52 protein-coding genes, 1 rRNA gene, 1 pseudogene and 1 riboswitch (1 of these 55 running past the window's edge) are annotated in these 57,671 nt (G+C 36.7%); of the genes and pseudogenes, 50 read left to right on the forward strand and 4 right to left on the reverse strand.

Translation table 11 applies throughout. The features are described from left to right. The 17 genes from rrf to purD all read left to right on the forward strand — a co-directional run. Positions 1 to 94 (forward strand): 5S ribosomal RNA (gene rrf, locus ACQKM9_RS17480); the annotation flags it as partial. Positions 95 to 222: 128 nt separating this feature from the next. Beyond that, the gene (locus ACQKM9_RS17485; RefSeq protein ID WP_427735663.1) at positions 223 to 426 is read left to right on the forward strand and encodes a hypothetical protein; all 204 of its coding nucleotides are present in this window, start codon (positions 223 to 225) and stop codon (positions 424 to 426) included. A 71-nt stretch (positions 427 to 497) separates the two neighbouring features. Then, on the forward strand, positions 498 to 644 hold the full coding sequence (locus ACQKM9_RS17490) for a hypothetical protein (RefSeq protein WP_427735664.1): 147 nt from the start codon (positions 498 to 500) through the stop codon (positions 642 to 644). A 156-nt stretch (positions 645 to 800) separates the two neighbouring features. Next, positions 801 to 1,097: a malic enzyme-like NAD(P)-binding protein gene (locus ACQKM9_RS17495; protein ID WP_427735665.1), complete on the forward strand. Its 297-nt coding sequence runs from the start codon at positions 801 to 803 to the stop codon at positions 1,095 to 1,097. Between the two features lie 160 nt (positions 1,098 to 1,257). Then, positions 1,258 to 1,446: an NETI motif-containing protein gene (locus ACQKM9_RS17500; RefSeq protein ID WP_427735718.1), complete on the forward strand. Its 189-nt coding sequence runs from the start codon at positions 1,258 to 1,260 to the stop codon at positions 1,444 to 1,446. A gap of 96 nt (positions 1,447 to 1,542) precedes the next feature. Next, a riboswitch (purine riboswitch) is annotated at positions 1,543 to 1,641 on the forward strand. Between the two features lie 148 nt (positions 1,642 to 1,789). Continuing rightward, positions 1,790 to 2,278, forward strand: a complete 489-nt coding sequence (gene purE / locus ACQKM9_RS17505; protein ID WP_427735666.1) for a 5-(carboxyamino)imidazole ribonucleotide mutase — start codon at positions 1,790 to 1,792, stop codon at positions 2,276 to 2,278. Continuing rightward, complete coding sequence (gene purK / locus ACQKM9_RS17510; RefSeq protein ID WP_427735667.1) at positions 2,275 to 3,390, forward strand: 5-(carboxyamino)imidazole ribonucleotide synthase; 1,116 nt, start codon at positions 2,275 to 2,277, stop codon at positions 3,388 to 3,390. The genes purE and purK overlap by 4 nt, the downstream gene beginning before the upstream one ends. 18 nt (positions 3,391 to 3,408) lie before the next feature. Continuing rightward, positions 3,409 to 4,704, forward strand: coding sequence for an adenylosuccinate lyase (gene purB, locus ACQKM9_RS17515; RefSeq protein WP_427735668.1), 1,296 nt, complete (start codon positions 3,409 to 3,411; stop codon positions 4,702 to 4,704). A gap of 16 nt (positions 4,705 to 4,720) precedes the next feature. Further along, entirely contained in the window at positions 4,721 to 5,437 is a 717-nt protein-coding gene (purC, locus tag ACQKM9_RS17520; RefSeq protein WP_427735669.1) for a phosphoribosylaminoimidazolesuccinocarboxamide synthase, read from the forward strand. After that, entirely contained in the window at positions 5,434 to 5,682 is a 249-nt protein-coding gene (purS, locus tag ACQKM9_RS17525) for a phosphoribosylformylglycinamidine synthase subunit PurS (RefSeq protein ID WP_038178699.1), read from the forward strand. Before purC ends, purS begins: the two co-directional genes overlap by 4 nt. 2 nt (positions 5,683 to 5,684) lie before the next feature. After that, entirely contained in the window at positions 5,685 to 6,371 is a 687-nt protein-coding gene (gene purQ, locus ACQKM9_RS17530; protein WP_427735670.1) for a phosphoribosylformylglycinamidine synthase subunit PurQ, read from the forward strand. Beyond that, the gene (gene purL / locus ACQKM9_RS17535) at positions 6,355 to 8,586 is read left to right on the forward strand and encodes a phosphoribosylformylglycinamidine synthase subunit PurL (RefSeq protein ID WP_427735671.1); all 2,232 of its coding nucleotides are present in this window, start codon (positions 6,355 to 6,357) and stop codon (positions 8,584 to 8,586) included. Before purQ ends, purL begins: the two co-directional genes overlap by 17 nt. Then, positions 8,562 to 9,986 carry an amidophosphoribosyltransferase gene (gene purF / locus ACQKM9_RS17540; RefSeq protein WP_427735672.1) on the forward strand — a complete coding sequence of 475 codons (1,425 nt, stop codon included), beginning with the start codon at positions 8,562 to 8,564 and terminating at the stop codon, positions 9,984 to 9,986. Before purL ends, purF begins: the two co-directional genes overlap by 25 nt. A 13-nt stretch (positions 9,987 to 9,999) precedes the next feature. Continuing rightward, positions 10,000 to 11,061, forward strand: coding sequence for a phosphoribosylformylglycinamidine cyclo-ligase (gene purM, locus ACQKM9_RS17545; protein ID WP_427735673.1), 1,062 nt, complete (start codon positions 10,000 to 10,002; stop codon positions 11,059 to 11,061). Next, positions 11,054 to 11,623 (forward strand): phosphoribosylglycinamide formyltransferase, encoded by a 570-nt coding sequence (gene purN, locus ACQKM9_RS17550; RefSeq protein ID WP_427735674.1) that lies wholly within the window; start codon positions 11,054 to 11,056, stop codon positions 11,621 to 11,623. Before purM ends, purN begins: the two co-directional genes overlap by 8 nt. 93 nt (positions 11,624 to 11,716) lie before the next feature. Further along, positions 11,717 to 13,252: a bifunctional phosphoribosylaminoimidazolecarboxamide formyltransferase/IMP cyclohydrolase gene (gene purH, locus ACQKM9_RS17555; RefSeq protein WP_427735675.1), complete on the forward strand. Its 1,536-nt coding sequence runs from the start codon at positions 11,717 to 11,719 to the stop codon at positions 13,250 to 13,252. 247 nt (positions 13,253 to 13,499) lie between these two features. Beyond that, the gene (gene purD, locus ACQKM9_RS17560; RefSeq protein ID WP_427735676.1) at positions 13,500 to 14,756 is read left to right on the forward strand and encodes a phosphoribosylamine--glycine ligase; all 1,257 of its coding nucleotides are present in this window, start codon (positions 13,500 to 13,502) and stop codon (positions 14,754 to 14,756) included. A 53-nt stretch (positions 14,757 to 14,809) separates the two neighbouring features. Here purD and ACQKM9_RS17565 read toward each other — a convergent pair whose 3' ends face one another. After that, positions 14,810 to 15,262, reverse strand: coding sequence for a hypothetical protein (locus ACQKM9_RS17565; RefSeq protein ID WP_427735677.1), 453 nt, complete (start codon positions 15,260 to 15,262; stop codon positions 14,810 to 14,812). 183 nt (positions 15,263 to 15,445) lie between these two features. Here ACQKM9_RS17565 and ACQKM9_RS17570 point away from each other — a divergent pair, with 183 nt between their 5' ends. The 19 genes from ACQKM9_RS17570 (at position 15,446) to ACQKM9_RS17660 (ending at position 37,795) form a co-directional block, all read left to right on the forward strand. Beyond that, a complete protein-coding gene (locus ACQKM9_RS17570) occupies positions 15,446 to 17,176 on the forward strand; it encodes an adenine deaminase C-terminal domain-containing protein (protein WP_427735678.1) in 1,731 nt (576 codons plus the stop codon). Between the two features lie 11 nt (positions 17,177 to 17,187). Next, on the forward strand, positions 17,188 to 18,231 hold the full coding sequence (locus tag ACQKM9_RS17575) for a DUF3048 domain-containing protein (protein WP_427735679.1): 1,044 nt from the start codon (positions 17,188 to 17,190) through the stop codon (positions 18,229 to 18,231). Between the two features lie 20 nt (positions 18,232 to 18,251). After that, a complete protein-coding gene (locus ACQKM9_RS17580) occupies positions 18,252 to 18,572 on the forward strand; it encodes a YerC/YecD family TrpR-related protein (protein WP_038178690.1) in 321 nt (106 codons plus the stop codon). 210 nt (positions 18,573 to 18,782) lie between these two features. After that, on the forward strand, positions 18,783 to 19,469 hold the full coding sequence (locus tag ACQKM9_RS17585) for a heptaprenylglyceryl phosphate synthase (RefSeq protein ID WP_427735680.1): 687 nt from the start codon (positions 18,783 to 18,785) through the stop codon (positions 19,467 to 19,469). A 52-nt stretch (positions 19,470 to 19,521) separates the two neighbouring features. Continuing rightward, positions 19,522 to 21,762 carry a DNA helicase PcrA gene (pcrA, locus tag ACQKM9_RS17590; RefSeq protein WP_427735681.1) on the forward strand — a complete coding sequence of 747 codons (2,241 nt, stop codon included), beginning with the start codon at positions 19,522 to 19,524 and terminating at the stop codon, positions 21,760 to 21,762. A gap of 22 nt (positions 21,763 to 21,784) precedes the next feature. Continuing rightward, positions 21,785 to 23,791, forward strand: a complete 2,007-nt coding sequence (gene ligA, locus ACQKM9_RS17595) for an NAD-dependent DNA ligase LigA (RefSeq protein WP_427735682.1) — start codon at positions 21,785 to 21,787, stop codon at positions 23,789 to 23,791. 14 nt (positions 23,792 to 23,805) lie between these two features. Further along, positions 23,806 to 24,948, forward strand: a complete 1,143-nt coding sequence (locus ACQKM9_RS17600) for a CamS family sex pheromone protein (protein ID WP_427735683.1) — start codon at positions 23,806 to 23,808, stop codon at positions 24,946 to 24,948. Between the two features lie 285 nt (positions 24,949 to 25,233). Further along, positions 25,234 to 25,527 carry an Asp-tRNA(Asn)/Glu-tRNA(Gln) amidotransferase subunit GatC gene (gatC, locus tag ACQKM9_RS17605; RefSeq protein WP_038178678.1) on the forward strand — a complete coding sequence of 98 codons (294 nt, stop codon included), beginning with the start codon at positions 25,234 to 25,236 and terminating at the stop codon, positions 25,525 to 25,527. Between the two features lie 22 nt (positions 25,528 to 25,549). Next, complete coding sequence (gene gatA, locus ACQKM9_RS17610) at positions 25,550 to 27,013, forward strand: Asp-tRNA(Asn)/Glu-tRNA(Gln) amidotransferase subunit GatA (protein WP_427735684.1); 1,464 nt, start codon at positions 25,550 to 25,552, stop codon at positions 27,011 to 27,013. Position 27,014: 1 nt separating this feature from the next. Next, positions 27,015 to 28,442 (forward strand): Asp-tRNA(Asn)/Glu-tRNA(Gln) amidotransferase subunit GatB, encoded by a 1,428-nt coding sequence (gatB, locus tag ACQKM9_RS17615; RefSeq protein ID WP_427735685.1) that lies wholly within the window; start codon positions 27,015 to 27,017, stop codon positions 28,440 to 28,442. A gap of 85 nt (positions 28,443 to 28,527) precedes the next feature. Further along, positions 28,528 to 28,656, forward strand: a complete 129-nt coding sequence (locus ACQKM9_RS17620) for a hypothetical protein (protein ID WP_427735686.1) — start codon at positions 28,528 to 28,530, stop codon at positions 28,654 to 28,656. Between the two features lie 211 nt (positions 28,657 to 28,867). Further along, the gene (locus ACQKM9_RS17625) at positions 28,868 to 29,428 is read left to right on the forward strand and encodes a thioredoxin family protein (protein WP_427735687.1); all 561 of its coding nucleotides are present in this window, start codon (positions 28,868 to 28,870) and stop codon (positions 29,426 to 29,428) included. A gap of 235 nt (positions 29,429 to 29,663) precedes the next feature. After that, entirely contained in the window at positions 29,664 to 30,575 is a 912-nt protein-coding gene (locus ACQKM9_RS17630) for a diacylglycerol kinase (RefSeq protein ID WP_427735688.1), read from the forward strand. Positions 30,576 to 30,900: 325 nt separating this feature from the next. Beyond that, positions 30,901 to 32,247, forward strand: coding sequence for a cytochrome ubiquinol oxidase subunit I (locus ACQKM9_RS17635; protein ID WP_427735689.1), 1,347 nt, complete (start codon positions 30,901 to 30,903; stop codon positions 32,245 to 32,247). Next, on the forward strand, positions 32,244 to 33,269 hold the full coding sequence (locus ACQKM9_RS17640; protein WP_427735690.1) for a cytochrome d ubiquinol oxidase subunit II: 1,026 nt from the start codon (positions 32,244 to 32,246) through the stop codon (positions 33,267 to 33,269). The genes ACQKM9_RS17635 and ACQKM9_RS17640 overlap by 4 nt, the downstream gene beginning before the upstream one ends. Positions 33,270 to 33,284: 15 nt before the next feature. Continuing rightward, the gene (cydS, locus tag ACQKM9_RS17645; RefSeq protein WP_427735691.1) at positions 33,285 to 33,392 is read left to right on the forward strand and encodes a cytochrome bd oxidase small subunit CydS; all 108 of its coding nucleotides are present in this window, start codon (positions 33,285 to 33,287) and stop codon (positions 33,390 to 33,392) included. A 224-nt stretch (positions 33,393 to 33,616) separates the two neighbouring features. Then, positions 33,617 to 34,978 carry a 23S rRNA (uracil(1939)-C(5))-methyltransferase RlmD gene (rlmD, locus tag ACQKM9_RS17650; RefSeq protein WP_427735692.1) on the forward strand — a complete coding sequence of 454 codons (1,362 nt, stop codon included), beginning with the start codon at positions 33,617 to 33,619 and terminating at the stop codon, positions 34,976 to 34,978. A 369-nt stretch (positions 34,979 to 35,347) separates the two neighbouring features. Beyond that, on the forward strand, positions 35,348 to 36,577 hold the full coding sequence (locus ACQKM9_RS17655) for an MFS transporter (protein WP_427735693.1): 1,230 nt from the start codon (positions 35,348 to 35,350) through the stop codon (positions 36,575 to 36,577). Between the two features lie 711 nt (positions 36,578 to 37,288). Next, positions 37,289 to 37,795 carry a DUF1456 family protein gene (locus tag ACQKM9_RS17660; protein ID WP_427735694.1) on the forward strand — a complete coding sequence of 169 codons (507 nt, stop codon included), beginning with the start codon at positions 37,289 to 37,291 and terminating at the stop codon, positions 37,793 to 37,795. Between the two features lie 338 nt (positions 37,796 to 38,133). Here the strand turns inward: ACQKM9_RS17660 and ACQKM9_RS17665 are convergent, their stop codons facing one another. Together ACQKM9_RS17665 and ACQKM9_RS17670 are read right to left on the reverse strand one after the other, a co-directional pair. After that, on the reverse strand, positions 38,134 to 38,343 hold the full coding sequence (locus ACQKM9_RS17665; RefSeq protein WP_427735695.1) for a small, acid-soluble spore protein, alpha/beta type: 210 nt from the start codon (positions 38,341 to 38,343) through the stop codon (positions 38,134 to 38,136). A gap of 454 nt (positions 38,344 to 38,797) precedes the next feature. Next, positions 38,798 to 39,349 (reverse strand): DJ-1/PfpI family protein, encoded by a 552-nt coding sequence (locus ACQKM9_RS17670; RefSeq protein ID WP_427735696.1) that lies wholly within the window; start codon positions 39,347 to 39,349, stop codon positions 38,798 to 38,800. 242 nt (positions 39,350 to 39,591) lie between these two features. On the opposite strand from ACQKM9_RS17670, the gene ACQKM9_RS17675 reads away from it, so the two are divergent. From ACQKM9_RS17675 to ACQKM9_RS17685, 3 genes and pseudogenes are all read left to right on the forward strand, one after another. Then, positions 39,592 to 40,020: a S1 domain-containing RNA-binding protein gene (locus ACQKM9_RS17675; protein WP_427735697.1), complete on the forward strand. Its 429-nt coding sequence runs from the start codon at positions 39,592 to 39,594 to the stop codon at positions 40,018 to 40,020. A gap of 186 nt (positions 40,021 to 40,206) precedes the next feature. Then, entirely contained in the window at positions 40,207 to 40,455 is a 249-nt protein-coding gene (locus tag ACQKM9_RS17680; RefSeq protein ID WP_427735698.1) for a YkuS family protein, read from the forward strand. A gap of 80 nt (positions 40,456 to 40,535) precedes the next feature. Next, positions 40,536 to 40,823: pseudogene (locus tag ACQKM9_RS17685) on the forward strand (5-methyltetrahydropteroyltriglutamate--homocysteine S-methyltransferase); the annotation flags it as partial. A gap of 65 nt (positions 40,824 to 40,888) precedes the next feature. Here ACQKM9_RS17685 and ACQKM9_RS17690 read toward each other — a convergent pair. Continuing rightward, complete coding sequence (locus tag ACQKM9_RS17690; protein ID WP_427735719.1) at positions 40,889 to 41,383, reverse strand: L,D-transpeptidase family protein; 495 nt, start codon at positions 41,381 to 41,383, stop codon at positions 40,889 to 40,891. A 298-nt stretch (positions 41,384 to 41,681) separates the two neighbouring features. Between ACQKM9_RS17690 and ACQKM9_RS17695 the strand changes: the two genes are divergently transcribed. The 11 genes from ACQKM9_RS17695 to ACQKM9_RS17745 all read left to right on the forward strand — a co-directional run. Continuing rightward, positions 41,682 to 43,577, forward strand: a complete 1,896-nt coding sequence (locus ACQKM9_RS17695; RefSeq protein WP_427735720.1) for a PrkA family serine protein kinase — start codon at positions 41,682 to 41,684, stop codon at positions 43,575 to 43,577. A gap of 384 nt (positions 43,578 to 43,961) precedes the next feature. Then, on the forward strand, positions 43,962 to 45,125 hold the full coding sequence (yhbH, locus tag ACQKM9_RS17700; protein ID WP_427735699.1) for a sporulation protein YhbH: 1,164 nt from the start codon (positions 43,962 to 43,964) through the stop codon (positions 45,123 to 45,125). 62 nt (positions 45,126 to 45,187) lie between these two features. Continuing rightward, positions 45,188 to 46,594, forward strand: coding sequence for a SpoVR family protein (locus tag ACQKM9_RS17705; protein WP_427735700.1), 1,407 nt, complete (start codon positions 45,188 to 45,190; stop codon positions 46,592 to 46,594). A gap of 175 nt (positions 46,595 to 46,769) precedes the next feature. Next, on the forward strand, positions 46,770 to 47,072 hold the full coding sequence (locus ACQKM9_RS17710; protein WP_427735701.1) for a YunC family protein: 303 nt from the start codon (positions 46,770 to 46,772) through the stop codon (positions 47,070 to 47,072). A 220-nt stretch (positions 47,073 to 47,292) separates the two neighbouring features. Then, the gene (locus ACQKM9_RS17715) at positions 47,293 to 47,997 is read left to right on the forward strand and encodes a DUF421 domain-containing protein (protein ID WP_427735702.1); all 705 of its coding nucleotides are present in this window, start codon (positions 47,293 to 47,295) and stop codon (positions 47,995 to 47,997) included. A 215-nt stretch (positions 47,998 to 48,212) separates the two neighbouring features. Then, on the forward strand, positions 48,213 to 51,596 hold the full coding sequence (locus tag ACQKM9_RS17720) for a S8 family peptidase (RefSeq protein ID WP_427735703.1): 3,384 nt from the start codon (positions 48,213 to 48,215) through the stop codon (positions 51,594 to 51,596). Between the two features lie 205 nt (positions 51,597 to 51,801). After that, positions 51,802 to 52,677 carry a radical SAM/SPASM domain-containing protein gene (locus tag ACQKM9_RS17725; RefSeq protein WP_427735704.1) on the forward strand — a complete coding sequence of 292 codons (876 nt, stop codon included), beginning with the start codon at positions 51,802 to 51,804 and terminating at the stop codon, positions 52,675 to 52,677. A gap of 421 nt (positions 52,678 to 53,098) precedes the next feature. Next, positions 53,099 to 54,271 carry a PLP-dependent aminotransferase family protein gene (locus ACQKM9_RS17730; protein WP_427735705.1) on the forward strand — a complete coding sequence of 391 codons (1,173 nt, stop codon included), beginning with the start codon at positions 53,099 to 53,101 and terminating at the stop codon, positions 54,269 to 54,271. Positions 54,272 to 54,493: 222 nt separating this feature from the next. Next, positions 54,494 to 54,688 (forward strand): hypothetical protein, encoded by a 195-nt coding sequence (locus ACQKM9_RS17735; protein ID WP_427735706.1) that lies wholly within the window; start codon positions 54,494 to 54,496, stop codon positions 54,686 to 54,688. A 208-nt stretch (positions 54,689 to 54,896) separates the two neighbouring features. Beyond that, positions 54,897 to 56,159, forward strand: coding sequence for an alpha/beta hydrolase (locus ACQKM9_RS17740; RefSeq protein ID WP_427735707.1), 1,263 nt, complete (start codon positions 54,897 to 54,899; stop codon positions 56,157 to 56,159). Positions 56,160 to 56,779: 620 nt separating this feature from the next. Beyond that, positions 56,780 to 57,671 carry the 5' portion of a peptidase gene (locus ACQKM9_RS17745; protein WP_427735708.1) on the forward strand. Its footprint extends 320 nt past the window's final position, so the window shows 892 of its 1,212 coding nt (coding positions 1–892); its start codon is at positions 56,780 to 56,782; its stop codon lies beyond the right edge, outside the window.

A 57,671-nucleotide genomic window follows, 5' to 3' on the forward strand; every position in this document is an offset into this window, starting at 1 on the left:
TCACACCCGTTCCCATGCCGAACACGGAAGTTAAGCTCTTTAGCGCCGATGGTAGTTGGGGGTTTCCCCCTGTGAGAGTAGGACGTTGCTAGGCATACTAAGGCACAACTGATTTTATCGGTTGTGTCTTTTTTATTTGCTTATTTAAAACCAAAGGCTATAGCTGTTTAAAAATGGATCATATAGAATTCTAAGCTATGATCTAATAAGTTGATATTAAATATGGATACTACAAATGTAGATGAAATAGTACGAATTGTAAAAGGAATAAGCCTAACATTTGGAAGCATCAATTTAGAAGATATAGCAGCTCCTAGATGTTTTGAAATTGAAGAGAGACTGCGCAAAGAATGTTCTATACCTGTTTTCCATGATAATCAGCATGGTACAGCGATTGTAGTTGGTACTGCTCTAAGTAATGCCTGAAGGTAATTAATAAGGATAAGAGCACTGTACGTATTGTTATAAACGGTGCTGGAGCTGCGGGTGTAGCTATCTTGAAAATATTGAACCAAATTGGCTATGAACATATAATAGTCTGTGATTCAACAGGTATTATCTATGAAGGTCGTGAAAATGGGATGAATTCGGTAAAATTTGACCTTGCCAAAGTGACGAATAGTGAAGGACGAAAAGGATCATAAAGCGAAGCACTTATTGGTGCAGCTATTTTTATCGGAGTATCTGTTGCGAATATTTTGGATGAAGAAATGATACAGAGTATGAATCATGACCCTATCATTTTTGCACTGGCTAATCAAAATCCAGAAGTAACTTATGAAAATGCTATGCTATAGGATGTGCGTATTTTCGCAACAGGTCGTTCGGATTATCCTAATCAGATAAATAATTTGTTAGCATTCCCTGGGATTTTCCGTGGAGCATTGGATGTTCATGCTTCAGAGATAAATGAGGAAATGAAATTGGCGGCTGTATTTGCAATGGCTTCTTTAATTGATGAAAATGATTTAGCACAAGGTACGATTATTCCGGGTGCATTAGATGAACGTGTTGCTCCTATAGTTGCGAAGGCTGTTAGTGAATCTGCAATCAAGACGGGTGTAGCTAAAAAGCCTGTAGCTATTGAAAATAAATAAAGTACAAGGGCTGTCCAAAGAGTCGATAAAACGATTTTTATAGGACATCCCTTTTTATTGATATAAATAGAAAAGATATCATAAATTCTTAAAGATTTGCGAGTAAGAAATGAAGAAAGCAAGATATAATAAGAATAATGTTATTAAAGGAAGTGAAAGTGTGAGTAAAAAGCAAGTATGGTTTGAAGTAGAAGAAAACGAAACGATTGATGCGTGTTTGCAACGCATGAATAAGGCAGGGTATATGCCGATTGCGCGAAAAGAGGAACCGCTTTTTGAAATGAAAGACGGAAATCCAGTTCCAGTTCGTCAAATAATACGATTTAAAGGTATGCTATGCGAAGATTAACTAGAAAACGAACCTAAATACGAACGATTTCTTTTAACTAAAATATATTGTTCGTATATTTACATTGACTTGTCCTCTTTCAATTGTTAAAATGTGAGAAGGAAAACATCGAATCCCCATATATGCTAAGGAATTGGCCTTAGTGTCTCTACCCGACACCGTAAATGTCGGACTATGCGGGAAAGCAACTTTTGGAATGAGAGTGAAAGGTATGACACAATTGCGTAAAGCTAATGTATCTAAGCCAGTCTCTTTTGTTATGTCCTCAAGTAAATTGCTTTCACGCATGGTTGTGTGAAGTATTTTATTTGGGGACTTTTATTTGTTTAAAGGAGCGGAATGTATGAGTTCAAAAATCGGCGTGATCATGGGAAGTTCAAGTGATTGGGAAACAATGAAACATGCGTGTGATGTATTAGATGAATTGCAGATTCCATATGAAAAAAAAGTGGTATCGGCACATAGAACACCAGATTTGATGTTTGAATATGCACAGGAAGCTCGTACAAGAGGGCTTCATGTCATTATTGCAGGAGCAGGTGGTGCAGCGCATTTACCAGGTATGGTAGCAGCAAAAACAACGTTACCGGTCATTGGTGTACCTGTTCAATCAAAAGCATTAAATGGGCTTGATTCTTTATTATCTATCGTGCAGATGCCAGGCGGTGTTCCAGTAGCAACTGTAGCTATTGGTAAAGCAGGTGCGACTAACGCAGGGCTTCTAGCAGCACAAATTCTTTCAACAACCGATTCTGAAATTACAGAAAAAATTGAAGCACGACGCCAAGTAATGAAAATGAAAGCTCTAGAAAGTTCAGGTGAGTTAGAGTGACGAAAATTTATCCTGGTCAAACTATTGGTATAATAGGTGGCGGTCAACTTGGGCGTATGATGGCAATGGCTGCAAAGGAAGCAGGTTTTAAAATTGCTGTACTTGAGCCTACAATGGATTCACCATGTGGTCAAGTTGCGGACATACGTATCGTTGCCCCATATAACGACGAAGCGGCATTAGAAGAGCTTGCAGAAGTTAGTGATGTTATAACATTTGAATTCGAGAATATCGATTATGCAGGTTTAAAACAATTATCTGAAATTGCCTATGTACCTCAAGGTGCTGAACTCGTACGTATTACACAAGATCGTATTCTTGAAAAAGCTGCTATTAATAAGGCCGGTTGTCCAGTTGCAACATACATAGCTGCTGAAAGCTTCGAGGAGCTTCAAAGTAAAATCGAAACTGTTGGCTACCCTTGCGTCGTAAAAACTGCACGTGGTGGTTACGATGGAAAAGGCCAACAGATGCTACGATCAAAAAATGAGCTGCCATTAGCGAAATCTCTATTTGAACATTCTACTTGTGTAGCAGAAGCGTTTGTACCATTCGAGAAAGAAATTTCGGTTATCGTACAACGTAATGTTCAAGGAGAAACCTTTTGCCTTCCTATTGGTGAAAATATTCATGTGAATCATATTTTACACGAAACGATAGTACCAGCACGTATTTCAGAGGAAACTGCTAATAGAGCAACAGAAGAAGCAGAAAAAATTGCGAATCATCTTAAATTAGTGGGTACACTAGCTATTGAACTATTTGTTTTAGAGGACGGACAAGTTATTATTAATGAGTTGGCACCACGTCCACATAACTCAGGACATTATTCGATTGAGGCTTGTAACATTTCACAATTCCATCAGCATATTCGTGCTGTATGTGGTTGGCCATTACGCGAACCACAATTATGGTCGCCTTCGATTATGATTAATGTGCTTGGACAACATGTCGTACCACTGAGTAATTCCATTTCAAAATACTCTAATTGGTCTATTCATTTATATGGTAAGCAAGAAGCAAAACATAACCGTAAAATGGGCCACGTCACAATTATGACAAGCGACATTGAAAAAACGTTAACAGAAATTAAGGATTCCCACATTTGGTAGGAATAGAAGGAGAACATTATGATAGCACGCTATACTCGTCCCGAAATGGGCGCAATTTGGACAGAAGAAAACAAATATCAAGCTTGGTTGGAGGTTGAAATCTTATCATGTGAGGCTTGGGCTGAACTTGGTGATATTCCAAAAGCGGATGTTGCAAAAATCCGTGAAAATGCAGGGTTTGATATCAATCGTATTTTAGAAATTGAAAAAGAGACTCGTCATGATGTAGTTGCATTCACGCGTGCTGTTTCTGAAACTTTAGGAGAAGAACGTAAATGGGTACATTACGGTTTAACTTCAACGGATGTTGTAGATACTGCTCTTTCTTATTTAATTAAACAAGCTAATGAAATTTTACGTAAAGATATTAAAAACTTTATCGAAATTTTAGAGAATAAAGCGAAAGAACATAAATACACAGTAATGATGGGCCGTACACATGGTGTTCATGCTGAACCAACTACATTCGGTTTAAAACTTGCTTTATGGTTAGAAGAAATGAAACGAAATTTAGAACGCTTCGAAGCATCTGCTCAAGTAATAGAAACAGGTAAAATTTCTGGTGCGGTTGGTACTTATGCTAACATCGACCCATTTGTTGAAAAATACGTTTGCGAAAAACTAGGATTACAAGCATCACCTATTTCAACACAAACTTTACAACGTGACCGTCACGCACAATACATGGCGACTTTAGCCTTGATTGGATCTTCAATTGAGAAATTCGCTACTGAAATTCGTGGTTTACAAAAATCAGAAACACGTGAAGTAGAGGAATTCTTCGCAAAAGGTCAAAAAGGCTCTTCTGCAATGCCTCATAAACGTAATCCAATTGGATCTGAGAATATGGTTGGTATGGCTCGTTTACTTCGCGGTTACATGATGACAGCATACGAGAACGTGTCACTATGGCATGAACGTGATATCTCTCATTCATCAGCTGAACGAGTAATTTTACCAGACGGTACAATCACACTTAACTACATGTTAAATCGTTTCGCAAATATCGTGAAAAACTTAACAGTATTCCCTGACAATATGAAACGTAATATGGATCGCACATTTGGTCTTATTTATTCACAACGTGTATTACTTGCTTTGATCGACAAAGGTCTTGCACGTGAAGAAGCGTACGATACAGTACAGCCCCTAACTGCAAAAGCTTGGGACGAACAAGTGCAATTCCGTGGACTAGTTGATGCAAGTGAGAAAATCACTGCTCATTTATCAAAAGAAGAATTAGATGATTGCTTCGATTACAATTATCACTTACAACATGTAGATACAATTTTTGAACGTCTTGGATTAAACTAAACCGGGGGAATTAACAGTGGAAAAAGGTCAACTTTTGTATGAAGGAAAAGCTAAAAGATTGTACTCAACAGCAGAAGAAAATATTCTGTTTGTTGAGTACAAAGATAGTGCTACAGCATTCAATGGTGAGAAAAAAGAGGAAATCGCAGGTAAGGGAATTTTAAATAATAAAATTACAACTTTAATTTTCGATAAATTAAAGTCAGCAGGAATCGAATCTCACTTTGTTGAACAAATTTCAGAAAACGAACAGCTTGTAAAAAAAGTAGACATTATTCCAATTGAATTGGTTGTCCGCAATATTGCAGCAGGTAGCCTTGCAAAACGACTTGGATACGAAGAGGGTACAACTCTTCGTCGTCCAATCGTTGAATTTTATTACAAAAACGATGATCTCGGAGATCCGCTCATCACAACAGAGCATATTGAAATATTGAATATTGCTAAACTAGAAGAAGTGCAATCTCTATATGACAATGGCTTAAAGGTGAATGGGGTTCTCCGTCCATTATTCCAGGAAATCGGTGTTACTCTAGTAGACTTCAAACTAGAGTTTGGGCGTGACGCTAATGGTCAAGTACTATTAGCAGATGAAATTTCACCAGATACTTGCCGTCTTTGGGACGTAGAAACAAATCAAAAACTTGATAAAGACGTTTTTCGCCGTGATCTTGGCAATTTAACAGATGTGTATAAAATCATATTAGAACGCCTAGGAGGACTATCAAAATGAAAAAGGTAAAAGTTTATGTAACATTGCGTGAAAGTGTATTAGATCCACAAGGTTCTGCAGTGAAAGGTTCATTACACACAATGGGCTACAAAGAAGTTGCAGACGTTCGTATTGGTAAATATCTAGAATTACAAATCGAACCTTCTGACCGTGACTTAAATGTAGTGGTAAAAGAAATGTGCGAAAAATTACTTACAAATACTGTTATTGAAGACTACCGTTTTGAAGTCGAGGAGGCTAACTAACTATGAAGTTCGCAGTACTCGTTTTTCCAGGATCGAACTGTGATTTAGACATGTATCACGCTATTAAGGACGAGCTTGGTGAAGAAGCAGAATACGTATGGCACGATACAAAAGATTTAAGTAGTTATGACGGTATTTTATTACCAGGTGGATTCTCTTACGGAGATTACTTACGTTGTGGAGCGATTGCTCGCTCTTCCAACGTTATGACTGAAGTAGTAAAAGCTGCTGAAGCAGGTAAGCCGATCCTTGGCGTTTGTAATGGCTTCCAAATTTTAACGGAGGCAGGTTTACTTCCAGGTGCTCTTCTCCGCAATAAAAACTTGAAATTCATGTGTCGTACTGTTGATTTAAAAGTAGTTAACAACAATACACAATTTACAAATCAATATGCAAAAGATGAAGTAATTAAAGTACCTATCGCTCATGGTGAAGGGAATTACTACTGTGATGAGGATACCTTGCAATCTTTAAAAGACAATAACCAAATTGTTTTCACTTATTCTAGCGAAAATCCAAATGGTAGTTTAGAAGATATTGCAGGAATCGTCAATGAACGCGGTAATGTACTTGGTATGATGCCTCACCCAGAGCGCGCAGTGAATGAATTAATTGGTGGCTCAGATGGCCTTGCAGTATTCAAATCAATCGTCAAACAGTGGAGGGAAACACATGTCAATCAAGCTTGAACCAACACAAGAGCAAATTAAAGAGCAAAAACTCTATGCACAAATGGGCTTGTCAGATGAAGAATTTGCGCTAGTTGAAAGCATTCTAGGACGTCTACCAAACTGGACTGAAACTGGTCTGTTTTCAGTAATGTGGTCAGAGCACTGCTCATATAAAAACTCTAAACCAGTGCTACGTAAATTCCCAACTAAAGGACCTCGTGTATTACAAGGCCCTGGTGAAGGTGCAGGAATTGTCGATATCGGCGATGACCAAGCCGTTGTGTTCAAAATGGAATCACATAATCATCCGTCTGCAATTGAACCTTACCAAGGTGCAGCAACAGGTGTCGGCGGTATTATCCGTGATGTGTTCTCAATGGGTGCACGCCCGATTGCTATGTTAAATTCTCTACGCTTTGGTGAGTTAAAAACACCACGTGTGAAATATTTATTTGAAGAAGTAGTAGCAGGAATTGCAGGCTACGGTAACTGTATCGGTATTCCAACAGTTGGTGGCGAAATTCAATTTGATGATTGTTACGAAGGCAATCCACTAGTAAATGCAATGTGTGTCGGTTTAATCGATCATAAAGACATTCAAAAAGGTATTGCTTCAGGTGTGGGTAACCCAGTAATGTATGTTGGTGCTAAAACAGGTCGTGATGGTATTCACGGTGCTACATTTGCTTCTGAGGAATTAAGTGAGTCATCAGAGGAAAAACGCCCAGCTGTACAAGTTGGCGATCCATTCATGGAGAAATTGCTTCTTGAAGCTTGCCTAGAATTAGTGAAATTTGATTCACTAGTTGGAATTCAAGATATGGGTGCTGCAGGCTTAACTTCATCATCTGCCGAAATGGCTTCTAAAGCAGGTTACGGTATTGAGATGAACTTAGATTTAGTACCTCAACGTGAAACAGGTATGACAGCTTATGAAATGATGCTTTCAGAATCTCAAGAGCGTATGTTAATCGTTGTGAAAAAAGGGCATGAAGCTGAAATCGTTACTTTATTCGAGAAGTATGGTTTAGATGCTGTAACTATCGGTCATGTAACTGACGATAAAATGCTTCGCCTTATACATAAAGGAGAAGTAGTAGCAAACGTACCTGCAGATGCTCTAGCAGAGGAAGCACCTGTTTATAACAAACCATCAGCAGTACCAGCTTACTACAATGAATTCCAAGCAATGGAAAACGTAGAGCCCACAGTTGCTGACTATAAAGAAACTTTAATCTCACTATTAAAACAATCTACAATTGCTTCTAAAGAGTGGGTTTATGACCAGTATGATTATCAAGTACGTACATCAACAGTTGTAGCACCAGGATCTGATGCAGCAGTAGTACGTGTACGTGGTACGAACAAAGGTCTTGCTATGACAACTGACTGTAACTCTCGTTATATTTACTTAGATCCAGAAGTTGGCGGAAAAATTGCGGTTGCAGAAGCTGCCCGTAATATCGTTTGTTCTGGTGGTAAACCACTTGCAATTACAGATTGCTTGAACTTTGGTAACCCAGAAAAGCCAGAAATCTTCTGGCAAATCGAAAAATCAGCTGATGGTATTTCAGAGGCTTGTTTAGCACTAGAATCACCAGTAATCGGTGGTAATGTTTCTCTTTACAATGAGCGTAGTGGTGTAGCAGTTTATCCAACACCAACAATTGGTATGGTTGGTTTAGTTGAAGATTTAGCTCACGTTACAACACAACAAGTTAAAGAAGCTGGAGACTATATCTACTTAATCGGCGATACAAAAACTGAATTTGGTGGATCTGAACTTCAAAAAATGCAAAATGATGGACGTATTTTTGGTCTAGCACCAGAAATCGATTTAACTGTAGAAGCAACACGTCAAGATGCGTTATTAAATGCTATTCAACAAGGTTTAGTAGCATCTGCACATGATGTTGCTGAAGGTGGAGTAGCTGTTGCATTAGCAGAAAAAACATTCGGTACAAAATTCGGAGTAGAAATCATCTTAGAAGGTTCGGCAGTAACTGCTTTATTTAGTGAATCACAATCACGTTTCTTAGTATCAGTTAAAGCTGAAAATGCACAAGCATTTGAAGTAGCTGTTAAAGATGCTCGTAAAATTGGTGTTGTTTCAGCAGATGCCACATTGAGTGTTCGCGGAGAAGACGGTTCTACATTAATCGAAGGTCCAGTAGCAGAATTCCAAGATGCTTGGAAAGGGGCAATACCATGTTTGGTGAACTCAGAGGCTTAAATGAAGAATGTGGCGTGTTTGGGATTTGGGGTAATGAAAACCCAGCGCAGCTTAGTTATTACGGTTTACATGCATTACAACATCGTGGTCAAGAAGGTGCAGGGATTGTTGTCAAAGATGGCAAGCAATTTCGCGCTGTAAAAGGTGAAGGCCTTGTAAATGATGTATTTAGTGAAGGTAAATTAGAAGGCTTAAAAGGACAAGCAGCAATAGCTCATGCACGTTATACGACAGCAGGAGGCGGCGGAATTGAAAATGTTCAGCCGCTGCTGTTCCGCTCATCAACAGGCAGTTTATCAATTGCGCATAATGGTAATTTAGTTAATGCAAATCACTTAAAGCAACATTTAGAACGTCAAGGTAGTATTTTTAACTCAACTTCTGATACAGAAGTACTTGCTCACTTAATTAAAAAAAGTACGCATCCGACATTTCTTTCAAAAGTGAAAAATGCGCTTACTTTGTTAAAAGGTGCATTTTCAATCTTAATGTTATCTGAAGAAGGTTTAATCGTGGCTCGAGACCAGAACGGTTTACGTCCTTTAGCGCTTGGTAAATTAGGCGACAGTTGGGTTGTTGCTTCTGAAACTTGTGCGTTCGATTTAATTGGCGCAGAATTCGTTCGTTCAGTTGAACCAGGAGAATTAATTGTTATTAATGATAGTGGTGTGAAAAGCGACCGTTTTGTAGAACCCGCTAAACGTGCAATGTGTGCAATGGAATATGTATATTTAGCAAGACCAGATTCAGAAATTGGTGGCATAAACGTGCATATGGCACGTAAACGTATGGGTAAAACACTTGCTAAGGAATGTGCTCATATTGAGGCAGATGTTGTAACAGGTGTTCCAGATTCAAGTATTTCCGCCGCGATTGGTTTTGCAGAAGAAAGTGGGATTCCTTACGAATTAGGCCTTATTAAAAACCGTTATGTTGGTCGTACTTTCATCCAACCGACACAAGAGTTACGTGAACGTGGTGTGAAAATGAAATTATCTCCAGTACGTCAAGTAGTTCAAGGAAAACGTGTTGTAATGGTAGATGATTCAATTGTTCGTGGTACAACCTCAAGACGTATAGTGAAAATGTTGAAGGAAGCTGGAGCAGCAGAAGTACATGTTGTCATCAGTTCTCCGCCAATGACAGATCCATGCTACTACGGTATTGATACATCTTCATCAGAAGAACTTATAGCTTCTAGTCATAGTGTTGAAGAAATCCGGGATGCAATTGGTGCTGATACGGTAACATTTTTATCTGTTGAAGGCATGGTAGAATCTATTGCTCGTCAACACGAAGGTCCGGAACGTGGTCTATGCTTAGCATGTTTTACTGGAAAATATCCAACTGAGATTTTCCCGGATACTATCTTGCCACACGAAAAAGAACTTATACGTTAAGGAGACGATCTACATGTCAAAAGCATATGAACAAGCAGGCGTTAATATTGAAGCAGGCTATGAAGCAGTCCAAAGAATGAAATCACATGTTGAACGTACAGCAAGAAAAGGCATCATGGGTTCATTTGGTGGCTTTGGCGGCATGTTCGATTTATCTGAATTAAACTTGAAGGAACCAGTTCTTATTTCTGGTACTGATGGTGTTGGGACAAAATTAAAACTCGCGTTTATGACTGATAAACACGATACAATCGGAGTAGACTGCGTAGCAATGTGTGTAAACGATATCGTTGCACAAGGTGCAGAGCCATTATACTTTTTAGATTACGTAGCAGTTGGTAAAGCTGAGCCTGCTAAAATCGAGCAAATTGTTAAAGGTGTTGCTGATGGTTGTGTCCAAGCGGGTGCTGCGTTAATTGGTGGCGAAACAGCTGAAATGCCTGGTCTGTATGAAGAGGACGAATATGATTTAGCGGGCTTTGCGGTTGGTGCTGCTGAAAAAGCAAACATCGTAACAGGCGAGAAAATTACAGAAGGTGACGTACTTGTAGGCCTAGCTTCTAGTGGTATTCACTCAAACGGTTATTCACTTGTCCGTAAAGTCGTTTTTGCTGATAATGGCTTTACACCTGAAACAATTGTTGAAGGCTATGAGAACCTTGGCCCGATTGGTGAAGCTTTATTAGTACCAACAAAAATTTATGCAAAACCTGTTTTAGCAATGCTAAAAGAGTGTGAAGTGCATGGTATGGCACACGTTACAGGTGGTGGTTTCTACGAAAACCTTCCTCGTATGATGCCGGAGGGACTAGCAACAGAAATTGATTTAGGCACTTGGCCAGTATTACCTGTCTTTGAATTCTTAAAAGAGAAAGGTAATCTACAAGAGCGTGATTTATATAATGTTTTCAATATGGGGATTGGATACGTACTTTCAGTACCAGCTTCTGAAGCAGCTCGTATTATAGAGATTGCTGAACAGCATGGTGAAAAAGCGTATGAAATTGGTCGCGTTGTGAAAGGTGAAGGGGTTCTTTTCAAAGGTAATCATGATGGGAGCCTAACTCATGAGTAATATCGTTTCCATCGCAGTTTTCGCATCAGGCAGCGGTTCTAACTTTCAAGCTATTCAAGAAGCAATTGAACGTGGTGAACTAAATGCGAAAATTGAGCTCGTTGTCACAGATAAGCCTGGTGCTTACGTTGTAGAACGTGCTCAAGCAAAGAGTATCCCTGTATTAGCTCTAAGTCCTAAGGATTTTGGTTCTAAGGAAGCTTTTGAACAAGCTATTTTAGCTAAGCTACAAGAGTGTGAAGTGAAATGGATCGTTCTTGCGGGATATATGCGTTTAATCGGTGAAACATTATTAAATTCCTATACTTCTAAAATTGTGAATATTCACCCTTCTCTATTACCTTCGTTTCCAGGGAAAGATGCCATTGGACAAGCAATGGAACATCGTGTGAAAGTAACGGGTGTAACAGTTCATTTTGTAGATGCGGGAATGGATACAGGTCCAATTATTGCGCAACGTGCTGTAGCAGTCACTGACGGTGATCGCGTGGCAACTGAACAAGCAATTCATGCTATTGAGCATGACCTTTATAAAGAAGCATTACAGGCAACTTTAAAATAAATAATTAATTGGAGCCAGAGCTTCGTGCTTTGGTTCCGATCATGTACTACATAAGAATTACAACTTGCTTTCAAATCTAAGGAGGAAATAATCGTGACGAAACGTGCATTAATCAGTGTCTCTGATAAATCAGGTGTTTTAGAATTTGCTAAGGAATTAGAGGCATTAGGCTATGAAATTTTATCAACAGGCGGTACTAAAAAACATCTACAAGAAAATGGTGTAGCAGTAACTGCTGTTGACCAAGTAACAAACTTCCCAGAAATTTTAGGTGGACGTGTTAAAACATTGAACCCGCTTATTCATGGTGGATTACTTGCAAAACATGATGATCCTGAACACCAAGCGCAAATGGCTGAACATGGTATTCAACCGATCGAAATCGTTTGTGTAAATCTATATCCATTCGTTGAAACAATTTCAAAGCCTAATGTAACAATCGTTGATGCTATTGAAAATATTGATATTGGTGGTCCAACAATGCTTCGTTCAGCCGCTAAAAATCAAAAATATGTAACAGTTATCGTCGATTCAAATGATTATGCAACTGTATTAACAGAGTTAAAAGCAGAAGGTCAAACAACACTTGAAACACGTCGTCGTCTAGGTGCAAAAGTATTCCGTCATACAGCGGCTTACGATTCTTATATTTCTAACTACTTAACAGAATACACTGGTGAAGAATTCCCAGAGCAAATGACTTTAACATACGAATTAAAACAACCACTTCGTTACGGTGAAAATCCACATCAAAAAGCAGCTTTCTACCAAAAGCATTTAGGCTCAGATTTCTCAATCGCATCAGCTGAACAATTACACGGTAAAGAACTTTCTTACAATAATATTCAAGATGCAAATGCTGCACTTCAAATTATCAAAGAATTTGACGCACCAGCTGCAGTAGCAGTAAAACATATGAATCCTTGTGGCGTTGGTACAGCTGAAACAATATCTGAAGCATTCGCTAAAGCATATGAAGCAGATCCAACTTCAATCTTCGGCGGTATCATTGCGTTGAACCGTGAAGTAGATTTAGCAACAGCAGAACAACTTGCTGGAATCTTCTTAGAAATTATCATCGCTCCTGCATTCACTGCTGAAGCACTTGAAAAATTATCTGCGAAGAAAAATATTCGCTTACTTACAATTTCATTTGCACAAGAAAAACGTGATGCATTCAACACAGTATCTGTTGAGGGTGGTTTACTTGTTCAAGAGCCAGATCGTTTCGGCTTAAAAGACGGAGAAGTAAAAGTTGTAACAGACCGCGAACCAACTGAAGAAGAATGGGCAGCAATGAAACTTGGTTGGTCAGTAGTAAAACACGTTAAATCGAATGCCATCGTTGTAACAGATGACAAAATGACATTAGGCGTTGGTGCTGGTCAAATGAACCGTGTAGGCTCTGCAAAAATCGCATTAGAGCAAGCTGGTGAAAAAGTAAAAGGTGCAGCACTTGCATCAGATGCATTCTTCCCTATGAATGACACTGTAGAAATTGCTGCTAAAGCAGGCATCACAGCAATCATTCAAACAGGTGGGTCAATCAAAGACCAAGACTCAATCGACAAAGCAAACGAATACGGCATCGCAATGGTGTTTACAGGAGTAAGACACTTTAAACATTAATTTAATGAAGGCAACCTAAATGCGCGGCATCGTGTGGCAGCGGTTGCATGCCCAACATCCTGTTGGTCCAAGGCGCTCGATTATCTGCGACAAGCACTGGAAGGCTCGAATCAAAGGCGCTTTTGCCTTTGACCGAGAGACTGAAGTGACCTCGAGCCGATAGCGCCTGGGACCGGATATCTGAATAAGGAACACAACGGTAGAACATCAGCGTGATCCCTTAATTTATAAGTAGGAGGAAACATCAATGAAAGTACTAGTTATTGGTAGCGGCGGTCGCGAGCATGCAATTGCTAAACAATTTGCAAATGCAGCATCCGTTGAGAAAGTATTTGTAGCTCCAGGTAACGATGGTATGAAAAATGATGCAGAGTGTGTTGCAATTGACGTTTTCAACTTTGCGGAACTTATTTCTTTTGCTAAAGAGCAGTCAATCGACTTAACATTTGTCGGACCTGAACAACCTTTAGTAGCTGGTATCGTGGATGCTTTTCAAGAAGCAGGTTTGCGTATTTTTGGCCCAACAAAGGCGGCAGCTAAAATAGAAGGTAGTAAATCATTTGCAAAAGAACTTATGCAAAAATATAATATCCCAACAGCAGCGTCCGCAACTTTCACTGAAGCAGATGCAGCAATTGCATATGTGCAAAAAATGGGGGCACCAATTGTTGTAAAAGCAGATGGTCTAGCTGCTGGAAAAGGTGTAATCGTTGCTTTAACTGAAGAGGAAGCGATTGAAGGCATCAAAGACATGATTGGTAATCAACGATTTGGCGATTCTTCTTCTCGTGTAGTAATTGAAGAATTCCTTGATGGGGAAGAGTTCTCTTACATGTCATTTGTACATAAAGGGGAAATTTATCCAATGGTTATTGCACAAGATCATAAACGTGCATATGACGGTGATAAAGGTCCAAATACAGGTGGAATGGGTGCTTACTCTCCAGTACCTCAAATTTCTGATGCGGTTGTTAAACGTGCATATGATGAAGTAGTCGTACCAACAGTTCAAGCGATGACAACTGAAGGTGCACCATTCACAGGGATTTTATATGCAGGACTTATTTTAACTGCTGAAGGTCCAAAGGTAATTGAATTCAATGCGCGCTTTGGTGATCCTGAGACACAAGTTGTATTACCACGTATGGTTTCTGATTTTGGAGAATTCATGATGGCCTTAATGAATGAAGAAACTTATAGATTGGAATGGTCGAACGATGCAATACTAGGTGTAGTAATTGCTTCTGAAGGATATCCAGGTGATGTAAAAAAAGGTGCTAAATTACCGTCACTTGAAAAACTATCGACAAACTTCGATGTATTTCATGCCGGAACAAAGCTAGTAGGAGAAGATTTTATAGGCAACGGTGGTCGTGTACTACTAGTTACTACAAAGGCTACATCATTAAAAGAAGCACAACAAAAAGTATATGAAGGTTTATCTAAAGAATCGTGGGCAGGCTTTTTCCACCGTTCGGATATTGGTTGGCGTACAATGAAGTAAAACGAAAAGCTGCCCGATTGTTAGGTCGGACAGCTTTTTGTATAGTATGGAAATTATGAATTAGTTGAGTTAGATTGATTGTTATTATTGTTCTGTTTTTGATCGTTAGACTGGTTTTTAGAGTTGTTGTTTTGTGAATTATTCTTTTCACCATTACTATTGGAGTTACTATTCGAATTACTATTGGAATTAGCATTTGAATTGCCACCAGCAAAATCTTTCATCAATTGATCAATATTCGGAATAATACTCGCAGCTTGGCCACCAAAAGCACTTGTCATAGAACTATCCATCACGGATTTCATAGTGGAGTTCATCATTGCCTTTGTTGGACAATACTTTAAAATACCTTCCGCTGTTTTCATAGCACCGATAATAATCATCAATCGACCACCAGTACAATTAGAATCGCGCGAAATTCTACCGATACCAAATGCTGTCATAGTTATACCACATGTTAACCGCATATAAGCATTTCTCGTACTTAAGTTTTCTGATTGTGTCAATTAAGTCACCCTCCTATACAAATTTTCCCACAAAATACTACTAAAAACTTTGCTTTCCTAAAGTGCTGTGATACGATAATTCAATAATGCAAAAACAGTATTAAATCCTATTTTTGACATAAATTAAATAATCGATTTAACGAGCATATAAACAAAAAAGAAAAGCGAAAGGAGATGGATGTAATGCCAGAACCCTCATGGAAAATTAGTCAAATCCGTCAACAAATAGCTATCATTGATGGTAAAGAAGCACCTAATTTAGTAATTAAAAACGCGCGTTATTTACATGGCGTATACAAACAATGGATCCAGGGGAATATTTGGATTGATAAAGATCGTATTATATACGCAGGACCTAAAATGCCACCAAACACAGCGACAACAGATATTGTTGATGCTGAGGGACAGACGATTGTTCCAGGTTACATTGAACCACATGTTCATCCATTTCAGCTTTATAATCCCCAATCTTTTGCGGATTATGCAGCGCAAAGTGGAACGACGACGTTTCTATCTGACAACTTGACGCTATTTTTAGCAATTAAAAACAAGAAAGCGTTTACAATTTTAGACCAATTGAAGCAACTGCCATTCTCATTCTACTGGTGGGCTCGATTTGATTCACAAACGGAGCTTGAAAATGAGCATGATCTCTTTACGACAAAAGCAATTAATGATTGGCTTGAACGAACAGATGTCATGTTAGGTGGGGAGTTAACAGGTTGGCCAAGATTACTAGCAGGCGATGACCAAATGCTATATTGGCTAAAACTCGCAAAAGCACATGGCAAAAAAATTGAAGCACATTTGCCGGGCGCATCTGAAAAAACGTTAGTTCGCATGAAGCTTTTTGGTGCTGATGGGGACCATGAATCAATGACTTTAGAAGAAGTGGAAAATCGCATTTTACATGGATATGCAGTAACTTTACGTCATTCTTCCATCCGTCCAGATTTACCAACACTTTTGAAAGATATTGTTGAGAAGAAATTGAATATTTTTGATCACTTAATGATGACAACAGATGGTGCTACACCTTCATTCCATAGAGATGGTGTGATGGACAAATGTATTCAAGTAGCCCTTGATGCTGGGGTGTCGCCGATCGATGCCTACCAAATGGCATCTTACAATGTCGCGCGCTATTATAATATGAGTAATTTACACGGACTTATAGCAACAGGACGGTATGCTACTCTAAACTTTTTAGAAAATGAATTTAATCCAGTACCTGTAAGTGTATTATCAAAAGGTATTTGGTTAAAACGCGACAATAAAAAGGAGTTCACTCTACCATCAATCGATTGGTCAGCAATGGGCACGCTCGATTTGAAATTTGATTTATCTGATGATGACTTCCAATTCTCGATGCCATTTGGGATTCAATTGGTGAATGATGTGATAACGAAACCATATAGCGTATCCGTTCATACAAATGAAGGTAAACTTCACACGGACCACGATGAATGCTATTTAATGCTAGTTGATAAAAATGGAAAGTGGCGTGTAAATACTTTGATAAAAGGTTTTGCGACACATCTTCAAGGTTTTGCATCCTCTTACTCAAGTACTGGCGATATAATTTTAATAGGAAAAGATACAAAAGATATGTTAATAGCCTTCAATGAAATGAAAAAAATGAAGGGCGGTATCGTAATTGTTGAAAATGGGCGAGTTTTAGAAAGCCTGCCACTTTCAATTGGAGGAGGATTATCCGCCGAGCCTGTAGAAGTATTAATAGAGCAAGAATTAGCTTTAAAGAAGGCGTTACAAGAGCGAGGTTATCATCTTGGTGATGCTATTTATACTTTGCTATTTTTACAATCTACACATTTACCTTATATTCGGATTACTCAACGCGGTATTTTCGATGTGATGAAGAAAACCGTTCTATTCCCGTCCGTTATGAGATAGGAGGAAATCTTTTGAAAAAGAAGTTGATGATGGGGCTATTAGTACTTGGCGTTTTAATTGTCGGATGCTCTAAAGAGAAAGAAGAAAAAGAAGTAAAGAAGGAACCCGAAAAAACGGAAGTACAAGCGGAAGCAGAAGTTGAGAAAAAGACATATCTTACACCGTTCACTGGTTTAGAAGTAGAGCAAAAACCAAAAATGCGGCCTGTGATGGTGACGATTAATAATCATCCGCAAGCGCGTCCTCAATCTGGTCTAACTTCAGCTGATCTAGTTTATGAGATGGTAGCTGAAGGGAATATTACACGTTTGCTTGCAGTATTCCAAAGTGAGTTGCCTGAGAATATGGGGCCTGTAAGAAGTGCAAGAGATTATTTTGTTAATCTAGCAAAAGGTTTAGATGCATTTTATATTGCACATGGATATAGTCCAGAGGCGAAAAGGATGTTAAGTACTGGTGAAGTGGATAATATTAATGGGATGCAATATGATGGTTCATTATTTCAACGTTCAGCGGATCGAGTAGCGCCACACAACTCCTATATTTCAGAAGAAAATATAAAGTTAGGATTTAAAAAGGTAGGAGCTTCATTAAAAATGCACAAAAAAGTACCTTTCTCTTTTTATGAGTCTGCTGAAGATGTTAAAATAGAAAAGTATATTTCGAAAGTAGATATTCGTTATGGTGTTGATGAACAATTCCATAACACATATACTTTTAATGAAGACAGTAAATTATATGAACGTCAATCTGGCGGCGTTGTGACTAAGGATTTATTAAACGATGAATCTGTACAAGTTGCCAATGTATTATTCTTTGAAGTGAATCAAAGTACTGTTGATCAAAAGGGACGTCAAGCGCTTGATTTGACTTCAGGTGGAAATGGTTATGTATTTCAAGCTGGGCAAAAGTTAGATGTCAAATGGCGAAATGTAGATGGTGTATTAGTGCCATATGCAAATGATAAGCCTGTCAAATTAGTGCCTGGTAAGTCGTGGATTCACCTCGTACCTTCCAATCCTGGATTAGCAAAAGCGGTCACATATGAACCTTAATGAGGAAGGGGGAATGAAGCATGCAAATTGAAAAAATTAAAGGTCATCAAACAGAACAACTATTTAAAGCAGTTTTGGAGTTAAATGACATAGAAGAATGCTATAAATTCTTTGATGATTTATGTACAATAAGCGAAATCCAATCTTTAGCACAACGTTTTGAAGTAGCGCATTTATTACGCCTAAAAAAAACGTATGAAACAATCAAAAAGGAAACAGGTGCTTCTACAGCAACAATTTCTCGTGTACGCCGTTGTTTTGATTACGGAAATGATACATATGATGAAATGCTTGGTCGCCTGTATCCAGATGAAAAACCTTTTCTAGCTCCTAAAGACTGAGAAGTTGTTTAACAAATATAATGAAACCGACTGAGCAGATGCCTGTTCAGTTTTTTTCTTGTGAAATAAATTTTCGATAAATTCTTTCTTGCCTTTTCGAATATTCAATTGAGGCTACGTTTGACTAATGTATACTGGTAATTAGAGAAAAACTTGGTTGCTCTTTGGCTAAGTCAAATAGAGATTAATATTACAGATAGGTGGGTTAAAATGGAGTTTCAAAATTGGCGTCATGTATTTAAAGTGGATCCGGCAAAACCAATGACTGATGAAGTGCTAGAGCAATTGTGCGAATCAGGCACAGATGCAATAATTGTTGGTGGTACAGATGATGTGACAATAGATAATGTATTAGATTTATTGGTAAGAATTCGTCGTTTTACAGTGCCAGTCGTTTTAGAAATTTCTAATTTAGAATCTGTGACACCAGGTTTTGATTATTACTTTATACCAACAGTATTAAATAGCAGTAACACCACATGGGTAAAAGACTTACATCATCAAGCGATTAAAGAATACGGCGATATCATGATGTGGGACGAGCTTTTTGCAGAAGGCTATTGCATATTAAATGCAGATTGTAAGGCTGCAAAAGTGACGGAGGCAAGGACTGAGTTAGATGCAGAAGACGTAGTTGCTTACGCAAGAATGGCTGAAAATCTGTTCAATTTACCTATCTTTTATCTAGAATATAGTGGCATTTACGGGAATCCTAATATAGTAAAAGATGTTCAAGATGTTTTAGAAAAAACACGATTATTTTACGGCGGAGGCATTTCTAATGCTGAGCAGGCAAAGGAAATGGCTCAATCGGCTAATACTGTAGTAATTGGCAATATTATATATGAAGATTTAAAAGCAGCACTTAGTACAGTAAAAGCAGTGAAAGAAATATAAAACTATAGTATAATCAAGAACAAATGTTTGTATTGTAAAAAGGTGGTGCGTTATGGAACAGCTAACGAATAATTTATTAAAAGGAATGAACCCAGAACAGGCAGAAGCTGTGAAAACAACAGAGGGCCCATTGCTAATAATGGCCGGAGCAGGATCAGGGAAAACGCGCGTACTAACTCATCGTATCGCGTATTTAGTAATTGAAAAAAAGGTGTATCCTTCGAAAATATTAGCCATCACATTCACGAATAAAGCGGCTCGTGAAATGAGAGAACGTATCGATGGTTTACTAGGCAACGGTACGGGTGCACAAATGTGGGTATCTACATTCCACTCTATGTGTGTTCGAATTTTACGTCGTGATATTGATCGTATTGGCTACAACAAAAACTTCTCCATTCTAGATACAACTGATCAATTAACAGTAATTAAAAACGTTTTAAAAGAGTTAAATATAGATCCTAAACGTCATGATCCACGCTCTATGTTAAATGCGATTAGTTCTGCGAAAAACGAATGTATCGATGTTGAAACATATAAAGCACAAGTGAGTTCAACAAACCCATATGAAAAAACTGTCGCAGATGTATATGAAGGTTATCAAAGACGTTTGCGAAAAAACCAATCATTGGATTTTGATGATTTAATCATGATCACTATTCGTCTATTCAAACAGGTACCTGAAGTACTTGAATATTACCAAAATCGATTCCAATATATTCACGTGGATGAATATCAAGATACAAACCATTCGCAATATCAATTAGTTCAAATGCTTGCGAAGAAACTCCAAAACATTTGTGTTGTTGGTGACTCTGACCAATCAATTTATCGTTGGCGCGGAGCAGATATCCAAAATATTTTATCTTTCGAAAAAGACTATCCTAAGGCGAAAGCGATCATGTTAGAACAGAATTACCGCTCGTCTGCACGCATCCTTCAAGCGGCGAATGACGTCATAAAAAATAACTCTAGTCGCTATCCAAAAGAATTACGTACGGAAAATGCTGAAGGTGAGAAAATTGCTATTTCACGTTCTTATGATGAGAAACAAGAAGCACAATTTGTCGTACAAACAATTCAAGAATTAATGTTGAAAGAGAATCGCTCACTTGATGATTTCGCAATTCTTTATCGCACAAATGCACAATCGCGTGCAATGGAAGAAGTGCTTGTGAAGTCGAACATGGCTTATACAATCGTTGGAGGCACGAAGTTCTATGATCGTAAAGAGATAAAGGATTTATTGGCATACCTTCGTTTAATTGCTAATAATGACGATGATTTATCTTTAGCGCGAATTATTAATGAACCAAAACGTAGTATTGGTGCAACTTCTTTTGATCGTATGGCGCAATTCGCATTTGAACAAGATCGTTCTATTTTTGATGCATTAAGGGAAGTTGACTTTATGGGCTTGCCTGCAAGAGCAGCAAATGCAGCAGCAAAATTCCATGCAATGATTTCGGACTTTACGCGAATGCAGGAATTTTTGTCTGTGACAGAACTAGTTGAGCAAGTACTCGAAAAATCGGGCTATCGTGAGATGTTAAAAACTGAAAAAACGATTGAAGCAGAGAGCCGCTTAGAGAATATCGACGAATTTTTAACAGTTACAAAAGCATTCGAAGCCCAAAGTGATGATAAAACACTTGTTGCCTTCTTAACAGATTTAGCACTTATAGCAGACATTGATTCTCTTGATAAAGAAGACGAGTCTAAAGGTAGCGTTGTCCTAATGACAATGCACTCTGCAAAAGGTTTAGAGTTCCCTGTCGTTTTCATCATTGGTATGGAAGAAAATATCTTCCCACATTCACGATCATTGCAAGATGAAGATGAAATGGAAGAAGAGCGTCGTCTAGCTTATGTTGGTATCACTCGTGCAGAGCAGAAATTATTCTTAACTTGCGCACAAACACGTACTATTTTTGGTCGTAGTAGCTATAATAATCCATCACGATTCCTACAAGAAATTGATAATGGAATTATTGAAAATGTTTCTGCGAACAATAATGGTGCTAGTGCTGGACGTTCACAACGCCAGTCAGGATTTGTTACATCAACAACACAGCCATCTCGAACAGTAGTGACTAAACCAGCATATACACAATCTGGTGGAGAAAAACTTGGCTGGGCTTCTGGTGACAAAGCATCTCATAAAAAATGGGGTGTCGGTACAGTTGTTAGTGTCCGTGGTGAAGGAGAGAATGTTGAGTTAGATATTGCATTCCCAAGCCCAACAGGTATTAAACGATTATTAGCAAAATTTGCGCCTATCGAAAAAGTATAAGCGCAGTTGCGGAGGAAAATTAATGGACAAAATACAACTGGTAAAGCGTGTAGCTGAACTAAATGAGCTTCTTCATGAATATGGACATGCCTATTATGTACTGGATAAACCGGTTGTTTCAGATGCAATTTACGATCAATTAATAAATGAACTCATTGCAATTGAACAAGAAAATCCGGATTTAATATATCCGGACTCTCCTACACAACGAGTAGGGGGGGAAATATTACAAGGTTTCCGCAAGGTTACACATGACTATCCAATGCTTAGTCTTTCGAATGCTTTTAACGAAGCGGATTTGAATGACTTCGATCGCAGAGTTCGCGCAATTATTGGTGACAATTTTAATTATATTTGTGAATTAAAAATCGATGGTTTAGCGATTTCTCTTCGCTATGAAAATGGTGTTTTTGTTGTAGGCTCAACACGTGGTGATGGTCAAATTGGTGAGGATATTACAGAAAACTTAAAAACGGTTCGTTCTATACCGTTACGTTTAAAAGAGCCGGTATCCATTGAGGCACGTGGAGAATGTTATATGCCAAAACGCTCTTTCACAAATTTAAATAAAGCACGTGTTGAAAAGGGCGAAGAATTATTTGCAAACCCTCGTAATGCAGCTGCTGGATCGCTTCGTCAACTAGACCCCAAAATTGCAGCGAGTCGTAATTTATCGACTTTCATCTATGCTATCGGAGGTAGTGGAGAGGCCTATAATTTAGACAGCCATAGTGAAGCATTAGATTACATGGATAAATTAGGATTCCATACAAATCATGAACGCAGAGCATGCAAGGATATTAAAGAAGTAATGACTTATATCGAAGAGTGGACAGAAAAACGTCCAGAATTACCATATGAAATTGATGGGATCGTCATTAAAGTAAACCGTTATGACCAGCAAGAGGAGTTAGGTTATACAGCGAAAAGTCCACGTTGGTCTATCGCATATAAATTCCCAGCTGAAGAGGTAGTTACTAAAGTTTTAGATGTTGATTTGACTGTCGGTCGTACAGGTGTTGTTACCCCTACAGCTATACTAGAACCAGTACTTGTAGCAGGGACAACTGTTGGACGTGCAACATTGCATAATGAGGACATTATTCGTGAAAAGGATATTCGAATCGGAGATCAAGTTATTATCCGTAAAGCTGGTGATATCATCCCAGAGGTTGTTTCCGTATTGTTTGATCAACGTAGTGAAGATTCGGTTCCTTATGAAATGCCAACACATTGTCCGGCATGTGATAGTGAGCTTATACGTTTAGAAGGTGAAGTAGCACTTCGATGTGTAAATCCACAATGTTTTGCGCAAATTTCAGAAGGTATGGCCCATTTTGTATCACGAAATGCGATGAATATCGATGGTTGTGGAGAAAAAGTTGTAGAGCAATTATTAAAATCTGATCTTGTAAAAGATGTATCAGACCTATATAAATTAAAAGTAGAAGATTTAGTTCAATTAGAGCGTATGGGCGAAAAATCAGCTAATAATTTAGTGACAGCTATTGAAAATTCGAAAGAAAATTCAATGGAACGCTTATTATTTGGCTTAGGTATTCGTCATGTTGGTGCAAAAGCAGCGCGCGTATTATCTGAAGAATTTGGTTCTATGCAGAATTTAATGAAAGCTACAACAAATGAACTTGTGAATGTAAATGATATTGGTGAGAAAATGGCTGAATCATTGCTTTCATATTTTGAAAATGAAGAAGTCCAAGTATTAATACAAAAGCTTTCTGATGCAGGCGTGAACATGGACTTTAAAGGTAAAAAAGTAAATGTGGCTGACATAGAGAGTATATTTTCAGGCAAGACAGTTGTTTTAACTGGTAAATTAGAACAATTGACACGACAAGATGCAAAAGAGAAAATAGAACAGTTAGGCGGTACAGTTACTGGAAGTGTAAGTAAAAAAACAGACCTAGTAATCGCCGGAGAAGAAGCAGGCTCAAAACTAGCAAAAGCTGAACAACTTGGCATTGAAGTTTGGGATGAAAACCGCCTTCTTCAAGAATTAACTGTGTAAAGGAGATCAAGATCATGAAACGACTTCGCTGGATACCGGCGATGATTGTTGTCACCATGCTTGCAGGTTGCGTTCCATCATTAAAGAATGACACGGAAGTAGTACAAAGCGATGCTAAAGACAAGGAAGAAGCAACGATCATTCCTAATATACAAATTGATGACCAATACTATCGTACTCTTTTACCTTATAAAGCAAGTGCAAGTAGAGGTTTGATTGTTTCAAACATTTATTCAAAATATGATATTACAGAAGCAGAAAGTGGACTATTACGCTTATCTCAAAACGCATTTGACCCAGGAAAGTACTTTTTCCAAGAGGGGCAGTATATAGATGAGGAAACTGCCTCTTCATGGCTTTCGCGTAGTTCTCAAACAGATGATGGATTAAATCCTGCTACTACCAAAAGTATGTCGCCAACAGAACGTGCTACAAAGGCTCCTATCTATTTGTCGCATATCGTAGAACAAAACTACCTTGAAAAAACAGGGAAAAATAAAGTAAAGCTTGCAGGTGTTTCAATCGGCTTGGCTCTTAACTCTATTTACTATTATCAAAAAGAAGATTACGGTGCAACATATGAAAAACCAATACCAGATCAGACTTTAACAAAAGAAGGAAAAAAAATGGCTGATCAAATCGTTCAACGATTACGTCAAAAAGAGGGATTAGAAAATGTGCCAATGGTTGTTGGACTATTTAAACAGCAAAGTCGTAGCTCCGTTGTTCCGGGCACATATATTTCTTACGGTATTGTTGATGAGGGATCTAATAAAATCTCAGAGTGGAAATCGGTTAAAGAAGAATATGTCTTGTTCCCAACAAATGATAATGAAGAAAATTACCGTGAGATGAATCAGTATTTTAAGTTCTTCAAACAAGATATTGAAAAGTACTTCTCTAACTATACAAATGTTATTGGAACAGGCTTCTATCAAGATAATAAAATTAAAAAGTTAAACATAGATATTCCGATTAAATTTTACGGTACTTCCGAAATTATTGGCTTCACACAATTCATGGCTGGTGCAGTAATTGATCAATTCCCTAAAGATTTAAAGGTCGAAGTTAATGTGACTTCTGTCAACGGACCAGAGGCATTAGTAGTAAAAGATGCTAATTCAAGTGAGCCATATATTCATATATATAATGATTAGTTTTTAAGAAAGAGTGCGACAAATTTGTTGCACTCTTTTACTTTAGTAGAAAGTATGAAAATCATACTTATTTGTGTCGATAAATTGTATAATCTGAAGGTAGTCAATTATCTCTATTCATTTTGTTATAATGGATTATGAGTATAATAAGGTTGTTAATAAGGGAAAGAAAAGCCTTTATTTTCAAGCGTTTGGCGTCACTTTAGCGAAAAGTATCGCCTTGCATAAATATTACTAAAAATGATACTATTATCGGTATGGTTATTGAATTCGGAGGTGTGAAGAATGGCGAATATTACAAAAGAAGAAGTTAAGCACGTTGCTAACTTAGCTCGTCTAGCTATTACAGAAGCTGAAGCTGAAAAGTTTGCACAACAATTAGGTGCGATTACTAAATTTGCAGAGCAACTTAATGAATTAGATACTACTAATGTTGAACCAACAACACATGTCTTACCACTTGTAAACGTTTTACGTGAAGACGTTGCAGTGAAAGGTTTAGATCGTGAAGTTATGATGTTAAACGTAAAAGAACATGTTGACGGTTTAGTTAAAGTACCACCAATCATTACAGAATAATAGTCAGTAAGGAGGGCCACATATGACATTGTTTACAAAATCAGCACTAGAGTTACAAGAACTTTTAAAAACAAAAGAAATCTCAATCGCTGACTTAACAGAAGAAGCCTACAAACGTGTAGCTGCACTAGATGGTGAAGTAGGCGCGTTTTTAGCACTAAATGAAGAAAAAGCAAAGGCACAAGTAAAAGAAATGGATGAAGTTCCTTTTGAAGAAAGAGGACCACTATTCGGTCTACCTATCGGTGTTAAAGACAATATCGTTACTGAAGGCTTAGAAACAACTTGTGCAAGTAAAATTCTAGAAGGCTTCAATCCAATCTATGACGCAACAGTTGTCAATAAATTACGTGAAGCTGGTATGGTAACAATCGGTAAATTGAACATGGATGAATTTGCAATGGGTTCTTCAAATGAAAACTCAGGCATCAAACCAGTTCGTAACCCATGGAGTCTTGACCGAGTACCTGGTGGATCTTCAGGTGGTTCAGCAGCAGCTGTAGCAGCGGGAGAAGTGCCATTCTCATTAGGTTCTGATACAGGTGGTTCAATTCGTCAACCAGCATCATTCTGTGGTGTTGTAGGGATGAAACCAACTTATGGTCGTGTATCTCGTTACGGTTTAGTAGCATTCGCTTCTTCACTTGATCAAATTGGACCAATTACTCGTAATGTACGAGACAATGCATTATTACTTGAAGCAATCTCAGGTGTAGATGCTAACGATTCAACTTCGGCAAACGTTGAAGTACCAAGCTTTGTAGAAGCTCTTACTGGTGATGTGAAAGGTCTTCGTATCGCTGTACCTAAAGAATATTTAGGTGAAGGTGTTGGAGAAGCGGCACGTCAATCAGTTCTTGATGCACTTAAAGTATTAGAAGCTCAAGGCGCAACTTGGGAAGAAGTATCACTTCCTCACTCTAAATATGCATTAGCAGCATATTACATCCTTTCTTCTTCTGAAGCATCTTCAAATTTATCACGTTTTGACGGTATCCGTTACGGCTTCCGCGCTGAAAACGTTACAAACCTAGAAGAACTTTACAAAGAAACTCGTGCTCAAGGTTTCGGGGATGAAGTAAAACGTCGTATCATGCTTGGAACTTATTCATTAAGTGCAGGTACTTATGATGCTTACTACAAAAAAGCACAACAAGCTCGTACATTAATCAAAGAAGATTTCGATAAAGTTTTCGAAGAATTTGATGTAATTCTTGGACCTACAACTCCAACTCCAGCATTCAAAATTGGAGAAAATGTTGAAGATCCTATGACTATGTACGCTAACGATATTTTAACGATTCCTATTAACTTAGCAGGTGTACCAGCTATCTCAATTCCATGTGGATTCGAAGATGGTCTACCACTAGGTTTACAAATTATTGGTAAATACTTCGATGAAGCTACAATTTACCGTGTGGCAGATGCTTTCGAAAAAGCAACTGAATTCAACAAAGAAACTCCTCAAATTTGGGAGGTAAAATAACATGAACTTTGAAACAGTCATTGGTTTAGAAGTACACGTAGAGTTAAAAACAAACTCTAAAATTTTCTCTGGTTCACCAAATCACTTTGGTGCTGAACCAAATACAAACACAACAGTAATTGACCTAGGTTACCCAGGTGTTTTACCAGTTGTAAACAAAAACGTTGTAGATTACGCAATTCGTGCATCTTTAGCACTTAATATGGAAATCGAACAACATACTAAATTCGACCGTAAAAACTATTTCTACCCTGATAACCCGAAAGCGTACCAAATTTCACAATTTGATAAACCAATCGGTAAAAACGGCTGGGTTGATATTGAAGTAAACGGTGAGAAAAAACGTATAGGTATTACTCGTCTTCATATGGAAGAAGATGCTGGTAAACTTACACACGGTAAAAACAGCTCTCTAGTTGACTTTAACCGTCAAGGTACACCACTTGTGGAAATCGTATCTGAACCAGATATCCGTACGCCAGAAGAAGCTTACGCTTATCTTGAGCAAATCAAATCAATCATCCAATATACAGGCGTATCTGACTGTAAAATGGAAGAAGGCTCACTTCGTTGTGATGCCAACATTTCAATCCGTCCATACGGCCGAGATGAATTCGGTACAAAAACTGAATTGAAAAACTTAAACTCATTCAACTTCGTTCGTCGTGGTCTTGAGTTTGAAGAAAAACGTCAAGCAGCTGTATTAAATGCAGGCGGTGTCATCGAGCAAGAAACTCGTCGTTTCGATGAAAAAACAGGTAAAACAATCCTTATGCGTGTAAAAGAAGGCGCGGACGATTACCGTTACTTCCCAGAACCAGACTTAGTTGATATCGTAATTGACGATGCATGGTTACAACGCGTAAAAGATGAAATTCCTGAACTACCAGCAGCTCGTAAAGTTCGCTATGTTGAAGAACTAGGATTAACAGCATACGATGCAGGCGTGTTAACATTGCAAAAAGACATCGCAGATTTCTTTGAAGCAACAGTAGCAGCTGGAGCAGACGCAAAACTTGCTTCTAACTGGTTAATGGGTGAAGTATCTGCTTACTTAAACGCAGAACAAAAAGAATTAAAAGATACTGCTTTGACACCAGAAGGACTTGCAAGTATGGTTAAATTAATCTCTGCAGGTACAATTTCTTCTAAAATCGCTAAAAAAGTTTTCAAAGAGCTAGTTGAAAACGGTGGCGATGCAGATAAAATCGTTAAAGATAAAGGTCTTGTTCAACTTTCTGATCCAACAGCTTTACTTAAAATTGTTACAGAAACTTTGGACAATAACCAACAATCAATTGAAGACTTTAAAAATGGTAAAGATCGTGCAATTGGCTTCTTAGTAGGTCAAATCATGAAAGCTACTAAAGGACAAGCTAACCCACCAATGGTTAACAAAATCCTTCTTGAAGAAATCAACAAACGCTAATTTAAAACTTTCAAAGACTGCTTGGGCATCCGTGCCTCAAGCAGTCTTTTTTGCTATAGTAGATGAAAAGTAAGGGGGCATTCATATGGAAACACTTAGTCGTTCTGAAGGCATCGTTTACGCTTTTGATAAAAATCACAAGCCTATTAAAACCATTTCATCAGGTACTACAATTCGTATAGAAACTTTCGATTGCTGGTTACCATGTTATTAAGTGCAGCTGGTCAAATGGAAATTTGCCAGATAGTCGATCCACTAATGACAGTGCGCTTTGTTTTATCAAAATCAATACCATCTCAGTTTAATACGAGGATAATTTAAATCGAGTAGTAGCGGAGTAACAACATCTTATTGGAGATTAGCATGTTTAGAACTTTGCCAAAAATTCATAAAACATTTACACTATTTTCAAGGGGGTTTTACATATGAAAACTGAACAACAATATTTTGATGAAACAATTTCAATTCAAGATTATATGGATAGTATGACAACGCATAAGGATAACAGCTTTAAAGTGTATAATAATTATCAACTACCTGAGGATGAAGCACTCATTTCTTTACTGGTATCTAAAAAACCACATATTTTAACGATAACAGAAGACTGGTGTGGTGATGCGATGATGAACAATCCAATCATCCGCAAAATTGCAGAGGCCGCTAATTTAGAAATGCGTTGTGTATACCGTGACCAAAATTTAGAGTTAATGGATCAATATTTAACAAACGGTGGTCGCTCTATTCCGGTTTACATCATTTTAAGTGAAGCAGGAGAAGTGCTTGGAAAATGGGGACCACGTGCACCACAACTACAAGAATATGTGTTAGCAAAAAAAGCCACACTACCTGCACAGGACGATCCTACATTTGAAGAGAAACAAAAGGAATTATTCTCAAGTATTACTGAAGAGAATGCTTCAAATGAAGAATTTTGGGGTTGGGTGTATGAGGATTTCCGTAAAGTTGTAACAGACAATTTAAAATAAAACCGTCATTTGCACAATAAGGATGATTCTGTATAATGGGATTGAAAGCTTTTCATGTTTGGACTGCTTCAAACTTCAAAATTGATATCACATTATAAAAAATAAAGGGCTGCCTAAACGAATTTAATATAAACGTTGAGACAGCCTATTTTGAGCCTTAAGTACTTTTGGGAACATTCCTCAGAATTTTTCCGTTAATATAATTAGAAAATTGTAGAGCAAAGAAGGTAATGATATGAAACGAGCACGAATCATTTATAACCCCACATCGGGTAGAGAAATTTTCAAAAAGCATCTACCTGAAGTATTAGAAAAATTAGAAGTCGCCGGCTATGAAGCCTCTTGTCATGCTACTACCTGTACTGGCGATGCGACTACTGCTGCAAAGGCAGCGGTTGAGCGTAAATTTGATGTGATCATTGCTGTAGGTGGAGATGGTACATTGAACGAAGTTGTCGCTGGGGTTAGTGAATTTGAAGAGAGACCTAAAATTGGATTAATACCGATGGGGACAACAAATGACTTTGCACGTGCGGTACATATTCCACGAGATATAAGTCAAGCTGTAGAAATTATTATAAAAGGTGATACTATTCCAGTGGACGTAGGATTAGTGAATGATCGACATTTTATCAATATTGCTGGTGGCGGTCGTATAACTGAACTGACTTACGAAGTACCTAGTAAGCTTAAAACAATGATTGGGCAACTGGCTTATTATTTAAAAGGAATTGAAATGCTACCGTCTATAAAAGCTTCTAAAATGCGTATTGAATACGATGGGGAAGTATTTGAAGATGAAGCAATGATGTTCTTAATCGGCTTAACAAATTCAGTAGGCGGATTCGAAAAATTATCACCAAACTCAAGTATTAATGATGGCTACTTCTCCATGTTTATATTAAAAAAATGTAATATCGCTGATTTTATCAAGCTTGTTTCACTTGCAGTTCGAGGAGAACATTTTAAAGACCCACATGTTATCCATGCAAAGGCTAGCCATGTGAAAGTGACTTCAGATGAAGTAGTACAGTTAAATTTAGATGGTGAATACGGTGGGAATATTCCTGCTGAATTTAGAAATTTAAAAAGACATATTGAAGTCTTTGTACCAATTGCTGATATTAGAGAACAAGATAGACCATAATATAATGAATGTTTTAAGACTAGAAGCCATGCTGCTTTCTAGTCTTTTCTTTTATTTAAAATGTGAAATGCAAATTCTTTGCTCAAGATAAATATCAATTCACATTTTGAACATTCTTTTATCATATTTTGAACATGAATACGTGATAAATCTGTCACGTTCGGAAGTTAGAATACAGGCTGCTATGGGTATAATAATAAGTAAGGGAGAGTGCGCTATGTATAAAACACATGAGAAGAAACTAATCTGGTTAAGCTTTATCGTAGCAGGTATTATGCTGCTGTCACTCGTCGGACGAATTTTTGGAAGCTGAGGAGGAACAATCATGGAAAATGAAAGTGCTGTATTTTTTAGCCGTGTCTTAACGGAGCTTACATTATCTTTCCATATCATTTACGCTACAATTGGCGTAGGTGTCCCATTGATGATTATGATTGCACAATGGGTAGGGATTAAGAAGAATGATGAGCATTATATTCTACTTGCAAGGCGTTGGGCGCGTGGATTCGTTATTACTGTTGCAGTTGGTGTAGTAACAGGTACCGCTATCGGTTTGCAGTTATCGCTACTTTGGCCTAACTTCATGCAGCTAGCAGGTAATGTTATTGCATTACCACTTTTTATGGAGACATTTGCGTTTTTCTTTGAAGCAATCTTTTTAGGTATTTATTTATACACTTGGGACCGTTTTGAAAATCAAAAGAAACATTTATTATTATTAATTCCTGTTGCAATTGGTGCATCGATGTCAGCAGTCTTTATTACAATCGTGAATGCATTTATGAATGCACCACAAGGATTTGATATCGTAGATGGTCAGCTTGTTAATATACAACCAATTTTAGCGATGTTAAACCCAGCAATGCCTACTAAAGTAGCGCATGTGGTCGTAACAGCCTACATGACAGCAGCCTTTGTTTTAGCAGCTATTGCAGCATTTAAAATGCTTAAAGGATCAAATCACGTTTATCACAAAAAGGCGTTGTTCTTATTAATGAAAGTTGGTTTAGTATTTGCCGTTGCATCAGCAATTATTGGAGATTTCTCTGCAAAATACTTAGTGGAATATCAACCAGAAAAGTTAGCAGCAGCTGAGTGGCATTTTGAAACTGAGAAAAATGCTCCACTTGTTCTATTTGGTGTAACCGATGGTGAAGAAGTGAAGTATGCCATTAAAGTGCCTTATGCTTTAAGCTTTTTAGCACATTCAAATCCTACAGCTGAGGTTATTGGTTTAAATGAATTTCCAGAAGATGAAATCCCACCACTTTACATTCACTACTTGTTCGATACGATGGTCATGATTGGTATGTTCATGGTATTAGTGTCAGCAGTATATATTTTGGGGAAAATTCGAGGTTGGTCTTTTGTAAGTACCAAATGGTTCCGCTGGGTCATTGTTGCAGGAGGACCGTTATCTATTATTGCCATTGAAGCTGGCTGGTGGCTTGCAGAAGTTGGTCGTCAACCGTGGATTTTACGTAAATATATGAAGGTAGCAGAGGCTGCAACAACAAGTGATCATGTGGACATAATGTTGATACTATTCTGTGGCCTATATATTATTTTAGGTGTTGGTAGTGTCGTCGTACTTCGTCGTATGTTCCGTCACAATCCAATTGAACAAGAAATTGAAGATCGCAAAGCTGAAAGAGGCGGTGACTTCTCATGACATTAGAAATTCTAGGGATATCCGTATTATGGCTGTTTTTATTAGGCTATTTAATAATTGGATCAATTGACTTTGGTGCAGGGTTTTTCAATGCTTATGGTGTATTAACAGGTCGAGAACATATTTTAACGAATATTATTCAACGTTATTTGTCACCAGTATGGGAAGTAACGAACGTATTCTTAGTATTCTTTTTCGTGGGAGTTGTTGGTTTCTTCCCGAAAACAGCTTTTTATTACGGGACAACATTACTCGTGCCAGCAAGTATTGCGATTATTCTCCTGGCTATTCGTGGTAGTTATTACGCGTTTGAATCGTATGGGTCACGGGGACATAAAGGTTATTCGTTTATGTACGGAGCAGCAGGATTGTTAATCCCAGCTTCATTATCAGTAGTGTTAACGATTTCTGAAGGTGGCTTTGTATCGATGGTGCATGGTAATCCAGTGCTCGATTATCAAGCATTGTTCACAAGCCCATTAACTTGGAGTATAGTCGTGTTGGCTATAGCGGCTGTTCTATATATATCAGCGGTATTTTTAACTTGGTATGCAGATAAAGCTGGAGATCGAAAAGCTACAACGCTTTTAAGAAAATACGCGCTTATTTGGGCGGGGCCATTAGCAATTTCTGTTATTGGGATTATGTTTGAGTTAAGTAAACATAACGTCGAACATTATAATCGCATGATTGATATTGGTTGGATGTTCGGTCTGTCAGCAATCATGTTTGTCATTACAGTATGGTTTATTTGGAAGCAACGGCATTATAGCTGGGCGCTAGGCTTACTTGTTGGTCAATTTACTTTGGCATTTTTTGCCTATGGTATCTCACATTATCCATATTTACTTTACCCATACTTGACTATATATGATAGCTTCACGAATCCAGCAATGGCAACCGCTTTAGTAGTTGCTTTCGTGCTAGGACTTTTACTGCTATTACCATCAATATATTTGCTCTTGAAGCTATTCTTATTCAACAAAGATTATATTCGTGGGAAAAAAGACCATCATGCATAAGGGAGGATTTTCAGAATGGTTAATTTTCTAATTTTTTATGCACCATTTATCATATTAGCAGCATCCATTGCCGTAGCCTTCTTTGTAGCGTTAAAAGATGGGCCAGTTACTAAAGGTGAATAATTAACTTTTTAAATCCAAGTGTTGATTCTGGCACTTGGATTTTTTCTGCATCTAGTTTTGTGTACCACACCATCGAGGTCGCTTCGAATACTCATATAAAGTAAAAAAGCGACTTCACATGAGTGTCCGCCACCGTTTGATGGGTGTGAACGGGCACTCTGCGCTTTTGTTCCTTCTAAGAGGTCATGGTACAATAGAAGAACTGAAATGGAGGAAGTACGAAAATGACAGCACCAGTAAAGAAAAATGACCGCTTGACGGTTTATATAGAAGACTTAACACATGATGGAGCAGGGGTTGCGAAAATCGATGGTTACCCACTTTTTATCCAAGGTGGACTGCCTGATGAAACTGCTGAAGTCCATGTATTGAAAACATTAAAAAACTATGGCTTTGCAAAAATTATCAGCATTACAGAACCTTCACCTGACCGCGTCGCTGCACCATGCCCAGTATTTGCACAATGTGGCGGTTGTCAGCTACAGCACTTATCATACGAAGGTCAATTGAAATGGAAAGAGAAAATGGTTCGTAATGTCATGACTCGTATCGGTAAGATTGACGCACCAGTGTTACCTGTTAAAGGTATGGACAATCCGTGGAACTATCGCAATAAAGCTCAAATTCCATTTGGCTTAAATGGCGAAGCACCGATTGCAGGTTTTTACAAAACAAAATCACATGATATCGTCGATACAGATCGTTGCCTAATCCAAACGGCAGAAGCAGATGCCATTTTAGAAGGCTTAAAACCTCGCCTCTGGAAGTTAGGTATTAAACCATATGATGAGCGAACAGGACAGGGTATGCTACGACATGTAGTAGTACGCAAAGGCCGTGCAACAAACGAAGTAATGGTAGTACTTGTAACGAAAAAGCGCATATTCCCGCAAGCTGAAGCAGCAGTGGAATTAATCAAGCAACTTGTACCAAATGTGACATCTATTATGCAAAATATTAATGGTGAAAAAACAAACGTTATCTTCGGTAACGATACGTTAAAACTTTGGGGCAATGACACCATTGAAGATACAATTGGCGATGTACGTTTCGAAATTTCAGCACGTTCATTCTATCAAGTAAACCCTGAGCAAACAGAAGTGCTGTATAAGCAAGCTTTAGATTACGCAGACCTAAAAGGGGATGAAACAGTGATCGATGCTTACTGTGGCATTGGTTCAATTTCATTATTCCTAGCACAAAAAGCGAAATCTGTTATGGGTGTGGAAATCGTACCTCAAGCAATTGAGGATGCTAAACGTAACGCTGAACTGAATGGCTTTACAAATACGTATTTCGAGGCAGGTCCAGCGGAAGAAGTTATTCCTCGTTGGTACACAGAAGGTAAAACAGCAGACGTTTTAGTAGTCGATCCACCACGCAAAGGTTGCGACGAAGCATTGTTAAATACAATTTTAGAGCAACGTCCAAAATGTGTTGTGTATGTATCATGTAACCCAGCTACATTGGCAAGAGATTTAAGAATCTTAGAAGATGGTGGCTATAAAACACAGGAAGTACAACCCGTGGATATGTTCCCACATACGGCTCATTGCGAAGCTGTCGCGTGGTTGGAATTGATATAGTAAAGTAAAAATAGACTCTTGCTACATGAAATAAAGTTGTGCAAACCGTGTGGATAAAGAATGGAGAGAAAAGGGGATATCCCTATCTCACCATCCTTTATCCACTTTTTGTTTGTAAACGAAGTACAGATTAAGAAAAAGAGGATAAGAAATATCTTATATGAGACGTGATAAAATCCAAGATTTAAGCTTTTTTATTGAATTTATCGAACTAAAAAAACTTTCAACCCAATTAAAGTCATAAAACTATTCTGAAAAAAGGGATTTACCGCTACATGAAGTTCATATATATAGAGTAAAAGTTAATGGGAGTGGAAATAATCGGAAAAACAAAATAGCAGATACAGATGGGGTGTATTTGTTGCTGTATTGTTTACTTATTTGTTAATGGCAAGCCAACGAACCGCTCCAGGATTGATTACAGACCAATTGATGAGGGATTTTAATGTAACTGCATCAACGATTGGGTTATTGACGAGTATACAATTTTTTGTATACACGAGTTTGCAAATTCCGATGGGGATTTTGGCCGATCGTTTTGGTCCAAACTTTTTTCTAATTATCGGGGCAATACTTACAGGTTTAGGTACAATTATTTATAGTCTTGGTACACATGAATTTGTCCTGTTTTTTTCTAGAATATTAACTGGGATAGGGGATGCGACCATATGGGTTAATATGGTGCTAATTTTGGCCCAATGGTTTCATACAAAGGAATTTGTTCGATTAATTGGTCTGGCGGGCATGACAGGAAGTCTTGGTTTCTTATTGGCGACAGTCCCTTTCTCCACATGGATACTTTTACTTGGTTGGAGGGCAGCATTTTTCTCAGCAGGATTATTATTATGTTTATGTGGATTTCTTCTTTATTTCGTACTTGTAAAAAAAACTAAACGAATCTTTTTGGATGAATCGGTAGTTGTAACAGTAGAGGTAGAACGCGAAAAAACATTAGTTTTACTGCGAAGAATATTTTCAAATCGGCAAGCATGGGCTCTATTCTTTTGTCATTTTGGAGTAGTTGGAGGTTATGTAGGGTTTATCAGTTCTTGGGCAGTACCATATGGGATGAATATGTATGAAATGACACGCTCAGATGCAAGCCAGCTGATTATGATCGGACTCATTGGGGCACTTATTGGAGCTCCTCTAACTAGTTGGATTTCAAGCCGGTTAGAAACAATAAAAAGGCCATATATTGTCGTTCATAGCACTGTTTTATTGGGGTGGTTTTCTTTCCTTGTATTTAATGGGCACCCGTCATTTTTCTTGCTAGTTATACTATTCTTTATCATTGGCTTTGGATATGGGGCAAGTGCATTAACCTTTGCAGCTGTACGTCAATCTTTCCCTATAAAAGAATCGGGCATTGTTTCTGGGGTTGCAAATACGGGAGGCTTTCTAAGTGCTGTATTGCTACCAATCATTTTTGGATATATATTGGATCATTTCCAAGCTACTTCAGGGAATCAAGTTGGTGGATACTACTATGGTTTCTTCGCGCCAGTTATATTCTCCATAATTGGCTTGATTGGAGTGATTTCATATAAGGAAAAGCGTCAGGTAACAGGAGATAAAACGAATATTAGCATATCTTAAATAACATAATTAAATATATTCCTTGAACGGTAGTTATTGTTGAAATGTATTTTTAGAAAAAAATATATGGTTCTTAGTTGACTAATCCTTTGTCATGCTTACTTTGAAAAAAAGTACATGGAAGCCTATGCAATCAATTGAAAAACACTAAATATAACTGAGAAAAAATGTTGATCTAATCATCAATTGAAATGCATTTCTGTTTATATTGATGACCTATTAATCTAACAAATTTAGATAGTTTGTCTTGAGGAAGTCTAAACACAAAACCAATTACAGTGCGATGTTAAAGAAGACCATGGATTTGAAATATTCTATGGTCTTTTTTATATTCATGTTAATTCATAAAATAACTAATGGGTAGTATAGATTAGTTAGTGAGTGAGAAGATAAAGATGTACGAATACTAAGCTCTACTTAATCTTCTAGAAGCTAAAAAGAGAAATCGACATAACTTGAAATAAACGATATTTCTTGTGGAAATGGAGATCGTAAGAGTGTTTACACTTATTTGTAGAGTAGTTTGTCTTTATTGTTCTTCTGAATAGGTGATGTGAAAATAGATGTCGATTCCTAAAGCTAATTGATAGAAATAGAATTTTTTTTAGGTACTACTAACAACGTTGTGTATATACGTGTTAAGATTCTTAAAGGACAATCAAACAGCTGAAGCGACGAAGAAAAATAGCAATAGTATGAGGTGCATTATAAATGGATAACAATGATATTTTAATTAGAACAAGATACGCTCTAGATATAAAAAATAGAGATATGGTAGAGATATTTAAACTTGGTGGTATGGAAGTAACAAGAGAAGAAGTACCAAAAATACTGACAAAATCAAAAGATGAATTCGATGATGAAGTTAACTTAGAAGAAAATGACGATCAGATAAAATGTGATTATAAAATGTTAGAGTCATTTTTAAATGGCTTCATTACTTTTAAAAGAGGTAAACAAGATTTAAAACCAGGACAACCAAAAGCTCCTGAAACAACGAAGGATCATGTGAATAATATGCTTCTTAAAAAATTGAAAGTAGCACTACAATTAACAACAGAAGATATGTTGGATATACTTGATGATGGTGGTATAGCTGTTTCAAAAGGTGAATTAGGCGCTATCTTTAGAAAACCAGGTCATAGAAATTATAAAGAATGCGGCGATAATTTCGCACGTAAATTCTTAAAAGGCTTGGCGGTAAGGTATAGAGCGTAATGGAATAGCATACTCAATTTTCACAAAAAGCCTCTTTCTTTGGAAAGGGCTTTTTGTGTTGTATTGATTATATTTGTAATAATACAATCTCAAATATTGAGGATGTTTTTCAAGTGAATGATTATTAATGTTTAGATTAATTCATTTCTTATGTGCTATGTTCCTGCATGCGACACATGTAGAGCAGTATCACGATAGAAGTTACTATAATCATTAAGAATGAAATTCAACTAGAGGAATTCGTTCATTTTTATTAGACTGTGGTTAATTAAATTGAAGTTTATAAATCCAAAGTAAAAAGGTAGAGCGTGATAACTCTACCTTCTTACTTTGGATTTTTATTGATTAGAATTGCCTTTTATTTGGTTTTCAGCCATTTGAACTAGTCGTTTAGTAATTTCTCCACCAACTGAACCGTTTGCGCGAGAAGAAGCTTCTCCTCCAAGTTGTACACCAAACTCTTGAGCAATTTCATATTTCATTTGATCAACCGCTTGTTGAACACCTGGTACTTCAAGTTTATTTGAACTTCGGTTATTTGAAGCCATATTTTTTCACCTCCTTGTGATATTAGAATGGACAAAGATTTGTTTTTAATACATTTAGTGAAGAGGTGGATAGTTCATCATACATGTTGTTTTAGGCTGCTATAGCAATATAAATACCTCTTTCAAAAAACAAAAAATTAAATTAAGCGTTTAATGGAAGGGGTTTTAAACAGTATTTTTGAAATGAAAATATAGCAATTACAAAAAGTTTATTCTGTGAGACGAATGGAGAAATAATTATGCAGTCAAAAGAGGATGGGGAAGTTTGGTGGAAGAAAGTATAGAATAGCCAATTGAATTACAGATTAAAACAGATCTACATTTTAATATATACAATTTTCAAATGTTTACTGTTTATTAATGAGGTAGTAAATTAGTAGCTATAAAGAAAAGTACCCAAAATACATTAGGATATTTTGGATACATTCTTTTGTCTATTTTTTATGAACAAATTTTATTGATTTAATTGTTTAATGAATTCTCTCATAAATCCTGGTAGATCTGGCCATGCATGTCCGGAAATGAGGTTTCCTTGAACATGGAGAGGGTCTTCAATATAAGTAGCCCCTGCAGCTTCTACATCTGGTTTACATGCGATATAAGCCGTTAATTCGCGACCTTTTAAGTATTGAGAAACAGTTGTTAAAATGAGACTAGCGTGACAAATTGCTGCAACAGGTTTATTTGCTTCAAAGAAATGAGTGACGATCTTTGGAACATTTTCATTTAATCGAATGTATTCAGGAGCTCTTCCTCCAGGGATAATCAATCCATCATACTCTTCAGGCTGTACATTCTCAAACGCCAAATGAGATTCAATTAAGTAACCTTTACTCTCAGTATAAGTATCCCAACCAATGAAATCATGAACGACTGTCTGTAAGTTTTTCTTCGATGGAGCGGCTATTTGCACATCATAGCCCTCTTCAAGACAACGAAAATACGGATAATAAATCTCCAAAGCTTCAACGGCATCTCCAGCTAACAATAATACTTTCTTTGACATTACTCATTTCCTCCTCTCAAAAATGGACTTTCGCCTTCACTTATATATTCTGAACATATTATTGATTCCCTCTATTGCGTGCGATTTTTTTTTTATAAATCTAATGATGCCAGTCACCGATACTACTGACGTTATTAGTATTAAATTGGAAATATTGTTGATATTAAATAATATTACAGATGACTGGCGTCAAAAAATAAATTTGATATAATAAAGTATAGTATTTATTAGGAGGAAATGGATTGTCAGTAGAAATTGGTAGCAAGTTACAAGGTAAGGTTACAGGAATCACAAATTTTGGTGCGTTTGTTGAGTTGCCGGATAAGGTGACAGGGCTTGTGCACATTAGTGAAGTTGCAGAAGCTTACGTAAAAGATATTAATGAACATCTTAAAGTTGGGGATCAAGTAGAAGTAAAGGTCCTAAGCGAAAAAGAAGGGAAAATTGCTTTATCTATTAAAAAAGCGATTGATAAACCTGTTGAAAATACGTCTTCTTATACGAAGCGCCCATATCGCCAGAAGGATAATCGTCAACGAGGCAATTTCCAACCAAAGGAAACCTTTGAAGATAAGATGGCTAAATTCTTAAAATCAAGTGAAGATAATTTATCTACTTTAAAACGCAGCACCGAGTCTAAACGCGGTGGAAGAGGCGGACGAAGAGGGTAATGATAGATAGCAGAAGAAACGCACATCATTTAAGATGTGCGTTTCTTTTTATTTTATGGACTAAAGTCACCGACACTTCTTATAATAGATATCTTATTATGGGGTTTTGTCTTTGTTTTAGTTGAAATTGCATACATAAATATAAGTAGAAACGGACATCTTATCAACTAGGAGGTGAACCCTACTATGTCGATAATAGGTGTAGAGCAATCGTTAACGAATGTATCGGAGGCTTTGCTTGCAAAGGGCTATGAAGTCGTTGAACTGAAACATGAAGCGGACGCAACGGGGGTAGATTGTTGTGTCATTACAGGGTTGGACAATAATGCACTGGGTATTCACGATACGTCCATTCAAGGTTCAATTATTGAAGCGGCGGGCCTATCTGCAGATGAAGTCTGTCAGAAAGTAGAAGAAAAACTTAATCTACATTAATAAAACAAAGCCAGGTCTAGTATAGACCTGGCTTTGTTTTATTATACGTATAGTAGTGGTCACCTAAACTACTTAAATCCATAGAATTTGATAATGAACGATCAGGAGATTTTAATCCATTACGATTCATTAAAGATCAACATGTCGTTTTGGGATTGATTACTTCCAAGACTTCTGAACTTGAAGATGAAGATGAAATTAAAGGAAGAATCGAAGAAGCAACGAAATATGTGAATATCGATCAACTTTGCTTAAGTCTACAATGTGGTTTTGCCTCTACTGAAGAAGGCAATCTATTAACTGAAGAACAGCAATGGGAAAAATTACGTCATGTTGTATGTATCGCTAAAGACGTTTGGAATAAATAGATTTTAAAATCAGGACTATCTACAAAAGTCGACTATCAGACTATTGTGGGTAGTCCTATTTACCATTATGGATGTATAAAAACCGGAGTTCCTATTGGAATTATACTTGCTAACTCTTCTACATCCTCATTATGCATGCGGATACAGCCGTGAGATACGGCCTTACCGATTGAGCTTGGGTCATTTGTGCCGTGAATTCCATACGTATCTTTTGATAAGCTCATCCACATCGTTCCAAATGGGCCTCCTGGGTTAGGTGCTTTATTAATGATAATAAAATTTCCTACAGGTGTATTGGTTAACATTTTTCCAACCGCAATAGGATATTGCTTTTGTAATACACCATCTTTATATAATCTAAGCCAACGATTGTCGAGTGAAACATCAATTTGATATGGAATTGTATTAGGATCAGGAAAACCTGGAATAACAATAGGTTGGCCAATATAAAGTACATTTGGATCGATAGATGGGTTCGCGCTTATAATTGCGGATAGCGGAGTGCGATAATCTCTAGAAAGTTGAAACAGTGTTTCACCTGGTTTAACCGTATGAATCAGTGTAATCACCTCCGAAGTTGTTACAGTACATTATATGTTTGTTATATAGGGAGTTCCATAATGACATATTGATATTCACAATTTTTTTAGAAGGAAGGCAGAATAGGTAAAACTGCTGACAACTATAAAATTGGTCTTTAGTAGGATTAATGACACTTTAACCAGTTGAATGCATGCTCCATGAGCTACTTCAAGATTTCCTTAAAGAAGAATCCTCAACAATGACTCATTATCGGGTATCATTATTTCTCTAATTTCATACTATGTTATAAATCAGGCTAAGAATGGAGGGAAGGCTATAGACATTTTAAGTAAGTTTAAAGTTTATCGTGAAGAAGAAAACAGACTGAAATGGGAAGGCTCATTTGCGGATTATTTAAACATTGTAAAGGAAAGGCCGGAAGTTGCTCAAACAGCCCATTCACGTGTATACAATATGATTAAAAGCTCTGGATTAGAAGAAAGAGATGGGCAAAAATTATTTAACTTTTTTGGACAAGAAATTTTCGGGCTCGAATCAGCAATTGAAAGATTGGTAGAGGAATACTTTCATCCTGCAGCAAGAAGATTAGATGTTCGCAAGCGGATTTTATTATTAATGGGACCCGTGAGTGGAGGGAAATCTACAATTGTGACATTGCTAAAGCGAGGGCTTGAGCAATATTCACGAACAGATGAAGGAGCGGTATACGCAATAAAAGGATGTCCGATGCATGAAGACCCACTCCACCTTATTCCACACCATTTGCGTAAAGATTTTTATGAAGAGTATGGTTTGCGCATAGAGGGTAATTTATCTCCTTTAAACACGATGAGACTTGAAAAAGAATATGATGGCCTTATTGAAAATGTCATGATTGAACGGATTACCTTTTCAGAAGATAAACGTGTGGGAATTGGGACATTTACACCTTCTGATCCGAAATCTCAAGACATTGCCGATTTAACTGGTAGTATTGATTTTTCAACGATTGCCGAATTCGGTTCGGAATCAGATCCTCGTGCTTACCGATTTGATGGGGAACTAAACAAAGCAAACCGAGGCATGATGGAATTTCAAGAAATGCTTAAATTAGATGAAAAGTTTTTGTGGAACTTATTATCATTAACACAAGAAGGCAATTTTAAAGCGGGTAGATTTGCATTAATTAGTGCAGATGAATTAATTGTTGCCCATACGAACGAAACTGAATACCGATCTTTTATTTCAAATAAAAAGAACGAGGCACTTCACTCAAGAATTATTGTGATGCCTATTCCTTATAATTTAAAAGTAAGTCAGGAAGAACGAATTTACGAGAAAATGATTAATGAAAGTGATATGGCGCATGTTCATATTGCCCCTCATGCATTAAAAGTAGCTGCAATCTTTTCTGTCTTAACGAGGTTGGAAACACCTAAAAAGCAAAGTATTGATCTTGTGAAAAAGATGCGTATGTACGATGGAGAAAGTGTAGAAGGATATAATTCAGTTGATGTAGAGGAATTGAAAAAAGAGTATCCAAATGAGGGTATGAATGGTATTGATCCTCGTTATATTATAAATCGAATTTCATCTGCCATTATTCGAAAAGAAGTACCATCTATTAATGCATTAGACGTTTTACGTTCACTTAAAGATGGGCTTGACCAACATGCCTCGATTTCCCAAGAAGATAGGGAAAAATTTATCAATTATATTGCAGTTGCAAGAAGAGAATACGATGACATTGCGAAGAATGAAGTTCAAAAAGCATTTGTTTATTCGTATGAAGAATCTGCAAAAACGCTAATGAACAATTACCTCGATAATGTAGAAGCATACTGTAATAAAAATAAAATTCGAGATATCCTTACTGGAGAAGAAATGAATCCAGATGAAAAACTAATGCGATCCATAGAAGAACAAATAGGTATTTCTGAAAATGCGAAGAGGGGATTCCGAGAAGAAATTTTAATTCGTATTTCGGCCTATGCAAGAAATGGAAAGAGATTCGAATATCATTCTCATGAAAGATTACGTGAAGCAATTCAAAAGAAATTGTTTGCTGATTTAAAAGATGTTGTGAAAATTACAACGTCCTCAAAAATGCCTGACGAATCTCAGCTTAAAAAGATTAACGAAGTTGTTGCAAGGCTTATAGATGAGCATGGATATAATTCAACTTCTGCAAATGAATTATTGCAATATGTAGGCAGCTTACTGAATCGTTAAAGTTAAGAAAAGCGTCGAGTTACCCCGAAAAGCGCTGGACGCAAAAGAGCGCCACGCCCTGTAGCAATTTCGAATAAGGATGGCGAATTCTCCTAGGTAGCTACTACAAAACGTATATAATATTTTCTTTTTAAATAAGGGGTGTCCAGATAAATTTTAGGGCACTCTTTTTTATTTACAAAAAGAAGTCAAACAATTATAAATACTAACATATTATAAGAAAAGTGCCTTCCTATTTTAAGAAATCTCACCTAAGAAGTAGAACATACAGGGAGTCGTACTAAAAAATGTAATATCAAGAAAGAACGGTCTTTTGATTAGGGTGTAAAGTCGGTTGCTAATAGGCTTAGGCGAATTTGATTTTATAGATGGGTGAGGATAAAAATGAGCGAAAACCAGGATAAGCGCTTTGTCATCTCTCAGGAAAATTGGTCCCTCCATCGCAAAGGGTACCAAGATCAACAACGCCACATGGAAAAAGTAAAAGATGCAATTAAAAATAATTTACCAGATTTAATAAGTGAAGAAAGTATTGTTATGTCAAATGGTCGCGAGGTTATTAAAATTCCTATACGATCTCTAGATGAATATAAAATTCGTTATAACTATGATAAGTCAAAACATGTTGGTCAAGGACAAGGTGATAGTCAGGTAGGCGATGTAGTAGCAAGAGCTCCAAGTCAAGGGGATAAAGGTAAAAGCGCAGGAAACGGTAAAGAAGCAGGTGACAAACCTGGAGAAGATTATTATGAGGCAGAAGTCAGTCTTGAAGAAATAGAGAGTGCCTTATTTAAAGAGTTAGAGTTACCTAATTTGAAAGAAAAAGAAGTGGCAGATATCACAACAGAAAAAATTGAATTTAACGATATTCGGAAAAAAGGTCTTATGGGTAATATCGATAAGAAGCGTACAATCTTAAATGCGATTAAACGTAATGCCATTAAAGGAAAAGCAGATATTGCTCCTATCCATAATGACGACTTACGTTTTAAAACATGGGATGAAGTGACAAACCCTGAATCAAAGGCAGTAGTTCTAGCGATGATGGATACAAGTGCCTCGATGGGCAATTTTGAAAAGTATTGTGCAAGGAGCTTTTTCTTTTGGATGACAAGGTTTTTACGTTCCAAATACGAAACAGTTGAAATTGAATTTATTGCTCATCATACAGAAGCAAAAGTAGTATCAGAGGAAGATTTCTTTTCAAAAGGAGAAAGTGGAGGAACACTTTGCTCATCCGCCTATATAAAAGCTTTAGAACTGATTAAACAGAAATATAACCCAACGAGATATAATATTTATCCTGTTCATTTTTCAGATGGAGAAAATATGTCAACTGATAATGAAAAGTGTATGAAATTGGTTCAGGAATTAATGAAAGTATCCAGTATGTTCGGGTACGGAGAAGTAAATCAACATAATCGTTTTTCTACATTAATGTATAACTATAAAAAAATTGAAGATCAGAAATTTCGCCACTATATATTGAGACATAAAAGTGACGTTTATGAAGCGTTAAAAAGCTTTTTCCAAAAAGTTGAGTCTTAAGCGAGAGATGGATGGTGCCAAGCACTCATTTCCTAATAATAGACACGGGGGGATTTAGATAAATGGAAAAAGAGCTTCACCAAGCGATTGATGAAATTACGGAAATTGCGACTGGGTTTGGTCTAGACTTTTACCCGATGCGTTATGAAATATGCCCTGCAGATATTATTTATACATTTGGAGCATACGGTATGCCTACTCGTTTTTCCCATTGGAGTTTCGGTAAACAATTTCACAAAATGAAGCTGCAGTATGATTTAGGTTTAAGTCAAATTTATGAGCTTGTCATTAACTCCAACCCTTGTTATGCATTCTTACTCGATACAAATAAGTTAACACAAAATAAACTGATCATAGCGCACGTTTTAGCGCACTGTGACTTTTTCAAGAATAACGTTCGCTTCTCTAACACAAGACGAGATATGGTCGAGAGTATGACAGCTACGGCTGAACGAATAGCCAATTATGAAATGCTCTTCGGAAAAGACGAAGTAGAAGAGTTTTTAGATGCTGTTTTAGCTATTCAAGAGCATATCGATCCATCTATACAGCGACCTAAGCTGTTAACATATGAAAACGAAATTGATGATGATGAGGATGTAGCTCGTAAAACACCTTACGATGATCTTTGGAGAATAGATGAAAAAGAAAAAGAAAAAGAACAGAAGACAATACGACAAAAAAAGAAACAGTTTCCTCCATATCCAGAAAAAGATCTACTATTATTTATCGAGCAATATAGTCGTGAATTAGAGGAATGGCAACGAGATATATTAACGATGATGCGTGAGGAAATGCTCTATTTTTGGCCACAATTAGAAACGAAAATTATGAACGAAGGCTGGGCTTCCTTCTGGCATCAACGTATTATGAGAGAGCTAAATTTAACAACGGATGAATCGATTGAATATGCAAAGTTAAACGCAGGAGTTGTTCAACCGTCTAAGACAACTATAAATCCATATTATCTTGGCCTGAAAATTTTTGAAGATATTGAAAAGAGATATGATTCTCCAACAGAAGAGATGCGCAAATTAGGAGTGAAGCAGAACTCCGGCCGAGAGAAAATGTTTGAAGTAAGAGAAGTTGAATCTGATATTTCCTTTATCCGAAATTATTTAACCAAAGACTTAGTGAAGCATGAAGATCTTTATTTATTTGAAAAAAAGGGCAATGAATATAAAATTACAGATAAAGATTATGAAAATGTACGTGATCAACTCGTATCAATGCGTGTGAATGGTGGATTTCCATATATTGTTGTGAAAGATGGAGATTACTTACGAAATGGTGAATTATATTTAGTCCACGGATTTGAAGGAATGGAACTCGATACTCGCTATTTAGAAAATGTTTTACGATATATTTATCAGCTATGGGGGCGCCCTGTTCATGTAGAAACCCATAGTGAAGAAAAGATAGTTCTCTATTCATATGATGGTAAAAAAAATTCACGTAGATTTTTATAAAACTAAATATGAAACTATTAAGCCCTTGAATTGATATATTTAAGGGCTTTATTTGTTGCATACCTAAATGGAGAAAGATAGGCATGTAAATAGTGAATAAATTAAAGAAGATGCGGAATAACGCGAACAACTTTTTACCCAGTTTCATATGTATATAGAGGAAGGGGCGAATTAGATGGTTTCAACTGAAACAATTAATATTGAGGGTTCTATTTTCAAGGCTGTTACTGTAAGTTTACCTAAAACGACATTGTTAACGGTTTCGAATGATGTAGGTTATATTATGTGTGGTGCGTTAGATGTAGGTCTTTTGAATACGAAATTAGCTGATCGTAAAATAGTTGCCGGTCGAGCAGTTGGTGTGAAGACAATTGAACAATTGTTGAATGCACCTCTTGAGTCAGTTACCCTTGAAGCAGAGCAATTTGGCATTGTTAAAGGAATGGTTGGATCAGAGGCATTATTAAAAATGATTTAAATTATCTTCTAACACTAAGCGATGAAAAGTAGCAATGATGTTAAGTTAAGGTAGAAATTATTATAATAAGTGATCTAATGGGTCGGTCTTCATTACGTAAAGTAATCGGAGGTTGACCCATTTATTTTTATATGGAGAATTATTTTAGCAAGCTTTTTTTATAATACGGAAATTAATGGAGATAATAAGGAAGGTAAAAGGATTGAGAGGATGTATCGCTATGGACTTTTTTCATGCACAAGAAACGCTTTCTGCAATTCAATGGATTCTCCGAGCAATTGTCGCTTTTCTTTTTTTACTCATTACAGCGAAAGTTATGGGGCAACGTTCTATCTCTCAGTTGAGATTACTCGATTTTGCTATGGCAATATCTGTAGGGAATATTATTGCCCATCCCTTGTCTGATGAAGGATTAGGGATGAAGGGATCCATTATTTCTATGTCAACTTTAGTTGTTTTATATTCAGTTGGCGTATACTTGAGCCTTAAATGGGTCCCGTTTCGACATATAATAGATTCCTCACCATTCCCACTTATTAAGAATGGACAAATTGTTTCCAAAAACTTATCAAAGGCTAGGATTTCCATCGATTTACTTTTATCTGAATTAAGAAAAGAAAAAATAGAAGATATTCAAAAGGTTGCTCTAGCTTTATGGGAGCCAGATGGAACTATTTCAAGCTTTTTATACCCTCAATATCAAACATTATCTCGAGCAGATATGAAGTTAGCACCTGAAGCCTTTTCTTTACCTACCGTACTTATTAAAGAGGGTAAGATTGATTACTATGAATTGAAGAACTCAAATATTAATGAGGATTGGCTTAAAGACAGAGTCATATCCATGTTTAACGCAGATGTTAAAGATGTATTATTAGCAACAATAGATCAAAACGATAATTTGCAAGTGTTTCTGTACAACTGAAGACGGTCATCCAAGTAATTCTCGTTGTGTTTAAAATAGATAGGGTTTTATCCAATATTTGTTGAAATCCCTATCTATTGAGATAAACATCGGAAACTAAAAAAGGAACAGCTACTATTAAAAGAATGTAAATTTCAAATTAATATATATAAATTGGTATAAATGGTGTACCTTGTTAAATAGAATATAAGGATTGCTATTTAAGGAGGGTTATTGTGAAATCTATTATAAAAAAAGTAGTAGTAGTTTTAGCAAGCTTTGCATTGTTATTTTCACTAGTTAGTAGTTTAAAAGTAGATGCGAAAACTAAATCTATTGCAGCCAAATTGCACTCGCTTAGCCAAAATGAAAGAACGTCCAAAATTGAAAAGACTGCGAATTATAGTGAAGACACAATTATTATTAAATATTCAAGTTCGCTAAGCGCTAGTGATCATCGCAAGGCTGGTGGTACAGTTGTAAACCAAATAAAAGGACTTAACTATGTAGCTGTTAAAGTTAGTAATAAGAACAAACTACAGCAAACTATTAAAAACTATCAAAAAAACAGTAAGGTAGTTTCTGTTGGTCTTAGTCCAAAATTTCAGCATGCGGGCTCAGTTGATCCGAAAATAAGTGATCAATATATGCATAGCATTCTAAAAACAGCAGATGCCCAAAAGTTGGCGGGAAATAATCAAGTAAAGGTAGCGGTTATTGATACTGGAATTGACCGCAATCATCCGGAGTTAAAAGGGTCTATTCTTTCAAGTACAAACATTATTAATCCGATGAATCCGACAACTACTGACATACATGGAACTCACGTGGCTGGCATTATTGCAGCTAAAAAAGATAACGGTATCGGTGGCTATGGCATAAATCCGAATGTGAAGATTCTTTCTTATGATATTTTTGACGGAGATATGTGGACATTTGACTATACTATTGCAAATGCTATTTTAAAAGCTGTAGACCAAGGAGCGGACGTCATTAACATGAGTTTGCAGGGCTCTATGCCATCTACTGTTTTAGAAGAGGCTGTGGCAAAGGCAATTAGTAGTGGTGTGGTTGTCATTGCTGCAGCGGGAAATCAAGGTTCAGATATGCCAATTTATCCTGCTAAGTATGAAGGGGTAATTAGTGTAGGTTCTATCAATAGCGAAAAAAAATTAAGTGAGTTTTCATCTTACGGTGCATCTACTGATGTGGTAGCACCTGGTGAAAATATTTATGCACCTTTTTATGATGCACAAAAGGGATCAACTTTTGCGAAGTTAAGTGGAACATCTATGGCTTCCCCTGTAGTTGCTGGAACAGCAGCATTGCTGTTATCCAAATATCCAACTTTAAAGCCGGCTGAAGTAGAATATATTTTAGAAAAAACAGCGACAGATTTAGGGGAGAAAGGGTTTGATCATAAATATGGAAATGGTCTCATCAACCCAGTTGCTGCAATGAAATTTGATGTGAAAAAGATTCCCTCTCTAGTGAAAGAGAAGTGGGGTGAAAAAGAAATTATAAAGAACGCTGAGCAGATTTCAATTCCTGCAAAAGTGAAGCATTCTTTTACAAAGCCTTCAGAACAAAAGTGGGTTAAAATTCCTGTAGAAAAGGGCGAATACATTCAAACTTCATTGATTGGTGCAAAGCAATATGATTATAAAATGAGTATTCATTTCTATGGTGATAATCAAAAGCAACTCTTGGATGTCAACGATGTGACGGAAGGGAAAACTGAAGGAAAGCTAATTCAAGCACCCTTTAGTGGAACATTAGCAATTGGTGTAAAAGATGTGAATGGTAACTTTGATGTCTCAGGTCAAAATCAATCAAGTTTCACATTAATAGTTGATAAGGTAACTCAAATTCCAAAAACTGAGTCTACATTAGAAAATCCTATTAAAATAGATAAATGGCCATTTAACCAAGATAACCTTTATATGGCTGGTGAAAATGGTGATACAGATTACTTCCACTTTACATCAAAAGAAGCGCAATTTATGAAATTTGATGTTACAGGTATACCAGGAGTAGATATAAGTGCTGCTGTGTATGAAAAAGAGCAGCTATTCTCAGCAACATCAGAAGAATCAGCTACAGAAGAAATGCCAGCTTTATATATAAGTAATACGCACGGTATAGGAGAAGGAGAAACGCTATTATTCCAAACTGAACCTGAAAAAGAATATTATTTAAAAGTAACAAATAAAGGAACTTTTGGTTATGTTACTTTAGAACAGTTACTATCGGGTTTGGTTGGAGGTTTGGAAGAAAAAGAACCTGCGGGGTCTGCACTCCCATATAGCGTGAGCCTAGTCAGTAAGATTATTCCAGAAGATGAAGATCACTATAGTTCTATGGATGATTCCACAATGATGAATGTACTAGCACAAAATGACTCAGAACGAATTAACTTATTAGAATCGGTAGCACTGCCATACGAATTAGGTGGAACCATTCAAGGCTATTTACAAAATACGATGGACCAAGACTGGTATAAATTGAATTCTACTAGCGCGGGTATTTATCAATTCCAATTACCAACGGCAAAAGATAGTATTCCAAATCTAGGATTGTATGAAGTATTACAAGACGAAGATGAAAATGGAAAACCTTATCAATTCTTATCTCTAGTCGCATCTAATGAGGATTGGAGTTCATATGATGATTGGATCAAAAAGGAGTTTTTCGCTAGTTTAAAAGCAAATAAAACGTATTACTTATCCATAACTCCAAACTTTAATACGTATCAAATTCCGTATGATGGCTATCAAGTAACTTCTAAGCTTGTCGTTAAAGACGCCGGTGATAGCTATGAAGAAAATGACCGCCCAGAGCAAGCAAAAGATTTTCCGGCTTCTGGTGTGACCGCAAATTTCTCTACAGTGAATGATGTTGATACTTATTATTTCACTGCAAAAGAAAAAGCAATATACGGAGTGAAATTCTCCCGCACACCACTAACTTCTAAGCTAAAAGCTAAGTATCCAAAAGAGTTGTTGAGCCCATATTTAGGCCTCATGGAAATTACAGAGGACGTTAACAAAAATCATAAAATAGATGATAAAGATATGGAATACAGAACGTACCTATTGAAAAATACTGCAGATGGAACGACAACAGGCTCCTTTGAAGCAAAAAAAGGCCAATCCTATTTTGTCACTGTTTACGGTTTAGTTGAATCAAGTTCAGCAATTTCTTTATGGCCATATCAACTAAAAGTAGACTCAGTGAATAAAAAAGATGAAGATTCCGGATCTAAAGTGAAAAATAACAATCCTTCTAAGCCTATCAAGCTACAGAAGAAAAGTAGCAAATTATATTCAACGACAGGGTACTTTAATACAGGATATGAAAATGGTGATGAAGATTGGTATATTTATCAACCAACTAAAACAGAACAAGTGACGTTGACACTCGATGCTAGTCAAGAATTAGATGGTGTTATTGAAGTCTATCATAATGGAAAAAGAGTATCCAAATCGGATTTTTATGGGCAAGGAGATAAGGAAATTCTATCCTTGGAAATGACAAAAGGAACATACTATGTAAAGGTTCGAGATGGTCAAGGACGTGCATCAATTGACCCGTATACTTTGTCATTAAAAGTAAAGTAAGAAAGTAGAGGTGATTCCTAAAGTCGTTTCCAAGCGATTTTTAGGAGTCACCTTTTTATGTTATTGCTGCAACAAAACTCATTAAAGAATAGAAAAGTGTGTATTCTCTCCGTCTTCGTTGTTGAAAAACTGTTCTTTATCATTGATATTGATTAAAATAATTATAGTCCCTTAATATATACAGAACTGGAATGGTGAACAAGTCTTGAAAACATTTAAAAAAGTTTATGTAGAAATTACAAGCGTCTGTAATCTGGCGTGTAGCTTCTGTCCGCCAACGAGTCGTAAGGCGAATATTATTAAGCTAGATGCATTCAATAATATACTTGATCAGATCAGACCGCATACGAAATATATTTACCTACATGTGAAAGGAGAACCTCTTTTACATAATAAAATCGACCAATTACTTGATGCAGCACATGCTAAAGGGTTTAAAGTGAATATCACGACAAATGGAACACTGATTAAAAAGAATCGAGAGAAATTATTAGGAAAGCCTGCGCTACGTCAAATCAACTTCTCATTACATAGCTTTGACGGACATGAGGGGTCAGAGAATCGCGAAAAATACTTAGGAGATATTCTTGAATTTGTGCGTGATGCGGCGGAACATAACATCATCATATCGTACCGATTATGGAATCTACAAAAAGATCAGGTTACCGATTTAGAGAAAAGAAGAAACCGTGAAACATTAGATATATTGGAGCAGGAATATAATTTAGACTTTAAAATTGAAGAAAAAGTACAGCCAGGAAAAGGTGTTAAAATTACCAATCGTGTTTATTTAAATCAAGATCATGAATTTCAATGGCCTAGCTTGCAAGCCCCTGAGGACGAAGGGAAAGGATTTTGCCACGCACTTCGCAGTCAAGCAGCGATTCTTGTTGACGGTACCGTTGTCCCATGTTGCCTAGATGGAGAAGGAGTCATAAATTTAGGTAATATTAATAACACACCATTCTCTGAAATTGTAGAAAGCGAGAGAGCCAATAACCTCTTTGACGGATTTACTAGAAGAGAAGCAGTTGAAGAATTATGCAGGAAGTGTGGCTTTAGACAGAAATTTGGAATGTAAGAGCAATTAGCTTCAAAGGATTTTAAGCTTATAGAATTTCAGCTGCAGGCAATATAAAAAAACATCTCTTGTGAGATGTTTTTTTTTGGGGAATTTGTTTGAGTGAGTTAAAAGAAAGCTCGAGTGAATCAAAAAAGCACATCAGTAGGATAAATGCGTTCGAGTGGATCAAAAGAATGCACGAGTAGATCAAATAAGAGAGCGAGTAAGTTAAAAGCAATCAAAAGTAAGACAATTATAATAATAAAATAGAATTTTTCTACTCCAGTTAATCTATAAGTACAAAGAACCCAATCTAGTTAAACTGTAAATTTACCTTGATTCACGATAAAATATTGACAATTCACAATGTTACGTGATTTGCTATGATAATATAAAAAGATAAACGGAATATAGTAGAAGTAGTTTAGAAGGAGAATTGATGAAGATGCAAATTTTTTCAGATAGAGTATTACAAGCAGATAGTTCTTTTATAAAAGATATTTTAAGTTTGACTGAGGTAGAAGATATTATTTCATTTGCAGGAGGGTTACCAAACCCTATTTCATTCCCAATGAAAGAGTTCCAAGAATCGATTAATCGTGTTTTACAAGATTCTGGCGACAAGGTATTCCAGTATTCAGGGACTCAAGGATATTTACCATTACGACAATGGATTGCAGACCGTTATAAAAAACGATTTGGCATGGATGTTACAGCAGATGATATTTTAATTACAACTGGTTCACAACAAGGACTAGATTTAATGGGAAAAGCTTTAGTTAATAAGGGGGATAAAGTAGCTGTAGAAAGCCCTTGTTATCTTGCTGCTATTCAAACCTTTGCACTTTTTGAACCTGAGTTTTTACCAATAAGCCTTGAAGATGACGGCTTAAATTTAGAAGAACTTGAAGCTACTTTACAAAATAACGATGTGAAATTATTGTATACAGTCCCTAATTTCCAAAATCCCACAGGTTTAACTTACTCAAAAGTGAAACGTGAGGCAATTTTTGAAATCATCAAGAAGACGAATACAGTCTTAATTGAAGACGATCCGTATGGTGAACTTCGTTTTGAAGGAGAATCATTACCTTACATTGCAGGTGGTAAAACGGAAAATAGTGTACTATTTGGCTCTTTTTCTAAAACGTTATCACCAGGTATGCGTATTGGTTATTTATGTACAAAAAATAAAGAGCTAATGGGCCATTTAATCGGAGCGAAACAATCATCTGATTTACATACCAATGTACTTGCGCAATATGCTATATATGATTATTTAACGAATAATGATTATGAAGCGCACATTAGCAAAATTACAGCACTATATAAACAACAGTGTGATGCTATGATAGCGGCGATGGAAAAATATTTACCCGCTCATGTGACGTTCACAAAACCAGAGGGCGGTATGTTTTTATGGGCAGATTTGGGAGAAGGGGTCTCTTCAGTAGAAGTATTTAAACGAGCAACTGAGAAGAAGGTGGCTTTCGTTCCTGGCGATCCATTCTATACGAATATTAAAGGAGCAGGAACTTTGCGCCTTAATTATACGAATTCTGATCCAGAAACAATTGAAGAAGGTATCAAAAGACTGGCTTCTGTTTTATAAAGAAAACAAGAATTTTAATAAGGCAAGTACTATTAGCCAAATAGAAGAAGGTAGAACCTTAGGAGATAGATCTGGTTCTGCCTTCTTTTTTTGGGTCAAATAAAGAAAGTTAGAAAAGTATGGTAAAATTCGTTGACAATTTGTGACGAAATTGTGTACAATGTATTAAGACACATATTCGTCACAATTATAATAAGATGTTTGAAAATTGGGGGATTCACAATGAACTTTTCAGATGTGGTTTTAATCGCTATTGCATGTATGAGTATTCCACTCATAGTTGCTATTTTTACGGACATTTTCTATGCACAGAAGAAACAAAGTCAATTTTCGTTACGACGTATGTCTTTATGGTACATTTTATTTTTTGGCATTTCTTTCATACCATCCATTTTTTTAGTTATACCGAACTCATAATTTATTTCAAAGTCTTCCGATTGGAAGACTTCTTTTTTTTTGTACCTGAATGATGGCCAATTAAACTTTTGAAAATATAAATTCCATAATAATTACATAAATTACTTGAAATTACCAATTGAATTTATGATACTAAAGATAGAACAGATTGAACAAAGGTATAGCTTATGTATTTATTATTTGAACTAGGCAGAAAAGGAGTTTATAAATGAAGAAATATGTAATGTGGCTCTGCGTGCTAATGTTTTTAGTAGCTTGTTCTAAAGGAGAAAGTCCAGAGGTTAAGAAAGGTGTGAATGATGATATGTTAGGACAATGGCAAGGAAATATTGAGCTTCCGCAAGCACCTTTAGAAATTATTTTATCGCTTAAAGAGATAAGTGGCACTTTATCTGTTCCTGCACAAGGGGTAAAGAACTATCCATTTAAAGAAGTTTCATATGACGGCAATAAAGTTTCGATTACAATCGATTTACAAGGTTCGAATATCGAAATAGAAGGTAAGTTACAAGATAATTTGATTACAGGAACATTTAAGCAAAATGGTAATGCACTACCTATTGAATTAACTCCCTACAAAGAGGAGAAGGCAAGTTACGAATCCATTAATATCTCAGTTAACGGAGGGAATCTAAAGGCAGCTTTGCAACATCCTGAAAAGGAAGGTTCATATCCGCTGGCGATTATAATAGCAGGGTCTGGTCCGACTGACAAAGATGGAAATACTATAGGTGCTGGTAAAAATAATAGCTTGAAAATGCTAGCTGAAGACCTAGCTAAACAAGGGATTGCATCCATTCGTTATGATAAAAGAGGAATTGGCGATAATGCGCCATTAACAAAAAAAGAAGAGGATTTATCAATAGAACAATATGTAGAAGACGTTAATCAAGTTATTAAATACGCAATATCAGAAAATAAATTTAAAAGTATTCATATTATTGGTCATAGTGAGGGTTCTTTAATAGGCATGCTAGCAGCACAGAATAGCGACATTGCTTCGTTTACTTCACTAGCAGGTGCAGGACGTCCAGCAGATGATATATTGCTCGAACAGTTAGAAGGCAAATTAACATCGGATCTTACAAAAGAAACTACTGAAATCCTAGCATCATTAAAAGAAGGTAAGTCTGTAGCAACCATATCAACAGCATTACAATCATTATTTAGACCATCTGTTCAGCCGTATCTTATGTCTTGGCTAAAGTATGATCCAGCTAAGAGCATTCAAAAAGTAACAGCACCTGTCTTAATCATTCAAGGAGCACACGATATTCAAGTTCCAGTAAGTGATGCGAAAATATTAAAAGCGAATAAAGAAGAGGCTAAACTAATAATTGTAAACAAGATGAATCATATTCTAAAAGATGCACCAGAGGAGATAAAGGGAAATATGGCTACTTATTCAGATCCAACACTTCCGCTATCTACAGAATTAGTTGAGGCGATTACAGAATTTATACAGAAGTAGATGTACAGCTTTATAGAAATAAAGTATAGAATGGCATTTGTAGAGATTTATACTACAGAATTGTATTATTACGATAGTAAAACATAATATAAAAAGACTGAACGCTGCGAACGTTCAGTCTAGTGACTAGTAACCGCAGATGAAGCGGTTGGTCCGAGGTCAGAAATAACCGTCAAACCTTATGTGGAGGGGACGATTATTTCTTTTTTAATACAAAAAAGAGTACCGACAACAAAACTGAAACGAATGCTATCCATCCAACTGAGAGTTGAATCAATAAGCTTATTATTTCGTAAGTTGTCAATAGTATCACCCCCAATCCCTTGGAAGTGACCAACCGTCCAGCCTGCACAACTAGTTATCTTTATTTTACCAGATAAGGGATTTTCGTTCTAATATTTCCCTTTAATATTCATGTAATGGTATAATTTAGGTATATTGATATGGTGAACCAACATGTTTATTGTGACATATGGTTTCCTTAAAATGGGAATCTGATGACAAGTGAAAAAAGTGGAATTATATGATGTGAATTAATTTATTGCAGACTATGTTGTAAATAAAGGTAGGTTTGAAAACGCGGAGTAAAAATACTATTTCTTAAATTGGAGGAATATAAGATGAAAAAAGTGTTAGTAACAGCATCTATCATATTGATGTCAGCGCTTCCGGTGACATCAAGTGCACAGAGTGTTATAGCAAAGCCAATTCATAATAGTCAAGGGTTCGCTCAGAATAAAGTAAAAACTTCTCCAGGTACAATTGGTCAAATTACAAATTACATAAACGATAAGACTGGCAAATTTATTACCGTAACTGGACATGGGCTTGTTACAACAGATCAAAGTGAAATAATTCTATCTATTACTAAAAATACTAAAATTATCGATTCCAAAGGTAAAAAAGTCTCTTTGAAAAAAATTATCGAAGACAAAAAGACTGTTAAGGCATTTTATGATCCTAAAATTACGAAGAGTCTTCCAGCGCGAGGAAAAGCGCTAAAGCTAGTTGTGCAAGATCAGGACTTTACAGGAATTAATGGCACAATATCTGAAGTGAATGAAAGTGGGATTGTCGTAGAAGGTATAGATATCTACACAATGCATAAGGATAAAATTGTTTTGCATTTCGCTGATAAAGCTCAGATATTAGACCAGAATGGAAAAGCAATAAAAGTAAGTGCAATTAAATCAGGCATGACTGTCAAAGCCTTTTATGGACCAGCTGTTACGATGAGTATTCCGGCTCAATCGACAACGGATTATGTCGTTGTTAACTTGGCGACTGAAAAGGCTGTAGGCACAAACGGTATTATTACAAATGTATCAGATGAAAAGTTCACTGTAATTGGGAATCCGATGAAAAAAGGCGGAGTTGATTATGTTATTCTATCGGTGGATGAGAATACTCAAATCGTCAATCAAGCAGGTAAGTCATTAACGTTAGAATCTTTAAAGTCTGATGTTCGCGTTGAGGCATACTACGGTGAAATGATGACCACGATATATCCAG

This window comes from Viridibacillus sp. NPDC093762 (genome assembly GCF_050279675.1).
Classification (GTDB): Bacteria; Bacillota; Bacilli; order Bacillales_A; family Planococcaceae; genus Viridibacillus.

Excerpts from the sequence above, each read along its gene's own strand:
- ACQKM9_RS17485 (WP_427735663.1), top strand. The coding sequence starts at position 223 with ATGGATACTACAAATGTAGATGAAATAGTACGAATTGTAAAAGGAATA.
- purE (WP_427735666.1), top strand. The coding sequence starts at position 1,790 with ATGAGTTCAAAAATCGGCGTGATCATGGGAAGTTCAAGTGATTGGGAA.
- purB (WP_427735668.1), top strand. The coding sequence starts at position 3,409 with ATGATAGCACGCTATACTCGTCCCGAAATGGGCGCAATTTGGACAGAA.
- purS (WP_038178699.1), top strand. The coding sequence starts at position 5,434 with ATGAAAAAGGTAAAAGTTTATGTAACATTGCGTGAAAGTGTATTAGAT.
- purQ (WP_427735670.1), top strand. The coding sequence starts at position 5,685 with ATGAAGTTCGCAGTACTCGTTTTTCCAGGATCGAACTGTGATTTAGAC.
- purL (WP_427735671.1), top strand. The coding sequence starts at position 6,355 with ATGTCAATCAAGCTTGAACCAACACAAGAGCAAATTAAAGAGCAAAAA.
- purF (WP_427735672.1), top strand. The coding sequence starts at position 8,562 with ATGTTTGGTGAACTCAGAGGCTTAAATGAAGAATGTGGCGTGTTTGGG.
- purM (WP_427735673.1), top strand. The coding sequence starts at position 10,000 with ATGTCAAAAGCATATGAACAAGCAGGCGTTAATATTGAAGCAGGCTAT.
- purN (WP_427735674.1), top strand. The coding sequence starts at position 11,054 with ATGAGTAATATCGTTTCCATCGCAGTTTTCGCATCAGGCAGCGGTTCT.
- purD (WP_427735676.1), top strand. The coding sequence starts at position 13,500 with ATGAAAGTACTAGTTATTGGTAGCGGCGGTCGCGAGCATGCAATTGCT.
- ACQKM9_RS17570 (WP_427735678.1), top strand. The coding sequence starts at position 15,446 with ATGCCAGAACCCTCATGGAAAATTAGTCAAATCCGTCAACAAATAGCT.
- ACQKM9_RS17580 (WP_038178690.1), top strand. The coding sequence starts at position 18,252 with ATGCAAATTGAAAAAATTAAAGGTCATCAAACAGAACAACTATTTAAA.
- ACQKM9_RS17585 (WP_427735680.1), top strand. The coding sequence starts at position 18,783 with ATGGAGTTTCAAAATTGGCGTCATGTATTTAAAGTGGATCCGGCAAAA.
- pcrA (WP_427735681.1), top strand. The coding sequence starts at position 19,522 with ATGGAACAGCTAACGAATAATTTATTAAAAGGAATGAACCCAGAACAG.
- ligA (WP_427735682.1), top strand. The coding sequence starts at position 21,785 with ATGGACAAAATACAACTGGTAAAGCGTGTAGCTGAACTAAATGAGCTT.
- ACQKM9_RS17600 (WP_427735683.1), top strand. The coding sequence starts at position 23,806 with ATGAAACGACTTCGCTGGATACCGGCGATGATTGTTGTCACCATGCTT.
- gatC (WP_038178678.1), top strand. The coding sequence starts at position 25,234 with ATGGCGAATATTACAAAAGAAGAAGTTAAGCACGTTGCTAACTTAGCT.
- gatA (WP_427735684.1), top strand. The coding sequence starts at position 25,550 with ATGACATTGTTTACAAAATCAGCACTAGAGTTACAAGAACTTTTAAAA.
- gatB (WP_427735685.1), top strand. The coding sequence starts at position 27,015 with ATGAACTTTGAAACAGTCATTGGTTTAGAAGTACACGTAGAGTTAAAA.
- ACQKM9_RS17620 (WP_427735686.1), top strand. The coding sequence starts at position 28,528 with ATGGAAACACTTAGTCGTTCTGAAGGCATCGTTTACGCTTTTGATAAA.
- ACQKM9_RS17625 (WP_427735687.1), top strand. The coding sequence starts at position 28,868 with ATGAAAACTGAACAACAATATTTTGATGAAACAATTTCAATTCAAGAT.
- ACQKM9_RS17630 (WP_427735688.1), top strand. The coding sequence starts at position 29,664 with ATGAAACGAGCACGAATCATTTATAACCCCACATCGGGTAGAGAAATT.
- ACQKM9_RS17635 (WP_427735689.1), top strand. The coding sequence starts at position 30,901 with ATGGAAAATGAAAGTGCTGTATTTTTTAGCCGTGTCTTAACGGAGCTT.
- ACQKM9_RS17640 (WP_427735690.1), top strand. The coding sequence starts at position 32,244 with ATGACATTAGAAATTCTAGGGATATCCGTATTATGGCTGTTTTTATTA.
- cydS (WP_427735691.1), top strand. The coding sequence starts at position 33,285 with ATGGTTAATTTTCTAATTTTTTATGCACCATTTATCATATTAGCAGCA.
- rlmD (WP_427735692.1), top strand. The coding sequence starts at position 33,617 with ATGACAGCACCAGTAAAGAAAAATGACCGCTTGACGGTTTATATAGAA.
- ACQKM9_RS17660 (WP_427735694.1), top strand. The coding sequence starts at position 37,289 with ATGGATAACAATGATATTTTAATTAGAACAAGATACGCTCTAGATATA.
- ACQKM9_RS17665 (WP_427735695.1), bottom strand. The coding sequence starts at position 38,343 with ATGGCTTCAAATAACCGAAGTTCAAATAAACTTGAAGTACCAGGTGTT.
- ACQKM9_RS17670 (WP_427735696.1), bottom strand. The coding sequence starts at position 39,349 with ATGTCAAAGAAAGTATTATTGTTAGCTGGAGATGCCGTTGAAGCTTTG.
- ACQKM9_RS17680 (WP_427735698.1), top strand. The coding sequence starts at position 40,207 with ATGTCGATAATAGGTGTAGAGCAATCGTTAACGAATGTATCGGAGGCT.
- yhbH (WP_427735699.1), top strand. The coding sequence starts at position 43,962 with ATGAGCGAAAACCAGGATAAGCGCTTTGTCATCTCTCAGGAAAATTGG.
- ACQKM9_RS17705 (WP_427735700.1), top strand. The coding sequence starts at position 45,188 with ATGGAAAAAGAGCTTCACCAAGCGATTGATGAAATTACGGAAATTGCG.
- ACQKM9_RS17710 (WP_427735701.1), top strand. The coding sequence starts at position 46,770 with ATGGTTTCAACTGAAACAATTAATATTGAGGGTTCTATTTTCAAGGCT.
- ACQKM9_RS17715 (WP_427735702.1), top strand. The coding sequence starts at position 47,293 with ATGGACTTTTTTCATGCACAAGAAACGCTTTCTGCAATTCAATGGATT.
- ACQKM9_RS17730 (WP_427735705.1), top strand. The coding sequence starts at position 53,099 with ATGAAGATGCAAATTTTTTCAGATAGAGTATTACAAGCAGATAGTTCT.
- ACQKM9_RS17735 (WP_427735706.1), top strand. The coding sequence starts at position 54,494 with ATGAACTTTTCAGATGTGGTTTTAATCGCTATTGCATGTATGAGTATT.
- ACQKM9_RS17740 (WP_427735707.1), top strand. The coding sequence starts at position 54,897 with ATGAAGAAATATGTAATGTGGCTCTGCGTGCTAATGTTTTTAGTAGCT.